This is a genomic window from Streptomyces sp. NBC_01481 (assembly GCF_026339995.1).
Classification (GTDB): Bacteria; Actinomycetota; Actinomycetes; order Streptomycetales; family Streptomycetaceae; genus Streptomyces.
Genome location: NZ_JAPEPT010000001.1, coordinates 2024032 through 2080576, shown reverse-complemented (window position 1 = coordinate 2080576; position 56545 = coordinate 2024032). Strand labels below are relative to the sequence as shown.

Here is a 56545-nt window from a genome sequence, read left to right as displayed (position 1 = left end):
TCCGAAGAGCAAGACCACGACGACGAGGATGAGAATGATCTCGGTGGGGCCGATCTGTCGGAACATAACTGGTGTCTACCTTCTCACCGAGGCGGCATGGGGCTGAGCTGCTGATCGCGCTGGACTGGTGTCCGAGCCGCGACTGGCTGCGATCGTAACTCTCACGGGTAAACGCAGGGCAATCCCTCTGCATACTCCCGTTTGCGGCCGGCGCCTCATTGCCTGTTGCCGCCATCTACCAGCCTACCGCCCGCGTCACCCCGGCAGCAGGGTGCACCCGTGCCAGCAGTTCTTCTAGCGCAGGGCCTCGCCGGTACGGGCCAGATCGGTCGCCGCGTGCTCCAGATCCTCCGCCGCCCGGTTGATCCGCTCGGTGGTGCGTGCCACCTCACGGCCCAGGCGCTGGGCCTCGACGAAGACCCGGATACCGAGGATGCCGAGCACGGCGATCCCGAGGAAACCGAGGGCGATGGCGAGCATGGGCCAGAACATGCGCAGAGCCTAGACCGTTCTAGACGGTGGAGTGCAGGCGCAGCGTCCGCACTCCACCCCCGGTGAGGAGTTCGATGATGCGCTCACCGGCCGGCTTGCGGACGGCGGTCTCGCACTCGGGACAGGTGAAGGAGTAGAAGGTGGTGCGACGGCTGGCGCCGATGGCCAGTCGCAGCGCCCCCGCCGACAACTCCAAGCCGGCCCGGCACTCGGGGCACGCCGCCTTGAAGAGAACCGGGCCCACCTGGGCAGGGATGGAAGACATCAGAGACATCCGGCGCAGATCTCCTTATTCCTGACTGTCATAGGCCTCATTCCTCACCGTCATAGGCCTCGAGCGCTTCGCGCGCCGCGAGCCGGGCGCTGTCCGCCAGGTCCTGCGGCGAGACGATCCGCCCGTCCTGTCCCAGCCGCAGGGCGAGCCGTCGCAGCGAGGCGGGAGCAGGCGTACGCAGCGTGATGCGCAGCCCCCCGTCGGGCAGCTCCTCCGCGCTGTCGTGCGGGTAGTACTCCGCGACCCAGCGCCCGCCGGGGCCGACCTCGACCACGACCTCGGGATCGTCGGCCGACGGCTGGACCAGCCCCTCCGAAAGATCACGCAGTTCGATCTCGGGCGGCGCCGCGGGGGCGTCGAGCAGCCTGATCTCCGCCACCCGGTCGAGACGGAAGGTCCGGCGCGCCTCGGAGAGACGGCACCAGGCCTCCATATACGTGTGTCCCACCGCGAAGAGCCTGATCGGGTCGACCTCGCGCTCGGTGAGTTCGTCGCGCGCGGGCGAGTAGTACTTGAGCCACAGCCGGCGCCGTTCCGAGATCGCCCGGTCGACCTCGGCGAAGACGCCGCCCTCGGACTCGAAGGTGACCGACAGCCGGGAGCTGGCCCCGGCCACCTCGCCCGCGGCCGTCTCCAGCTTCGCGGTGGCGCGCAGCAGCGCCTGCCGGTCGCTCTCGCGCAGGCCCGGCAGCGTGGCCACGGCGCGCGCGGCGACCAGCAGCGCCGTCGCCTCGTCGGCCGCGAGCCGCAGCGGCTCGGCGACATCGTCGGGGTTGTGCCACCAGATGCGGTCACCGTCTGTGTCGATGTCGAGCAGATCGCCACCCCGGAAGCTCGTCCCGCACATCGGCAGGACGTCGAGGTCGGAGATCAGCTCGTCCTCGGTGATGCCGAAGGCGCGGGCGACATCACCGACGCGCGCGCCGGGGCGCTCGCGCAGATAGGTCACCAGCGAGAGCATCCGCCGGGTCTGGTCGATGGCATTGGCGGCCATGGTTGTCCGAGTCCCCCTCAGCCCTTGGCCACGGCGCGCAGCCGCTCGACCACATCGGCCCGCAGATCCGCGGGCTCCAGTACGACGACGTCCGGGCCGAACTCCACGAGCCAGGCGTCGAGCCCGTGTCCGTACGGAATCTCCAACTCGTCCCAGCCCTCCCCCAGTTCCCGTATGGACTGGGCCCTGGAGCGCAGCGGGTAGCCGCAGCCGGTGCGCAGCCGGATCCGCGCGGAACGGGTGGCGGTCTCCCCGGCCCAGGTCTCGACGGTCTCCCGGACGGTGACGACATCGGGCACGGGCGCGGTGAACGAGCCGGCGCGCGAGCGGACCCGACCGGTGATACGCGAAAGCCGGAAGACCCGTTCGGCGCCGCGGTCGCGGTCCCAGCCCGCCAGATACCAGTGCCCGCGCCAGCATTCGAGGGTCCATGGTTCGACATGGCGCTGCCCGGGGCGCGCGGCGTTTGCCTTGCGGTAGTCGAAGACGACGGGGCGGCGGTCGCGACAGGCGAGCATCAGCGGCTCAAAGGCCGCCTCGTGGACGGGAATTCGGGGTTCGAGGGCGCTGTGGTGCGCCTCGTAGGAGTCCTCTGCCTCCGGCATACCGGCCGCACGCAGCTTCTGCAGAGCGCCGCTTGCGGCTCCGGCGAGGCGCGCCTGCTGCCAGACCTTGGCCGCGAGGCCGAGTGCGGCCGCCTCTTCGCCGTCGAGTGTGATGGCGGGCAGCCGGTTGGAGTCGCGGCGTGCGAGATAGCCGGTCTCACCGTCGAGGTTCTCCACCGTCGCGATGACCAGGCCGAGTTCGCGCAAGTCGTCCTTGTCGCGCTCGAACATCCGGTTGAAGGAGTCGTCGGAACCGGCCTCCAGGTAGGCCTCGATGGACCCGCGCAGTTCGCGCTTGCTGAGCGGGCGGCGGGTGCCCAGCAGACACAGCGCCAGATTCATCAGCCGCTCGGCCTTGGCAATGGCCATCGACGCCCTTCCTCACAGTGCTTCTGATCGTCGACCGTACCGCCCCGGGGTGTCGCGGCAAAGCCGAGGGCCCATGCCGACCGGCATGGGCCCTCTTACTGTCCGTACGTGATCAGACGGCGACCAGATCGCAGACGAAGATCAGCGTCTCGCCCGGGGCGATGGCGCCGCCACCGGCGCCGCGGTCCCCGTACGCGAGGTGCGCCGGGATGATCAGCTGGCGGCGGCCGCCGACCTTCATGCCCTGCACGCCCTGGTCCCAGCCGGAGATGACCTGGCCGACACCGAGCTGGAACTGCAGCGGGGTGCCGCGGTTCCAGGAAGCGTCGAACTCCTCGCCGGTGGAGAAGGCCACGCCCACGTAGTGGACGGAGACGGTGTCGCCCGCCTTGGCCACCGGGCCGTCGCCCTCCCAGATGTCCTTGATCTCCAGGTCGGCCGGCGGCTCGCCACCCGGGAAGTCGATCTCGGGCTTCTCGATGCTCACTGAACTGCTCCTCTTAATGATGAACGGGGCAACCAGGACAGTCTTACATCTTTGCCCTTACGGCTTCGTCAGAAGGTCCATGGCGAAGACGAGCGTCGAGTTCTTCGGGATGCCCTGCTGCTCCTTGGCGCCGAAGGCCTGGTCCGGCGGGATGACCAGCAGCACACGGCTGCCGACCTTCTTGCCGATGATGCCGTCCTTGAGGCCCTTGAGCGTGACCTGCGCCAGCGGGAAGGTCTGGGTCTTGCCCGCGGCGTAGGTGCTGTCGAACTTCTTGCCGCCGGCCCAGAGGTAGGCCTCGTACTTCACGACGATGGTGTCCTTCGCCGTGAGCACCGGGCCCGTGCCCTCGATCACGTAGTTCGAGACGAGCTTCTTCGGCGGGTCGGCCTTCTTGGGGAAGGTCACCGAGGGAGCCTTGCCGTCGGTGTTGGTGCCCACCTTCGGCAGATCGATGTTGTCCTGCGCGACCTCGGTGCCCTTGGCGGAGACGGGAATGACGGTGGCCTTGACGATGTCCATGACGAACACGAGCGTGGCGTTGGGCTTGATGTCGCCCTGCCCCTGCTTGCCGTAGCCGAGCGCCGGCGGGATCGACACCTCGAGACGGCTGCCAACCTTCTGGCCGTCGAGAGCCTTCTGCCAGCCCTCGATGACACCGCCGCCGCCGATCGTCACATCGAAGGGCTGGCCCCGGTCGAAGCTGTTGTCGAAAGGCTTGTCGGAGTCCCACATCTGGCCGAGGTAATTGACCTGGGCCTGGTCGCCCTTCTTCAGCTTCGCGCCCTTGCCCTCGCTGATCACGACGACCTTCAGGTCCTTGGGCGGATCACCCTCACCCTTGGCCAGGGTCGGCTTCTCGCCGAACTTGGCGCCTGCGGTGATGGCGGGCAGCCCGCTGGACGAGGTGGAGTCGGAGTCCTTGTCGTCGCTGCCGCACGCCACTGCCGACAGCAGCAGCAAGGGGATGACGAGAAGGCCGGCTAGTCGGCGCACGTGTTCCTCAGATCTCAGACGGCACAGTAGGTCCCGGACACTCTAGGGGGTGCTCGGCCGATCCTGTCGGAGCCCGGCAGGATCGGCCGAGCACCCGCTACGGGCGTGCAACGGGCCCCGTACGAGAACGTACGGGGCCCGAGTGGCGTTCCACTCAACGTGTCATTACATCCCTGCGATCAGTTTCTCCACCCGGTCGTCGACCGACCGGAACGGGTCCTTGCACAACACGGTGCGCTGCGCCTGGTCGTTGAGCTTGAGGTGCACCCAGTCGACGGTGAAGTCCCGCCGCTGCTCCTGCGCCCGGCGGATGAAGTCGCCGCGCAGCCGCGCCCTGGTGGTCTGCGGGGGCACCGACTTGCCCTCGAAGATCTTCAGGTCGTTGCAGATGCGAGCGGCCTGGCCCTTGCGTTCCAGCAGGTAGTAGAGGCCCCGGCGGCGGTGGATGTCGTGGTAGGCGAGGTCTATCTGGGCGACTCGCGGATGCGACATGGTCATGTTGTGCTTGGCGCGGTAGCGCTCGATGAGCTTGTACTTCATGACCCAGTCGATCTCGGTGCCGATCCGGTCGAGGTCCTCTGCCTCGATCGCGTCCAGCGTGCGGCCCCAGAGCTCCAGGACCTGCTCGACGATGCCGGTGCGGATCCCACGCCGCTCGACGAAGTCCACGGCCTTCTCGAAGTACTCGCGCTGGACCTCCAGGGCGGAGGCCTCACGGCCGCTGGCCAGGCGCACCTTGCGCTGGCCCGTGATGTCGTGGCTGACCTCGCGGATCGCCCGGATCGGGTTCTCCAGGGTCAGGTCGCGCATCACGGTGCCCGCCTCGATCATGCGCAGGACGAGATCGGTCGCTCCGACCTTCAGCAGCATGGTCGTCTCGGACATGTTCGAGTCGCCGACGATGACATGCAGGCGGCGGTAGCGCTCGGCGTCGGCGTGCGGCTCGTCGCGGGTGTTGATGATCGGGCGCGAGCGGGTGGTGGCGGAGCTGACGCCCTCCCAGATGTGCTCGGCGCGCTGGCTGACGCAGTAGACCGCGCCGCGCGGGGTCTGCAGCACCTTGCCCGCGCCGCACAGCAGCTGACGGGTCACCAGGAACGGGATGAGGATGTCCGCGAGCCGGGAGAACTCTCCGTGGCGGGCGACGAGATAGTTCTCGTGGCAGCCGTAGGAGTTTCCCGCCGAGTCGGTGTTGTTCTTGAAGAGATAGACGTCGCCCGCGATTCCCTCCTCGTGCAGGCGGCGTTCGGCGTCGACGAGCAGGCCTTCGAGAATGCGCTCGCCGGCCTTGTCGTGGGTGACCAGCTCGGTCACGTTGTCGCATTCGGGAGTTGCATATTCCGGATGCGAACCCACGTCGAGGTAGAGGCGGGCGCCGTTCCGCAGGAAGACATTGCTGCTGCGGCCCCATGAGACAACACGGCGGAAGAGGTAGCGCGCCACTTCGTCAGGTGACAGTCGGCGCTGTCCCCTGAACGTGCACGTGACGCCGTACTCGTTCTCCAGCCCGAAAATGCGGCGGTCCATGTCTGAACATTACGCCTCACGGCCTGAGCTGAAACCGGGTTCGGCAGCACCGTTTCGATCATTTTCCGATGAGCCCGGGATTGCGACCGCGATGTCCTTGCTGCGGGCGGGAACTGCCAGGACCCGCTGAGTGGTCATCAGAACCAGGAGTGCGGCAATGCCCCCGGCTCCCGCGACGGCAAAGCTCCAGGAGGTTCCGCCGAGCTCGACGGCCGGGCCCGCGACGGCCGTTCCGAGCGCCGCGCCGACGCCGAAGGTGGTGACGAGCCAGGAGAAGGACTCGGTGACCGTGCCGCGCGGGGCATGCCGGTCCACGACGATGAAGGCGCAGGCGATCGCGGGTGCGAGGAAGACGCCCGAGACCGCGGCCAGCGCCGTCATGGCGACGACACCGGGCGTGAGCGCGAGCGGCAGATAGCCGAGGGCGAGCAGGGCGACGATGGCACGCAGCCGGCGCTCGGGGGCTCCGGCCCACTGCCGCGCGCCGTAGGCCGTGCCGCCGATGAGGGCGCCGAGGCCCAGTGCCGCCATCAGCCAGCCGTACACCGACTCCTGACCGTGGTCGTCCGCGTACGCGATTGCGGCCACGGTGATCGAGCCGAGCGCGAGGCCGACGAAGAAGAAGGCCCCGAGGAGCGCGAGGAGCCCGGGCGAGCGCAGGGCGCCCAGCCAGTGGGCCTCTCGAGGTGCGGAGCGCCAGCCTCGGGAGGGCTCCGAGAGGACGACGGAGAGCGCGCCGAGGACGCCGATGACATTGATGACGAGGAGCGCGGCTCCCGCCGACCAGAGCGATACGAGCAGCGTCACCAGCAGGGGGCCGACGGTGAACATCACTTCCTGGGCGACGGCGTCCATGGCGTAGGCCCGGTGCACCCGGTCCTCACGGCCGAGGACGCTGGGCCACAGGGCCCGCAGGCCGCCCTCGAGCGGTGGTGTGAACACGCCCGCGACGGCGACGGCCGCGTACGCGAGCGGCAGCGCGCCGATCCCGACGGCGGCCAGCAGCACCATGCCGATGGCCGAGACGACGGCGGCGGGGAACTGGACGCGGGGCTGCCCGTGCAGGTCGACCGCCCGGCCGAGGAGGGGCTGGCCTATCGCGGTGGCTATGCCGTACACGGCGGCGAGCCCGCCGGCGAGGCTGTAGCTGCCGCCCTCGGCGCGGGTGAACAGGACGATCGCCACGGGACCGGTGGCGTTGGGCAGCCGCCCGACGAGCGTGCCGGAGAGCAGCCGCGCGGCGTGCGGCACCTTGAGGATGTCCCGGTAGCCGGCGGTTCCCTCGGCCATGTTCTGCTCCTCTTCCCCCGGCTTTCCACGGGTGCGACCCAGGGTTTTACGTATAACTTGTTCCGTCATACGTACCATGACGGCAGTCCGCGGGTCCACCGCGGAGGCACGGCGAGCGGCGAGGGCTGAGGACGGCTTCGATGGCACACGGGTTCACCCAGCCCGGCGGCGTGCGCCCCACCAGCCGGGATGTCGCCAGGGTTGCCGGGGTTTCGCAGGCCACGGTTTCCCTCGTCCTCGGTGAGAAGTGGCGCGGACGCGTCTCCGAGCGGACCGCCGGGATGGTGCGGGACGCCGCCCGCGAGCTCGGCTACCGGCCCAATCTCGCCGCACGGAATCTGCGGCTCGGGCGGACCAGGACCGCGCTGCTCGTGGTGCCCGCGCTGACCAATGAGTTCTTCGCCCGCGTCTACACCGGCGCTGCGACCGTCGCCGCCGAGCACGGCTTCGGCGTAGTGCTCTACCCGTCCCCCGAGGGCGTCGGACCCGCCAAGGACCCCTTCGCCTCGGCGCGGGCCGCGCTCGACGGCGTGATCGCCTCCTCGATGGCCGCCGAGGCGCTGACCGCCATCCGCGGCACGGATCTCCCGCTCGTGATGCTCGACAGCGACCCGGCGGATCCCGGCGCGGCCGCTCACGTCAACCTCGACATCGCCGACGGCATGCGGCAGATGACGGACCATCTGCTGTCCCTCGGACATCGCCGCTTCGTCCATCTCGCGTCGGCCATCAGCTCCTGGACCTTCGACGTACGGGCCCGGGCACTCCACGAGGCGCTGAGCACCGTCCCCGGCGCGGTGGTGCGGACCGTCTCCGCACCCCTGGAAGTCAACGGCGCGCGCGAGGCCGCCGAGCGGGCCCTGGCCGCCCCAGAACCCCGGCCCACCGCGATCATCTGCGACGACGACATCATTGCCGCCGGAGCCTGCAAGGCCGTGCGCCGCGCGGGACTGCGGGTGCCCGAGGACGTGTCCGTCACCGGCTTCGACGACCTCGCGCTCGCCACCGCGGTGGAGCCCGAGCTCACCACGCTCAGCCTGCCCGCGGAACGCGTGGGCGAGCGGGGCATGGCGGCCCTGCTCGCCGTTCTCGAGGGCCGCCGCCCCGAGGAGGGCGACCTCCCGGTCCGCCTGGTCGTACGCGGCTCCTCAGCCCCCGCCCGGAAGGTGTGAACCCGAACGTCCGGGGTGGCGCCAACCCGTACGTATGGTCCTCACCCAGCGGCCTTGAGACCGCGCCGTCCGTCGTGGAACGATCACGATCATGATGAGTACGGCGGAGAGCCCGATCGACGCGACGCTGATCGGGACGGCCCCCGCGGCGGGCTCCGTGACACCGCTTGTGGACGGGCGGCTTTCCGTCAGAACGGACGAAGGGCTGGAGTTACACGACGCGGACACCTTCCTCTCGGGCACCCTCGCGCCCACCCGGAGCCTGCGCCTCCCGCCGTACTGCGCGGCGGCCCCGCTGCCCGGAGGCGCGGTAGTCGTCGCCGAGGGCAGCAGGATCCGCGCACTCGGTCCCGACGGAGCCACCCGCTGGGAGCTGTCACACGCCCGCTGGCACGGCGCACACCGCGACCCCCGCCCTCCCGGCAGGCCCGCCGTGAGCCCGGACGGGGCCCTCGTCAGCGTCCTCGTGCCCACGCCGACCAGGGACGAGCGCGCCGCCATACTGATCTGCGACAACCCGCCACGGCACCGCTACGGGCGGGACACGCTGCTCCTGCTCGACGCGGCGACCGGCGATATCCGCGCCCGGCGCCCCATCGGAGCGGTCTCCTCGGACGTGACACAGCGGTGGCATCCGGACGGCTCACTGCTCGCCCTCTCCTGCTGGACGGCCTGGTACAGCTGGTCGACGTGGTGGATCGAGCCCCGCAAGGACGGGCTGCACATCCGCGGCGGCACCACGATGCGCGAGGTGATCGACTTCCTGCCGGACCAGGGCCGGGTCCTCACCCTGCGACGCGCGGAGGGCATCGCGCACAACGACGACCGCGACGAACTCGCCTCGCACGATGTGGCCGCCGACGACCCGGCCGGTCTCTTCGACCTCGGGGAGCTGGCGGCCGACCGCGACAACGACGAGGTCGCCGGCGCGTTCCTGATCGACGCGGATCATGTCCTGGTCACCGGCCGGATCTATCTGCCCGGGCGGCCGGTCTCGATCCGTCACTGGCTGTGCGACACGGCGACGCTCCGCCCCCTGGGACGGCTGCGGTACCCGGTGGCGGTCGGGGGCGATGTGACCCCGCTCGGCGACGGCAGCTGGCTCACCCGGGACCGCGAACGCCTCCACCACTGGGCGCTCCCCTGAGTGCAGAGCAGCCGGGCAGACGGCTGCGCCCCGGCCCGCACGGGCGGTCCGGGGCGCAGTCGCGCGTGTCGCCGAGACTCCGGCAGGGCTACTCCCCGCCCTCCCCGCCGTCCTCGGTCTCCTCCGTGTCCGACGGCGCGTCCGTCGGGGTCGACGCGGCACCGTCCGCCTCCAGCAGCCGGGCCAGCTGCCGACCGACGATGCGCTTGAACTTCCGCTGCTGCGGTCGCGTCCGGTCCAGGACCGCGACTTCCAGGCGATCCGCGGGGATCTCCCGCTCGCTGCCGTTGGACTGGTTGGACAGGGCCTGTACGGCCAGTTTCAGCGCCTCCGCCAGCGACATCCCGTCGCGGTGCCGCTGATCGAGATAGGTGCTGATCTGTTCGGCATTGCCGCCGACCGCGACCGAGCCGTGCTCGTCCACGATCGATCCGTCGTGCGGCAGTCGGTAGATCTGGTCGCCCTCGGCAGTCGCGCCGACCTCGGCGACGACCAGCTCCACCTCGTACGGCTTCTCGGCCGCACTGGAGAAGATGGTGCCCAGCGTCTGGGCATAGACATTGGCGAGCCCACGGGCCGTCACATCGTCACGGTCGTAGGTGTATCCGCGCAGATCGGCATAGCGCACGCCGCCGATCCGCAGGTTCTCGTACTCGTTGTACTTACCGGCGGCGGCGAAGCCGATCCGGTCGTAGATCTCACTGAATTTGTGCAGCGCACGGGACGGGTTCTCGCCGACGAACACGATGCCGTCGGTGTACTGCAGCACAACGAGGCTGCGACCACGGGCGATGCCCTTGCGGGCGTATTCCGCCCGGTCGGCCATGGCCTGCTGGGGTGAGACGTAGAACGGCGTCGACACCGGCTATCCGTCCCTTTCTGTCAGTGGCATGTGTTCAGAAGAGGGGGTCATCAGAGCAGCGCGGCGCGGGGGCCGTCGGGCTGTTCGAGGCGGCGCTCCAGGATCGAGCGGGCGATCTCGGAGGACTCGGCCTCGGTGAGCTTGCGGAAGCCCTCGTCGGTGATGACCGTGACGATCGGATAGATCCGCCGGGCCACATCGGGTCCGCCGGTCGCCGAGTCGTCGTCGGCCGCGTCGTACAGCGCCTGGATGACCAGGGTGGTGGCCTGCTGCTCCGTCAGGTCCTCGCGGTAGAGCTTCTTCATGGCCCCGCGGGCGAAGATCGAGCCGGAGCCGGTGGCCGCGAACCCGTGCTCCTCGGAGCGGCCGCCCGTGACGTCGTAGGAGAAGATGCGGCCCTTCTCGCGGTCGACGTCGTATCCGGCGAAGAGAGGCACCACGGCCAGGCCCTGCATGGCCATGCCGAGGTTGCTGCGGATCATGGTGGAGAGCCGGTTCGCCTTACCCTCCAGGGAGAGTTGGGCGCCTTCCACCTTTTCGAAGTGCTCCAGCTCCAGCTGGAACAGCTTGACCATCTCCACCGCGAGGCCGGCGGTGCCGGCAATGCCCACGGCCGAGTACTCGTCTGCCGGGAAGACCTTCTCGATGTCGCGCTGGGCGATCATGTTGCCCATGGTCGCCCGCCGGTCACCGGCGAGCACCACACCGCCGGGGAACGTCGTCGCGACGATGGTCGTGCCGTGCGGTGCCTGGATGGCGCCCTGCACGGGCGGCAGGACCCGCCTTCCGGGCAGCATCTCCGGGGAGTGCTGACCGAGGAAGTCCATGAATGAGGACGAGCCGGGCGTCAGGAAGGCAGTTGGTAGACGCCCGGCGCCACGAGTGTTGGCTTCCACGAGTTTCCTTCCAAATAGGCCGCAGCTCGACGAACAGTGTCGGGATCATCTCCCAACTTGCCGATGGCCGAATTGCAGTTGAAGCACAGTACGCCACGGACCTTACCCGTCTCGTGGCAGTGATCCACATGCACTGCGGGAGCAGTCAGGCAGATCGAGCAGATCCCCATCTGGGACGAGATCATGTCGTCGCGCTCAACCTCCGTGATGCCGTACTGCCGTTTGAGGTGTCCGGCCCGCCCTTGGACGGCCCTGCACGCCTTGCAGCGCGTCGACAGGCCCGAAGCGGTCGCATTGCGATGCCACTCGCTGTGAGGCTTGATCTCACCGCATGTGCGGCACAGCTTGTGACCCGGCGGCACTTCTACCTTGTCGCGCACGGTCTTGCCCGTGGCTTCCCTGCGACGCCGGTAGTACGCGGCCCCATATTCCGCCACGCACTCCCGGCACCGCACTTGGAGACCGTCGCGTCGATTTCGGTCCGCAGCAAACGAAGCGAGCGGTAGCGTCCGCTCACACCCCGTGCATCGCTTCGCCCCCTCGTTCATTTGTGTGACTACTGTCCACCTTTTTGAACGAAGCTTCGAACGAAGTCTTCCGCATTTTCCTCGAGTACGTCATCGATCTCGTCCAGCACGGAGTCGACGTCGTCCGACAGCTTCTCCTGGCGCTCCTTGAGGTCCTCCGAAGCCTGCGCGTCCTGCGCCTGCTCCTCGACCTCCTCAGTGGAACGCGTCGCCTTCTGCTGTCCGCCGCCGGTGTCCTTGGTCGCCATATCCCTCACCCCGCTCGGTTTGCCCTGACGTGAGTTCGTTCGGTCAAGATCAGACCCTACAAGCAGGGTCCGACATCGGCCCCGCACTTTCCTCAACGTCCGGGGACCACCTCGATGATTCCCGGACCTGAGCCATTTCAGCCGCCGGACAGCACCCGGACCAGGTCTTCCGCGGTCCGGCACCGGTCAAGGAGCTCCTTGACGTGATTACGCGTTCCGCGTAGCGGTTCGAGGGTTGGCACCCGCTGCAGCGAGTCACGGCCGGGCAGATCGAAGATCACCGAGTCCCAGGAGGCCGCGGCGACGTCGTCCGCGTACTGCTCCAGACAGCGACCGCGGAAGTACGCCCTGGTGTCCTCCGGGGGCTTCGTCCCGGCCCGTACGACATCCTGCTCGTCCAGGAGCCGCTTCATCTTCCCGCGGGCCGCCAGCCGGTTGTACAGGCCCTTCTCGGGGCGTACGTCGGCGTACTGGAGGTCCACCAGGTGCAGCCGAGCCGCGTCCCAGTCCAGGCCGTCGCGCCTGCGGTAGCCCTCCATGAGCTCCTTCTTGGCGATCCAGTCCAGTTCCCCGGCGAGGCTCATCGGGTCGTTCTCGAGCCGGTTGAGGGTGTCCTCCCAGCGGATCAGGACGTCCTTGGTCTGGTCGTCGGCGTCCGCGCCGAAGCGCTCCTCGACGTACTTGCGGGCAAGCTCGAAGTACTCCATCTGAAGCTGCACCGCGGTGAGTGTCCGGCCGCTGCGCAGCGTGACCAGCCGCTTGAGGGTCGGGTCGTGCGAGACCTGGTGCAGGGTGCGCACCGGCTGCTCGACCGCCAGATCCACCGCGATGAAGCCGTCCTCGATCATCGAGAGCACCAGGGCCGTGGTGCCCAGCTTGAGGTACGTGGAGATCTCCGACAGGTTCGCGTCGCCAATGATCACATGGAGCCTGCGGTACTTCTCGGCGTCGGAGTGGGGCTCGTCGCGGGTGTTGATGATGGGCCGCTTCAGCGTGGTCTCGAGCCCGACCTCGACCTCGAAATAGTCGGCCCGCTGGCTGATCTGGAAGCCGTGTTCATGGCCGTCCTGGCCGATTCCGACCCGTCCGGCGCCTGTGACGACCTGGCGGGAGACAAAGAAGGGCGTCAGGTGGCGCACGATGTCCGAGAAGGCGGTCTCCCGCTTCATCAGGTAGTTCTCGTGCGTGCCGTAGGACGCGCCCTTGTTGTCGGTGTTGTTCTTGTACAGGTGGATCGGCTGGGCGCCGGGGAGCTGGGCCGCGCGCTCGGCAGCCTCCGCCATGATCCGCTCGCCGGCCTTGTCCCACAGCACGGCGTCGCGCGGGTTGGTGACCTCGGGCGAGCTGTACTCCGGGTGCGCATGGTCGACGTACAGCCGGGCACCGTTGGTGAGGATCACATTGGCCAGGCCGATGTCCTCGTCGGTGAGCTGACTGGAGTCGGCGGCCTCGCGGGCGAGGTCGAAGCCGCGGGCGTCCCGCAGCGGATTCTCCTCCTCGAAGTCCCAGCGGGCGCGCCGCGCCCTGTGCATCGCCGCCGCGTAGGCGTTGACGATCTGGGACGAGGTGAGCATGGCATTGGCGTTCGGGTGGCCCGGGACGGAGATGCCGTACTCCGTCTCGATGCCCATTACTCGCCGTACGGTCATGCGGCCCTCCTTGCCCGGCGGCGCTCCCCTCCGGGAACGGCGCTCAAGTACCGCTGTAGCTCCGGTGCGTGTGCGGTGCCCGTCCCCGCACTGCGCGACTCGGCGGTACCGACGAGCCTAGAACGCCTCTGCGCTGGTGGGGAGATCAATTTCGTCATTGCTCCGGTATGGCTGGACCTGTCGGAAAAGCATTCGGCTGCGGATGCCCGACCGGGCATCCGCAGCCGGTCTGCGTTCTACAGGTACTGACCGGTGTTCGCCACCGTGTCGATGGAACGTCCGGTGTCCGCGCCCTGTTTTCCGGTGACGAGGGTGCGAATGAAGACGATCCGCTCGCCCTTCTTTCCGGAGATCCGGGCCCAGTCGTCCGGGTTGGTGGTGTTCGGCAGGTCCTCGTTCTCCTTGAACTCGTCCACGCATGCCTGGAGGAGATGGGAGACCCGAAGGCCCTTCTGGTTGTGGTCGAGGAAGGCCTTGATGGCCATCTTCTTGGCCCGGTCGACGATGTTCTGGATCATCGCGCCGGAGTTGAAGTCCTTGAAGTACAGGACTTCCTTGTCGCCATTGGCGTACGTGACCTCGAGGAAGCGGTTTTCCTCGGACTCCGCGTACATCTGCTCGACGACGGACTGGATCATCGCGTGAGCGGCGGCGTCCTTGGAGCCGCTGTGCTCGGCGAGGTCGTCGGCGTGCAGCGGCAGCGAGGACGTGAGGTACTTGGCGAAGATGTCCTTCGCGGCCTCCGCGTCCGGACGCTCGATCTTGATCTTCACATCGAGCCGGCCGGGGCGCAGGATCGCGGGGTCGATCATGTCCTCGCGGTTGGAGGCGCCGATGACGATGACGTTCTCCAGGCCCTCTACACCGTCGATCTCGGCGAGCAGCTGCGGGACGATGGTGTTCTCCACGTCCGAGCTGACGCCGGAACCACGGGTGCGGAAGAGGGATTCCATCTCGTCGAAGAAGACGATGACGGGGGTGCCCTCGCTCGCCTTCTCCCGGGCACGCTGGAAGACGAGGCGGATGTGCCGCTCGGTCTCACCGACGTACTTGTTGAGGAGCTCGGGGCCCTTGATGTTGAGGAAGTAGCTCTTCCCCGCGGGTTGGCCGGTCACCTCGGCGACCTTCTTGGCAAGGGAGTTGGCGACGGCTTTGGCGATCAGCGTCTTGCCGCATCCGGGCGGGCCGTAGAGCAGGATGCCCTTCGGCGGCCGCAGTTCGTGCTCCTTGAAGAGGTCCGGGTGGAGGTACGGAAGCTCGACCGCGTCGCGGATCATCTCGATCTGGCTGCCCAGACCGCCGATCTTTGTGTAGTCGACGTCCGGGACCTCTTCGAGGACGAGCTCTTCGACCTCGCTCTTGGGGATCACTTCGTAGACGTAGCCGGAGCGGGACTCGAGCAGCAGGGCGTCGCCGGGGCGGATGGTGGTGTCCAGCAGCGTGTCCGCGAGCCTCACCACCCTTTCCTCGTCGGTGTGCCCGATCACCAGGGCGCGCTCGCCGTCCTCGAGGATCTCCTTGAGGGTGACGATGTCCCCGGCGCGCTCGAATTCCATGGCCTCGACCACGTTGAGCGCCTCGTTGAGCATGACTTCCTGGCCGCGCCGGAGCTCTTCGAGCTCGACGCTGGGGCTGACGTTCACCCGGAGCTTGCGGCCCCCGGTGAAGATGTCGCAGGTGCCGTCCTCGTTCGCTTGCAGGAAGACACCGAAGCCGGCCGGCGGCTGTGCGAGCCGGTCGACCTCCTCCTTGAGGGCCACGATCTGGTCGCGGGCCTCACGGAGCGTGTTGGCGAGCCGCTCATTCTGTGCGGAGACGCCGGCCAGGTTTGTCTGTAGCTCGACGATCCGCTCTTCGAGAATCCTCGTATGACGCGGAGAGTCGGCGAGCTTGCGGCGCAGGACGGCGATTTCCTGCTCGAGATAGGCAACCTGACCGGCGGGGTCTTCAGACCCCCGCCCCGGCCGGATGCCGCGGTTGATGTCGTCGTCGTGGGCTGCCACGGTCCTCACCTCCTCCAAGGGGAGCTGGACGCTTCCTGACCCTACCTGGGTGGGTGGTGATTGAAACCCCTAGATCACAAAGACGGTAGAGGTGTGTCCGATCTTCACCCTTGCGCTCTCCCTCACGCCAGGTGAATACCCACCCATCAACATCGGAAAGCGGGCGGAGGTATCGTCGAAGTGTTCAACACCCGTCAGGGCTGGCGCGACTTGCTTCATTTTGCTACACCCGGCGAAGGAAACGGCAGGAGAGATGACCGTGCAGCACGAGGTCCCCACAGAAGCCGTCGGCGAGGCCCTTGAGGTCTGGATCGACCAGGACCTCTGTACCGGAGACGGGATCTGCGCGCAGTACGCTCCCGAGGTCTTCGAGCTGGACATCGACGGGCTCGCCTACGTGAAGAGCACCGACGACGAACTGCTCCAGAACCCGGGCGCCACAACGCCCGTGCCGCTGCCGCTGCTGAGCGATGTGGTGGACTCCGCGAAGGAGTGCCCGGGCGATTGCATCCATGTCCGCCGCGTTTCGGACAGGGTCGAGGTCTTCGGACCCGACGCAGAGTGACGGATCACATACTGCGTGCTTCGGGCTGGGCGGTACGGACGAACTTCCCGCCCTGCCACTGCCACTTGACCTTCTCGAGCTGGTCGGGGCAGCAGCTCGGCACGTCCGGCGAGGAGTAGCCGAGCAAGGTGGCCGTAATCGCACCGTCACGTACGGCGAACTCCTTGACGCTGAGCTTCTGCGCGGGCTCCACGAGGGTCGCGACGACGCGCGGGCCCGTACCCCGGCCCTGGGTCAGTACGTAGACCCCGCTCGGCGGGGTGCCGGAGCCCGCGTCGCAGCGGGCCACCGCCACGGTTTCGAGGCTGCCGTCGCCGTCCAGGTCGCCCGAGGCCTTCTTGGTCACCACGCTCTTCGCGCCGCCGCACTCCAGGGGGAGCCGCACTCCCGCCGGATCGGGCGCGGGGGCGGGTGCAGCGGCCGTTCCGGTGTTCTGCGGGCCTGTCTGAGGGGCGGCCTGGGCAGTGGGCTGCAGCAGTCCGGCGGCGGCCACCACCCCGGCCATCGCTGTCGCGGTGGCGAGCCAGTGCACCGGGCGTGCGTGCGTGTGCGCGAGGTCCGGGACGGCGGAGGTCTGCACGCGGGATGTCTCCTGGGAAGGCGGAACCGGCGGGGATGGCCTGCATCGTGCCATACGTCACAGCGGGTGCGGAACAGCGGGGTCCGAGTGTGTAGGTCAAGAAAGTGTGTAGGTCGGTAAAGCGGTCAACACGAAGACGCCGCCGCCGAGTTCCCCAGGGTGCCTGGGGAACTCGGCGGCGGCGTCGGTACGTTGTGCGGGCGTCAGCCCGTTTTGGGGCGTTCCGTCAGCCCTTGTTGGGGCCTTCGTAGTCATCGCCGTACGCGCCCTTGGCGGGGCGGCGGCGGCGCATCGGGGGCTCCACGCCGTCCGCGAGACGGCGGGCCGTGAGGAGGAATCCGGTGTGCCCGATCATCCGGTGGTCCGGGCGGACGGCCAGACCTTCGACGTGCCAGTTGCGGATCATCGACTCCCAGGGCTGAGGCTCGGCGAAGCAGCCGATCTCGCGGATGGACTCGACGGTGCGCGCGAGCTGGGTGGTGGTCGCGACGTAGCAGCAGAGGATGCCGCCGGGGACGAGGGCCTTGGAGACCGCCTCCAGGCACTCCCAGGGGGCGAGCATGTCCAGGATCACGCGGTCGACGTCGGCGTCGGTCAGGTTGTCCTGGAGGTCGCCCACGGTGAGCTGCCAGGCGGGGTGCGGGCCGCCGAAGTAGCGCTCCACATTCTGCTGGGCGATCTCGGCGAAGTCCTGGCGGCGCTCGTAGGAGTGCAGCATGCCGTGGTCGCCGATGGCTCGCAGCAGGAAGGCGCTCAGCGAGCCGGAGCCCACGCCCGCCTCGACGACGCGGGCGCCGGCGAAGATGTCGGCGAAGGCCAGGATCTGCCCCGCGTCCTTGGGGTAGACCACGGCGGCGCCGCGGGGCATGGACAGGACATAGTCGGGGAGCAGGGGGCGCAGCGCGAGGTAGGCGACGTTTCCCGTGGTACGGACAACACTGCCCTCGGGAGCGCCGATCAGCTCGTCGTGCGGGAAGGAACCCTTGTGGGTGTGGAAATTCTTCCCGGCCTCGAGCGTGAACGTGTAGTGGCGTCCCTTGGGGTCGGTGAGCTGGACCTGGTCCCCGACCTTGAAGGGCCCGCGTCGGCGGGCGGCACCGGTCGGTTCGGACATGCGACCAGCCTACCGGCCCGGAACGGACCCGTTCACCACGGCGAGCCCCGGCGGGCCCGGCGCCCCGGAGGCGAACCGAGACCTCAAGAAGACGCGGGCCGGGCCATCGCGGCGACGAAGGCGCGCTCGACGTCCGCCGTGGACAGGACGCCGTAGATCTCGCCCGACTCCTCGACCACCAGGTACTCCGTCGCCGGAGAGGCCCGGAGCTTGTCCAAAAGCGCCTCGCCGGCCAGTTCCGCCGAGACCTTCATGCCTTCGGTGAGCTCCTGGGCGAGGCCGCTGACCGCGACCCAGGGGCGGCGGTGTTCCGGAACGCCGACGATGGCCGTCTCGCGTACCAGGGCCGTCGGGTCGCCGTGGCCGTCGACGACGACCAGCGCGCGGGCGCCCGCCTCGTTGGCGCGGCGCAGGGCCTCGGAGAGCGGGGTGTCGGACTCGACCGGGACGGCGCGCCTGGTGAGCGTGCGGGCTTCGAGCTCGGGGAGGTGTTCGCGCAGCCGGGCCATGCGCAGGCTGTTGCCCGCCCCGGTCCAGATGATCGCGGCGAGGATCGCGGCGAGCAGCGCGTCCGTGACCGTCTCCATGCCGCCGATGTCCTCGGTGGCATTGCCGAGGGCGCCGGTGTGGGTGAGGAGCGGCAGGCCGATGAGGACGGCGACGGCGAGCGCCCGGCCCACCCAGGCCGCGGCGACGGTGCCCGACATCGGCTTGCCAGTGATCTTCCACACGACGGCGCGCAGCATGCGGCCGCCGTCGAGCGGCAGACCGGGCAGCAGGTTGAACGCGGCAACGATCAGGTTGGAGATCATCAGCCCGGCGAGCAGCACGCCGGGGACCGTACCGGGATCGACGGCCTGCATCCCGAGGTAGAAGAGACCGGCCAGGACGAGGGAGAGCAGTGGTCCGACGAAGGCCAGGACGAACTCGCGGCCGGGGGTCTCGGACTCCTTCTCGATCTCGGACACCCCGCCGAAGAACTGCAGCTGGATCCGGCGTACCGGCAGTTTGAAGCGCAGCGCGGCGACGGTGTGGGCGAGTTCGTGGACCAGTACGGAGGCGTAGAAGGCGACCGCGAAGAAGAGCGAGACGAGATAGCGCGTGCCGCCGAGCTCGGGGAGCACACGGTCGAGCTGACCACCGAAGACCCAGGTGATGAGCGCGGCGACGATGAACCAGCTCGGGGCGACATAGACGGGCACACCGAAGGGACGGCCCATGAGAATGCCGCCGCCGGGGCCGTCGGAACGCCGCGGCTTGCTGCCCTCGGGGTCCGTTCCTCCCGCACCGGACTGCGCCCGCTCACGCTCGCCGCTGGTGTCGTCCTCGTCCACGGGTCCCCTTTTTGTCGCGAATGTGTCGCGAATGCTTCGCTCGTTCGATCATGCAGTTTCGAGGGTCTGACGTCGATGGTATTCCGCTCGCTGTCAGTGGCGGGCCGTAGGGTCTGCGTCATGAGTACGAGTCAGCAGCCCACATCGCTGTCGCCCTCGCGTGCGAGCGACTTCATGCAGTGTCCCCTGCTGTACCGGTTCCGGGTGATCGACAAGCTGCCGGAGAAGCCCAGCGAGGCGGCTACCCGCGGGACGCTGGTGCATGCGGTGCTGGAGCGGCTCTTCGACGCGCCGGCGGCGGAGCGAACGGCTCCGCGTGCCAAGGCCCTGATCCCGGGTCAGTGGGACCGGCTGCTGGAGACGAAGCCGGAGCTGGGCGAGCTGTTCGCGGAGGACTCCGAAGGCGAGCGGCTGACCGGCTGGCTCGCCAAGGCGGAGCAGTTGGTGGAGCGGTGGTTCTCGCTGGAGGACCCGACCCGACTGGAGCCGGCCGAGCGGGAGCTGTTCGTCGAGACGGAGCTGGAGTCGGGGCTGCGGCTGCGCGGTGTCATCGACCGGGTCGATGTCGCGCCCACCGGCGAGGTCCGGATCGTCGACTACAAGACGGGCAAGGCCCCGCGCCCCGAGTACAGCGAGGGCGCGCTGTTCCAGATGAAGTTCTACGCCCTGGTGATCTGGCGGCTGAAGAACGTGGTGCCGCGCCGCCTCCAGCTCGTCTATCTGGGCAGCGGAGAGGTGCTGACGTACGACCCTGCCCCGGCGGACCTGGAGCGCGTGGAGCGCAAGCTGCTGGCACTCTGGGACGCGATCAGGCTGGCCACCGAGACGGGCGACTGGCGGCCGCGGCCGACGAAGCTGTGCGGCTGGTGCGACCACCAGGCGGTCTGTCCGGAATTCGGCGGCACTCCCCCGGTATATCCGCTGAGCGTCTCCCCGACCGCTTCGGCAGAGGATGGTCAGGGCAGAATGGGCCCGGTCTAACTAAGGAGTACCCGTGGCTATCCGCGTCCTACTGGTCGACGACCAACCGCTGCTGCGCACCGGCTTCCGGATGATCCTGGAGGCGGAGCAGGACATCGCGGTGGTCGGCGAGGCCGGGGACGGTCTGCAGGCCATCGACCAGGTGCGTGCGCTGCAGCCCGATGTGGTGCTGATGGACATCCGGATGCCCCGCATGGACGGCGTCGAGGCGACCCGTCAGATCACCGGCCCCGGGCGGGACGGCCCGGCGAAGGTGCTGGTGCTGACCACCTTCGACCTCGATGAGTACGTGGTGGAGGCGCTGCGGGCCGGGGCGAGCGGCTTCCTGCTGAAGGACGCGCCCGCCAATGAGCTGGTCCAGGCGATCCGGGTGGTCGCGGCGGGCGAGGCAATGCTCGCGCCGAGCATCACCCGCAGGCTTCTCGACAAGTACGCGGACCATCTGCCCTCGGGCGAGGAGCCGGTCCCGGACACGCTGCACACGCTGACCGAGCGCGAGGTGGAGGTGCTCAAGCTGGTCGCGCGGGGGCTGTCCAATGCCGAGATCGCGGCCGATCTCTTCGTCAGTGAGACCACCGTCAAGACGCATGTGGGCCATGTGCTGACGAAGCTGGGCCTGCGGGACCGGGTGCAGGCGGCGGTGTACGCCTACGAGAGCGGTCTGGTGCGCCCCGGCGCACAGTAGTTCTCCGGACGGAGCACGCGAAAAGCGGCGGCGGGCATCGGCCCGCCGCCGCTTGTTCATGGCTCGCAGCTCACGCGGTGCCGCGGCCCAGCTCCCACAGCTGAAGGTCCGAGCTGGAGTTGACCACCCGCTCGACGCCGGTGACGCCGGTGCGCGCCGCGACGTACTGCTTGCCCTGCCACAGCGGCAGGAAAGGCACGTCGTTGGCGACGATCTCCTGTATCTGCGTGAAGGCCTGGGACGCGGAGGTGCGGTCGGCGGCCTTCCGCGACTGCGGGATGAGGTCCCGCGCCTCGGTGCTCACGTACGGGGTGTTGAGGAAGTTGCCTTTGTCCAGGAACGGCGCGATGAAGCTGTCCGGGTCCGGGAAATCGGGGAACCAGCCCATTCCGTAGACCGCGTACTCACCGCGCTTCTGGGCGGGGACGAACTTCGACCACTCGGCGCCCTCGATGGTGACGTCGAAGAGCTTGGTGGCGTTCAGCTGCTGCTTGAGCGCCTGGAACTCCTTGGCCGTACCGGCGCCGTAGTGGTCGGTCGTGTAGTGGAGCTTCAGCTTCACCGGGGTGGTGATGTCGGCCTTGCGCAGCAGCTCCGCGGCCTTCTTCTGGTTCGGCTCGCCGTACTTGTTGTAGAAGGAGTTGGTGTGCGCCCCGACGCTCGCCGGGATGAGCGAGTAGAGCGGCTCGGCGGTGGAGCCGTATACCTTGCCCGCGATGTGACCACGGTCGACAACAGCGGCCATGGCCTGCCGGACGGCCTTGTTCTTCACCGACGGGTCGTTGGTGTTGAAGCCGAGGTAGCGGATCTCCAGGCCCGGCATCTCGGTGAGCTCGATGCCTTCCTTCGGGCTCTCGGACATGCTCTTGATCTGCTCGGGCGACATCGCCCGGGTCATCATGTCGATGTCGCCCGACTCGAGCGCCTTGCCCATCGAGTCGGCGTCCGCGAAGGACCGCAGCTCAACCTTGTCGTTGCGGAGTTTGATGTCACCCAGGTAGTTGGGGTTCTTGGTGAAGGTGACCTTGGCGACGTGGCCGTCCTTGGTCTCGGCGCTCATGGTGTACGGGCCGGAGCCGTCGACCTGGAAGCCCTCGCGGAGCTTCTTGCCCTCGTACTGCTTCTTGCTGACGATGGCAGCGACGGGCGTCGAGAGCTTGTACGGGAAGGTCGCGTCCGGCGTGGCGAGGTGGAAGACCACCTCGTCGCCGTTGGCCTCGATCGTGTCGATGTTCGCGAGGAGGGAGCCCACACCACTGTCGGCGTTGATGTCCAGGACACGCTGGATGGAGAACTTCACGTCCTCGGCGGTGATGGCACTGCCGTCGGCAAACTTCAGCCCGCTGCGCAGCTTGCAGCGGTAGCTCTCGCTGACCTTGTCCGTGAAGTCGCACGACTGGGCCGCTTCGGGCACGGGCGCGCCGCCGCCGCGCGGGGCGTGCATCAGCGTCTGGACGGTCTGCCGCAGGACGCTCCACGAACCGGTGTCGTAGGCGTAGGCCGGGTCGAGCGGCGCGGGGGCGTCGTCGGTGGCGATGAACTGGTCCGTGGTGCCCACGACAATGGCGTCACCGCCGCCGGACCCGCCTTTCGCCCCGCCGCAGGCGACAAGCACTGGCGCGAGCAGGCCGACCAAGGCCGGCAGCACCAAAGTCTTACGGTTCATCCTGGACGTTCTCCTCATCCGGCACTGGGATACAGCGATGTCTTCGGGAGCCTCCGTCGCGGCCGCCCGTTCGGAGCGGTGCGATCGGGAGGGGGAAACAGAGCGATCGGCACTGAGTTCCCCATGACTGGGTGGCGCCGAGACACATCGATGATGCGACGAAGTTCTCGCGACGAGATTAGTCGGCGACGCCAGGAAAGCGTGACCGGGCCCGAGTTGGGGCGTATTCGCTCAGTGATCGGTTATGCCTGTGAGTGGATGCCCCCACGGTGGAATGATTGGTACATCTCTCCACCAATGCGGACACAATGGCGCGTCCCGCACCCCAGGAAGGGGCGGGGAGTGGTCCGGACCAACATCACCCAGGCCACTCACGGTGACGAACGTCACGCGGTGAATTCTGCACCAACGGCACCGGATAACCGTCCGGGCTCGTCACGGAAAAGGCACGCTCGGCTGCCCAGAGTTTCCACTGCATTCGAGAAACACGGACCGTACACGCATCAGTTCATCGCGGTGATGAGCGTGCGCAGAAAACCAAGGTCCACTTCTTCGAGCGACCGTACGACCAGGCGCCCGTCGGCGGGCGCGATCGGGTGCACGGACGGCACGGCCACCACCCGGCAGCCCGCGGCCTCGGCGGAGGCGACACCGGTGGCCGTGTCCTCGATGACCGCACATCTCGCGGGCTCGGCCCGCAGTCCGCGCGCGGCCAGCAGATAGGGGTCGGGGTGCGGCTTCGTGCGCGGCACCTCGTCGCCCGCGACCGACAGTGCGAAGTTGTGCGGGCGGAGCGAGGCGAGGACGCGGTCGATGATGCGGCGGTGGGAGGCGGAGACCAGCGCGGTGGGCACATTGTGCCTGGCCAGCTCGGCCAGCAGCCGTTCGGCGCCCGGCATCATGGGCACACCGCGCCCGATCCGGTCCTCGAAGCGGTCATTGAGCAGCACGGTCAGCTCGGCGAGCGTGATGTCCGCGCCGGTCGCCTCGATGAGGTACGCGGCACTGCGCGTCATGGGGCCGCCGACCACCACCTCCCGCCATGCCTCGTCGAGATCGTGGCCGAGGTCCGCGAAGACGTCCACCTCCGCGTCCCACCAGAAGCCTTCGGTGTCCACGAGGGTGCCGTCCATGTCGAGAAACACGGCCTGAAGGGCAGAGCCTTCCGCCGAACGGGTCAGGGACGCGGGGACCGTACTGGTCATCCGGCACACCTCCACTGGGGACGAGAAGGCCGGCCGCCTCCCAAGTGGGGAAGGCAACCGGCCTGCACTGGACCGACAAGTCTACGTCTCGGGCGGCTAACGTGCGTTGAAGTACTTCGCCTCGGGGTGGTGGATCAGGATCGCGTCGGTGGACTGCTCGGGGTGGAGCTGGAACTCCTCCGAGAGCTGGACGCCGATCCGCTCGGGCTCCAGCAGCTCGGCGATCTTCGCACGGTCCTCGAGGTCCGGGCACGCTCCGTAACCGAGCGAGAAGCGCGCACCCCGGTACTTCAGGGCGAACATGTCCTCCACATCGGCCGGGTCCTCGCCGGCGAAGCCCAGCTCGGCACGCACACGGGCGTGCCAGTACTCGGCCAGCGCCTCCGCCAACTGCACGGACAGGCCGTGCAGTTCGAGGTAGTCGCGGTACGAGTCCGACTCGAAGAGCTCTGCCGTGGCTTCACCGATCTTGGAGCCGACGGTGACGACCTGAAGCCCGACGACGTCCCGCTCGCCGGACTCCTCGGGCCGGAAAAAGTCGGCGAGGCACAGGCGGCGGCCGCGGCGCTGGCGGGGGAAGGAGAAGCGGGTGCGCTCGGAGCCGTCCTCGTTCAGCAGGATCAGGTCGTCGCCCTTGGACACGCAGGGGAAGTAGCCGTAGACGACGGCCGCCTCCAGCAGGTTCCGGGTGTGCAGCTGGTCCAGCCAGCCGCGCAGCCGCGGCCGTCCCTCGGTCTCGACGAGCTCCTCGTAGGTCGGTCCGTCACCGGCGCGGGCCTGCTTGAGGCCCCACTGGCCCTTGAACAGCGCGCCCTCGTCCAGCCAGGACGCGTACTCCTTGAGCTGGATGCCCTTGATCACCCGGGTGCCCCAGAACGGCGGCTCGGGGACCGGATTGTCGATCGCGACGTCGGAGCGCACGGCGCCTTCTTCCGGGCGCTCCTCGACCACGGCGTTCGTGGTGGCGCGGACCCGGCGCTGCTTGAGCTCGGGCAGGACCGCTCCGGGGACGCCGCGCTTGACCGCGATCAGCGCGTCCATCAGGCGCAGGCCCTCGAAGGCGTCGCGCGCGTAGCGAACCTCGCCCTCGTAGATCTCATGCAGGTCCTGTTCGACATATGCCCGGGTCAGCGCCGCTCCGCCGAGGATGACCGGGTAGTCGGCGGCCATCTTGCGCTGGTTGAGCTCCTCCAGGTTCTCCTTCATGATCACCGTGGACTTCACCAGCAGGCCGGACATGCCGATCACGTCGGCGCGGTGTTCCTCGGCGGCCTCCAAGATCGCCGAGACCGGCTGCTTGATGCCCAGGTTGACGACGTTGTAGCCGTTGTTGGAGAGGATGATGTCGACGAGGTTCTTGCCGATGTCGTGGACGTCGCCGCGGACGGTCGCCAGGACGATGGTGCCCTTGCCCTCCGCGTCGGACTTCTCCATGTGCGGTTCGAGGTAGGCGACCGCGTTCTTCATGACCTCGGCGGACTGCAGGACGAACGGCAGCTGCATCTGGCCGGAGCCGAAGAGCTCGCCGACGACCTTCATGCCGTCCAGCAGCGTCTCGTTGACGATGCCGAGGGCGGGGCGGGTCTGGAGCGCCTCGTCGAGGTCGGCCTCCAGGCCGTTCTTCTCGCCGTCGATGATGCGGCGCTTGAGGCGCTCGTCCAGCGGCAGGGCCAGGAGCTCCTCGGCCTTGCCCGCCTTCATCGACTTCATGTTGACGCCCTCGAAGAGCTCCATGAGCTTCTGCAGGGGGTCGTAGCCCTCGCTGCGGCGGTCGTGGATGAGGTCCAGGGCGACCTTGACCTGCTCCTCCTCGAGACGCGCGATGGGAAGGATCTTGGATGCGTGCACGATGGCCGAGTCGAGGCCGGCCTTGACGCACTCGTCGAGGAACACGGAGTTGAGGACGACCCGGGCGGCCGGGTTCAGGCCGAAGGAGATGTTCGACAGGCCCAGCGTGGTCTGCACGTCGGGGCGGCGGCGCTTGAGCTCACGGATCGCCTCGATGGTGGCGATGCCGTCCTTGCGGGACTCCTCCTGGCCGGTGCAGATCGTGAAGGTCAGCGTGTCGATGAGGATGTCGCACTCGTGCACGCCCCAGTTGCCGGTCAGGTCGTCGATGAGCCGCTCGGCGATGGCGACCTTGTTCTCGACCGTACGGGCCTGGCCCTCTTCGTCGATGGTCAGCGCGATGAGCGCGGCGCCGTGCTCGGCCGCGAGCCCGGTGACCTTCGCGAACCGCGACTCGGGCCCGTCCCCGTCCTCGTAGTTGACGGAGTTGAGGACCGCGCGGCCGCCCAGCTTCTCCAACCCGGCCCGAAGGACGTCGACTTCGGTGGAGTCGAGCACGATGGGCAGCGTCGACGCGGTGGCGAAACGGCCGGCCAGTTCCTCCATGTCGGCGACGCCGTCCCGGCCCACGTAGTCGACGCAGAGGTCGAGCATGTGCGCGCCCTCGCGGATCTGGTCCCGGGCGATCTCCACGCAGTCGTCCCAGCGGCCGTCCAGCATGGCCTCGCGGAACTTCTTGGACCCGTTGGCGTTCGTCCGCTCGCCGATGGCCATGAACGAGGTGTCCTGACGGAACGGCACGGTCTGGTAGAGGGACGCGGCGCCCGGCTCAGGGTGCGGCACGCGCTCGGTGGGCGCGAGATCGCGTACGCGCTCGACGACCTGGCGCAGATGCTCGGGCGTCGTACCGCAGCAGCCGCCGACCAGGGAGAGGCCGTATTCGCGTACGAAGGTCTCCTGCGCGTCGGCCAGCTCGCCCGCCGACAGGGGGTAGTGCGCGCCGTTCTTGCCGAGCACCGGCAGGCCCGCGTTGGGCATGCAGGACAGCGGGATGCGGGAGTGCCGGGCGAGGTAGCGCAGGTGCTCGCTCATCTCGGCCGGGCCGGTGGCGCAGTTCAGGCCGATCATGTCGATGCCCAGCGGCTCCAGCGCGGTCAGGGCCGCGCCGATCTCCGAGCCGAGCAGCATCGTGCCCGTCGTCTCGACCGTCACGGAGCAGATGACGGGGAGGTTGGTGCCGGTCGCCTCCAGAGCGCGGCGGGCGCCCAGGACGGCAGCCTTGGTCTGGAGCAGGTCCTGGGTCGTCTCCACCAGGAGGGCGTCGGCGCCGCCCGCGATCATGCCCTCGGCGTTCTGCTGGTAGGCGTCGCGCAGCTTCACGTACGGGGCGTGTCCCAGGGTCGGCAGCTTGGTGCCCGGTCCCATCGAGCCCAGCACCCAGCGCTGCTGCCCGGTCGACGCCGTGAACTCGTCGGCGGCCTCGCGGGCGATCCGCGCGCCGGACTCGGAGAGCTCGAAGACCCGCTCGGGGATGTCGTACTCACCGAGGGCCGCGAGGTTCGCACCGAAGGTGTTCGTCTCGACGCAGTCGACGCCGACCTCGAAATAGGCCGAATGGACGGACCGGACGATGTCCGGGCGGGTCACATTCAGGATTTCGTTGCAGCCTTCGAGGTTCTCGAAGTCCTCGAGTGTCGGGTCCTGGGCCTGGAGCATCGTGCCCATCGCCCCGTCGGCTACGACCACTCGGGTGGCGAGCGCTTCGCGAAGGGCGTCGATTCGGGTCCGGCTGTCAGCGGAAGGGGTCGGCAGCGAGGCCATGGATGTGCTCCCTGGGATGCGACGGCTGTCGGCTTTGCGTCCTCCGGTGGAAGGCGCACGGAGCCAGCCTAGCCGTGCCCGCCGAAACAGGGCGTGGCCGTCCCACGGGGCGGGACAGCATCATGTCCTCGCCGCACCGGATGGTCTTTCGGACACGAAGGATTCACTCTGTGGTGACCAAGGTCGGCATCGACCGATAGTGTTCAGCATTGTCGAACCGCAGTGAGAAGGGCCGAGCGATGGCGAAAAACATCCAGTCACTCGAGCGGGCGGCGGCGATGCTGCGACTGCTCGCGGGCGGGGAACGCCGACTGGGCCTGTCGGACATCGCTTCCTCGCTCGATCTCGCCAAGGGCACCGCCCATGGCATTCTGCGCACCCTGCAGGCCGAGGGCTTCGTCGAACAGGACCCGGCGTCCGGCCGCTACCAGCTGGGGGCCGAGCTGCTCAGGCTCGGCAACAGCTATCTGGACGTCCACGAGCTGCGCGCCCGCGCTCTGGTCTGGACGGACGACCTGGCGCGTTCCAGCGGCGAGAGCGTCCATCTCGGGGTGCTGCACCAGCACGGCGTGCTCATCGTGCACCACGTCTTCAGACCCGACGACAGCCGCCAGGTGCTGGAGGTGGGGGCCATGCAGCCACTGCACTCCACCGCGCTGGGCAAGGTGCTCTCGGCGTTCGACCCGGTGGCCCACACCGAGGTCATGGAGGTGGAGCGCAAGAGCTTCACGCCGCGGACGGTGACCGGCGTGGAGGAGTTCGAGCTGGTGCTCGACCACACCCGGGCGCGGGGCTGGGCGGCGGATGTGGAAGAGACCTGGGAGGGCGTGGCCGCGGTTGCCGCCCCGATCCACGACCGGCGCCGGATGCCGGTCGGGGCTGTCGCCATCACAGGAGCGGTCGAACGCGTATGCAGCGCGGGCGAGTTGCGGTCGGAACTGGTCGCGGCAGTACGGGACTGCGCACGCTCGGTTTCGCGCGACCTCGGCGCCGGGCGATTCTGACCGTTCTGTCGCCTCATCGATAACGATCCGATTTTCGGCCACACAACCCTTGACGTCGTGTTAACCCTGGCGCAAAACTGCCGTGCATCGGTCGGCATTGTCGAACACCTACCGGCAATACACGCTAGAGTGTGGCAACGCCAAGCCGAGAACGCCCTCACCTGAGGGCGCGGACCACCGGAGGGACCCGGGGTTCGCCTTCCCCCGAAGGACAAAGGAGTCGCGGGTGTCCAACTCCGACATCTTCATCGGCGAGATCATTGGTACCGCCGTTCTCATCCTGCTCGGCGGCGGCGTGGTCGCCGCAGTCGTACTCAAGCGCTCGAAGGCGCAGAACGCCGGCTGGCTGGCGATCACCTTCGGGTGGGGCTTCGCGGTCCTGATCGCGGTTTACATGACGGGCACACTGTCCGGCGCCCACCTGAACCCAGCCGTCACCGTCGGCATCGCGATCAAGGACAGCGACTGGAGCAACGTTCCGCTCTACATCGCCGGACAGATGGTCGGCGCCATGCTCGGTGCCGCCCTGGTCTGGATCGCGTACTACGGACAGTTCCAGGCGCACCTCACGGACCCGGAGATCATCTCCGCGCCTCCGCACGAGGAAGGCCTGGTCAGCGAAGAGGCCGCTCCGAAGGCCGGCCCGGTGCTCGGTGTCTTCTCCACCGGACCCGAGGTCCGCGTGGTGTGGCAGAACCTGGCCACCGAGATCATCGGCACCACGGTGCTCGTCCTCGCGGTACTCACACAGGGCCTCAACGACAGCGGCAAGGGTCTGGGCGTCATCGGCGGACTGATCGTCGCGCTCACCGTGGTCGGCATCGGCCTCTCGCTCGGCGGCCCGACGGGCTACGCAATCAACCCCGCCCGCGACCTGGGCCCGCGTATCGTGCACGCCCTGCTTCCGCTGCCCAACAAGGGCGGCTCGGACTGGGGCTACGCCTGGATCCCCGTCGTCGGACCGCTGGCCGGCGGAGCCCTCGCGGCGGGTATCTACAACCTCGCGTTCGCCTAAGCCCTCCCTTCGATCTCGCAGGAGCACCCCGTGACTGACGCACACACCACCGGCCCCTTCATCGCGGCCATCGACCAGGGCACCACCTCCAGCCGCTGCATCGTCTTCGACACCGACGGCCGCATCGTCTCCGTCGACCAGAAGGAGCACGAGCAGATCTTCCCGAAGCCGGGCTGGGTGGAGCACGACGCCGCCGAGATCTGGACCAACGTCCAGGAGGTTGTCGACAGCGCCGTCGCGAAGGCGGGCATCACCGCCGCCGACGTCAAGGCCATCGGCATCACCAACCAGCGTGAGACCACCGTCCTGTGGGACAAGAACACCGGCGAGCCGGTGCACAACGCTCTCGTCTGGCAGGACACCCGTACGGACGCGCTCTGCAAGGAGCTCGGCCGCAACGTGAGCCAGGACCGCTTCCGGCGCGAGACGGGCCTGCCCCTCGCCTCGTACTTCGCCGGACCGAAGATCCGCTGGCTGCTCGACAACGTCGAGGGCCTGCGCGAGCGCGCCGAGCGCGGCGAGATCCTCTTCGGCACCATGGACTCGTGGGTCATCTGGAACCTGACAGGCGGCGTCGACGGCGGCCACCACGTCACCGACGTCACCAACGCCTCGCGCACCATGCTGATGAACCTGCACACCCTCGACTGGGACGAGAAGATCCTCCAGTCGATGGACGTGCCGGCCGCGGTGCTGCCGGAAATCCGCTCCTCCGCCGAGGTGTACGGAGTCGCCAAGGGCGGCGCCCTCGCCGGTGTGCCGGTCGCCTCGGCGCTCGGTGACCAGCAGGCGGCGCTGTTCGGCCAGACCTGTTTCTCCGAGGGCGAGGCCAAGTCCACGTACGGCACCGGCACCTTCATGCTGATGAACACCGGTCACGAGCCCGTCAACTCGTACAACGGCCTGCTGACGACCGTCGGTTACCGGATCGGCGACCAGCCCCCCGTGTACGCGCTGGAAGGTTCCATTGCCGTCACCGGTTCGCTGGTGCAGTGGATGCGCGACCAGATGGGCCTGATCAGCACTGCCGCGGAGATCGAGACCCTCGCGCTGAGTGTCGAGGACAACGGCGGCGCCTACTTCGTACCGGCCTTCTCCGGCCTGTTCGCCCCGTACTGGCGCGACGATGCCCGCGGTGTGATCGCCGGCCTGACCCGCTATGTCACCAAGGCGCACATCGCGCGTGCCGTGCTCGAGGCCACCGCCTGGCAGACCCGCGAGATCAGTGACGCCATGACCAAGGACTCCGGCGTCGAGCTGACCGCGCTCAAGGTCGACGGCGGCATGACCTCCAACAACCTGCTGATGCAGACCCTCTCGGACTTCCTGGACGCACCGGTGGTGCGCCCGATGGTCGCCGAGACGACCTGCCTCGGCGCTGCCTACGCCGCCGGTCTCGCCGTCGGCTACTGGCCGGACACCGACGCGCTGCGCGCCAACTGGCGCCGGGCCGCCGAGTGGACCCCCCACATGGATGCGGCCCAACGGGACCGCGAGTACAAGAGCTGGCTCAAGGCCGTCGAGCGGACCATGGGCTGGCTCGAAGACGACGCTGACGAGGAGTAATTCGAGATGAACACCCTGCAGAGCGTCCCTGCCCTGGGGACGCACCCGGCCGGCTCCCTTCCGAGCCGCGCCGAGACTCGGGAGCACCTTTCCAAGGCGACATACGACCTCCTGGTGATCGGCGGCGGCATCCTGGGCATCTCCACCGCCTGGCATGCGGCGCAGTCCGGGCTGCGGGTGGCTCTGGTGGACGCCGGCGACTTCGCCGGCGCCACCTCCTCCGCCTCCTCCAAGCTCCTCCACGGCGGTCTGCGCTATCTGCAGACCGGCGCGGTGAAGCTGGTCGCGGAGAACCACTTCGAACGGCGCGCGGTCTCCCGCCAGGTGGCTCCCCACCTGGCGAACCCGCTCACCTTCTATCTGCCGGTCTACAAAGGCGGGCCGCACGGCGCGGCGAAGCTCGGCGCGGGCGTCTTCGCCTACTCCGCGCTCTCCGCGTTCGGTGACGGCGTCGGCCATGTCATCAGCGCGTCCAAGGCGCAGCGCGACGTTCCCGAGCTGCGTACGGAGAACCTGAAGGCCGTTGCCGTGTACGGCGACGACCAGATGAACGACTCCCGGATGGCGCTGATGACCGTCCGCGCGGCCGTCGCGTCCGGCGCCACCGTGCTCAACCACGCCGAGGTCACCGGCCTGCGCTTCACCAGGGGCCGGGTCACGGGCGCGGAGCTCAAGGACCGTATGGACGGCACCGAGTTCGGCGTCAGCGCGCGTCTCGTACTCAACGCCACCGGGCCCTGGGTCGACCACCTGCGCACGATGGAGGACCCGAACGCGGCCCCGTCCATCCGGCTGTCCAAGGGCGCGCACCTGGTGCTCAAGCGCACCTCGCCCTGGAAGGCCGCCCTCGCGACCCCTATAGACAAGTACCGCATCACCTTCGCGCTCCCCTGGGAGGACATGCTGCTGCTCGGCACGACGGACGAGGAGTACGAGGGCGATCCGGCGGACGTCGCGGTCAACGACAAGGACGTCACGCAGATCCTGGACGAGGCCGCGTTCTCCATCCGCGACCAGCAGTTGTCCCGCGATCTGATCACGTACTCCTTCGCGGGTCTGCGGGTGCTCCCCGGCGGTCCCGGCAACACCTCGAAGGCCAAGCGCGAGACGGTCGTCACCGAGGGCCGCGGCGGCATGCTGTCGGTGGCCGGCGGCAAGTGGACGACCTTCCGCCACATCGGCCGTACGGTGATGAACAAGCTGGCCGCCCTGCCCGGGCAGCCGCTGGCCGACGACATGGAGCCGATCTCGCGGCTGCCGAAGAAGGTCCCGCTGCCCGGTATCGCCAACCCGAACGCGGTGGCGCACCGGCTGCTGGTCGACGGCGGCACGCCGGGCCCGCGGATGGCCGCGGACACCGCGCGCCACCTCGCCACGCACTACGGTTCGCTCTCGTTCGACATCGCCCGGCTCGCCAACGACGACCCGGCGCTGGCCGAGCGCATCCACCCGGACGCTCCGGAGATCTGGGCGCAGGTCGTGTACGCGCGTGACCACGAGTGGGCCGAAACGGCCGACGATGTGCTGCGCCGTCGTACGACGCTGACGATCCGGGGTCTCGCGACGGACGAGATCCGGAGCAAGGTCGAGGATCTGCTCGGCAAGTAGCGCAGGTCGGTAAGGGGCGGTCGCATAGCGGCCGCCCCTTACGCATGCCCTTTGGGGGACGCATAATGGGGGCCGATACATCGGATGTATGGAGGTCGCCCATGGCCGTAACCGACGAGGCCATCGAGAAGATCAAGGCAATGATCGTCTCGGGTGCGCTGCGCCCCGGCGACCGCCTCCCCAAAGAGAGCGAACTCGCCGCCGAGCTGGGCCTGTCCCGTAACTCACTGCGCGAGGCGGTGCGCGCGCTGTCACTGATCCGCATTCTCGATGTGCGGCAGGGCGACGGCACGTATGTCACCAGCCTGGACCCGCAGTTGCTGCTCGAGGCGCTGAGCTTCGTCGTGGACTTCCACCGGGACGACACGGTGCTGGAGTTCCTGGCCGTACGCCGCATCCTGGAGCCCGCCGCCACGGCGATGGCCGCGACGCGGATCAGCGAGAGCGAACTGGACGTACTGAGCGCGCAGTTGGACGCGCTCGGGCCGCAGCCCTCGGTGGAGGAGCTGGTCGCCGCCGACCTCGAATTCCACCGCGCCATCGTTCAGTCGTCGGGCAATTCGGTGCTCTGCTCCCTGCTGGACGGTCTCTCAGGTCCGACCACCCGGGCCCGCGTGTGGCGCGGCCTGACCCAGGAGGACGCGGTCGGCCGCACGCTGCGCGAACACCGGGCGATTGTGTCGGCGCTGCGGGAGCGGGACGGGGAGGCGGCGAGGTCGTGGGCAACGGTGCATATCGCAAGCGTGGAGCAGTGGCTGAGGTCGACGCTTTAGCGCCTGCGGCGGGCCTTGTCCCCCACCCCGCCCCTTCCCGCTGTATCGATTTGCGGCTCCGCCGCGTGGCGGGGGCGCTGCCCCCGGACCCCCGCGCCTCAAACTTCCCAGACTTCGTCCGGGGGTACCCCCACGGGGCTGGAGTTCAGCCCGTCCGGCGTTTGAGGACATGCGGCCGGAGGTCGCACACGGGGAGGTTGGGGGTCCCCCCGGACGGAGTCTGGGGGAGGGCGGGGTGGGGAACAAGCCCCGCGCAGCGGCACGCTCAGTTCGGCGGGGGCAGGCGCAGGCCCTGCATTCCGCCGTCGATCGCGAGGACCGTGCCCGTGACGGCGGCGGCAGCGGGGCTGGCGAGATACACGATGGCCGCGGCGACCTCGTCCGCCGCGACCAGCCGTCCGGTGGGCTGGCGGGCTTCCAGCGCGGCGCGTTCGGCGGCGGCGTCGTCGGCCTGGTCGAGCAGGCGGCCGATCCACGGGGTGTCGGTGGTGCCGGGGTTGACGCAGTTGACGCGGATTCCCTCGCGCACATGGTCGGCGGCCATGGCGAGTGTGAGGGAGAGGACGGCGCCCTTGCTTGCGCTGTAGAGGGCGCGCTGGGGCAGTCCGGCGGTCGCGGCGATGGAGCAGGTGTGGGTGATGGAGACATGGCCCGGGCGGTCGGCGGCCGCGCGACGCAGATGCGGCAGGGCGTGCCGGGCGACGCGCACCATGCCGAGGACATTGACGTCGAGGACGCGCTGCCATTCCTCGTCGTCGTTGTCGGCGACGGTTCCGATGGCGCCGACACCGGCGTTGGACACGAGGGTGTGCAGCGCGCCGAATTCCGCGGCCGCCCGGACGACCGCGTCGCGTACGGCCTCGTCGTCGGTGACATCGGCCTGGAGGGCGAGGACGCCGTCGGGCGCTCCCGCGGTGTCCCGGTCGAGGACGGCGACCCGCGCCCCACGGCTGAGGAGCAGCCTCGCCGCGGCGGCCCCGATGCCCGATGCCCCGCCGGTCACCACCGCGGACAGTGACTCGAAGTCCCCCGTCTGCGTCATGAGTTGACCTCCTCTGTGGCGCGTCGGGCCTGCCAGAGGGGCCCGTGCGGATAGCTGTGGGCGGCGATCGACTCGGGGAGCATGCGGGCGGAGAATCCCGGGGCGCGCGGGGCGACATAGCGTCCGGAGTCGATCACGGCGGGGTCGGTGAAGTGCTCGTGCAGGTGGTCGACGTATTCGATGACGCGGTCCTCCCAGCTGGCGGAGACGGCGACGTAGTCGAACATGGCCAGATGCTGGACGAGTTCGCACAGTCCTACGCCGCCGGCATGCGGGCAGACGGGGACCCGGTACTTGGCCGCGAGCAGCAGGACGGCGAGGTTCTCGTTGACGCCGGCGACCCGGGCGGCGTCGATCTGGACGAAGTCGACGGCCCCTGCCTGGAGCAGCTGCTTGAACACGACGCGGTTGGCGGCATGTTCGCCGGTGGCGACCTTGACCGGCTGGCCCGCCCGTACGGCGGCATGGCCGAGGATGTCGTCGGGGCTGGTCGGCTCCTCGATCCAGTGCGGTTCGTACGGCGCGAGCGCGGTCATCCAGCGCACCGCGTCGCCGACGTCCCAGCGCTGGTTGGCATCCACGGCGATACGTACGGACGGTCCGACGGCCGCGCGGGCGAGCTTCATGCGCCGGATGTCGTCGTCGATGTCCCCGCCGACCTTCAGCTTGATCTGGCCGAATCCGTCGGCGACGGCCTCCTTGGCGAGTCGCACGAGCTTCTCGTCGGAGTGGCCGAGCCAGCCCGGCGATGTGGTGTACGCGGGGTAGCCCTGTTCGCGCAGCCGCGCGGCGCGTTCGGCCCTGCCCGGTTCGGCGGCCCGGAGGATGGCGAGGGCTTCGTCGCGGGTGAGGACATCGGTGAGATAGCGGAAGTCGACGAGCGAGAGGAGCTCTTCGGGGCTCATCGAGGCGAGGAACTCCCAGACGGGCTGTCCCGCGCGCTTGGCCGCCAGGTCCCAGGCGGCGTTGACGACCGCGCCGGCCGCCATGTGCATCACGCCCTTCTCCGGGCCGAGCCAGCGCAGCTGTGAGTCATGGGTCAGCTCGATATGGAGCGCGGCGAGGTCGGCTGCCGTCCGGGGGGCCGGGCGTCCTACGACATGAGGGCGCAGCGCCTCGATGGCAGCGGCGGCGACATCGTTGCCGCGCCCGATGGTGAAGCAGAAGCCGTGTCCCTCACCCCCGTCGGTCGCGCGCATCACCACATAGGCGGCGGAGTAGTCGGGGTCGGGGTTCATGGCGTCGGAGCCGTCGAGCTGTTCCGAGGTGGGGAAGCGGATGTCGTGGACCTCGAACTCCGTGACGGTCTGGCTCATCCACGCACCCCCGCGGGTAGAACATCGGACCTTTACCGGTCATCCGATGTATAACGCCGCTCACGGGCCATCGTCCAGGTCCGGGACCAAGTTTCTCGTGCACAGCTCGGATGAATCGAGGGGTGAGTACGGGGGTTCTCCGACGTATGCCCGATAGAGCGGAAGTTCACCCTGCCGTGCACGGGGGCTGCGGCCGGGCACCCGGTAAGCCGTAAGGTTGGGGCGTAGACAAGGGAACTTCGGAAGGGAGGCACTGGGTGATCGAGCTCGAGGGGGTACCCGAGCTGATCGACCCGGTCATGGTGGCCGCGTTCGAGGGCTGGAACGACGCCGGCGACGCTGCCTCCACCGCGGTCGCACACCTGGACCGGGAGTGGAAGGGCGAGGTGTTCGCGGCGCTCGACGCCGAGGACTACTACGACTTCCAGGTCAACCGTCCCACCGTGTGGCTGGACGGCGGGGTACGGAAGATCACCTGGCCCACCACCCGGCTCTCCGTGGTCCGCATCGGCGGCGACAAGCCGCGCGACCTGGTGCTCGTACGCGGCATCGAGCCGTCCATGCGCTGGCGCTCGTTCTGCAACGAGATTCTGGGCTTCGCCCATGAGCTGGGCGTCGAGATGGTGGTGATTCTGGGCGCTCTGCTCGGCGACACCCCGCACACCCGGCCGGTGCCGGTCAGCGGGATCACCTCGGACCCGGACCTGGCCAGGACCATGGATCTGGAGGAGACCAGATACGAGGGTCCGACCGGGATCGTCGGCATTCTCCAGGAGGCCTGCACCCACGCGGGTGTTCCGGCGGTGAGCCTGTGGGCCGCGGTGCCGCACTATGTGTCGCAGCCGCCCAATCCCAAGGCGACGCTGGCGCTGCTCAACCGCCTGGAAGACCTGATCGGTCTGCGGATCCCGCTGGGCGAACTGGCCGAGGACGCCCGGGCGTGGCAGCTCGGCGTGGACCAACTGGCCGCCGAGGACAGCGAAGTGGCGGAGTACGTCCAGACGCTGGAGGAGGCTCGGGACACCGCGGAGCTTCCGGAGGCCACGGGCGAGGCGATCGCCCGCGAATTCGAACGGTATCTGCGGCGGCGCGACGGCGGTCCGGGGCATGCGACCGACGGCGGCGAGGGCGGTTCGTATCTGCGCGACACCTCCAGCGGGCGCACCCGTCCGCCGATGCCGCCCCGTGCGGAGCCCGGGGCCGACGCGGAAGGCGATACCGGCGACGAGGACGACTCGTCGGAGGACTGAGTACGGCACTGGGGCACGGACATGAGAAGCGGGGCGGCACCTCATCGGTGCCGCCCCGCTCTCGTGAGCTCCGTACGGCTCAGACCTGATCCACCGCTACGGCGTCGTATGTCGTGTCGGGTGTGGGCTCCACATCGAAGCGGGCGTTGGGCAGATAGACCCTGTCGCCCCAGGCGGCAGCCGTGGTGGGGATCTTGAAGCGTGGATCGGTGATGCGCGCGATCGCCCTGCCTCGGGTGCCGGACTCGTTGAGCCGCAGCACGTCGATGGCGTTCTGCTGCTGCTGTACGACATAGAGCGTGCGGCCGAGCAGTAACAGGCCGTCCCCGTTGGGGAGTTTGGTGTCGCCGATGTCGACGCTGCGGGCGACTCCTGTGCGCGGGTCGACGCGCATCAGACCGCCGCCGCCGGCAAAGGCGTTGACCAACAGCAGCGCGCTGCCGTCCGGTGTGCGCTCGATGCCGTTTGCCGTGAAGCTCGGGCCCTGCTGCCAGTCGCCGGTCAGCGGGACGGTGGTCACCGTGTCACCGGGATCGCCGTGCCGGTCCAGTGGAAGCCGGTAGATCTGCGGTGCGAACGAATCCGTGAACCAAGCGGCGCCCGGCATGAGGATCACGTCGTTGACGAAGGTGGAAGCCGAGCCGACGGTAAAGGTCTTCAGCAGCTTCCCCGAGCGGACATCGGCGACCCGGATCTCCCGGCTCGGGCCGCCGCTGAGGAACAGCAGGCGCTCGCGCCGGTCGATTTTCAGTCCGATCACGGGGTGAGCGGCGCCGCCGCCCTGGCTGATGACTCGTCCACGGCCCGTGGCCAGGCTCGCTCGGTAGATGTCGCCGTTCGCTATCGATCCGAAATAGGCACAGGGACTCTTTCCGATGGTGATGCCCTCGGGCTGAAAGCCATTCGGCAAGGGGAATTGGGCGGGCCATCGCGCCCCGGTGGATTCGGCCGCGCGCGCCACCCCTTCCAGAGGGGCGAGCAGAGCCGCGCCGCCGAGGGCTGCGACCGCCCCGAGAACTCTTCGACGTGCTAAGGGACCGTTCATTGAGCGTCCTTCCGACACACGTTCCACAGACGCTCTCACCTCAGCACACACCACGCGACCCTGCAGTGTTTGGCCGAATTGCGGCGTGACATCGCCTTCAAGCCGAAATGCACGGGCTGCCCAACCAGCTTGAATTCAAACGTATTTCGCTCAGCGGGTGGACGTACCGCGGTGTCGGTAGCAGGGTGGCCACCGGCAGCACGGAGCACAGCCACGGAGCACGCACCCGGCACAGACACGGAGCACGCACCCGAAGGGAGCGGTCACCGCGATGACCGATCAGGCACTCCCAGGTCAGGGCCCCGGAACGACGGGCCCTGGACCCGACGGAGCTGGATTCACCTATCAAGGAGCCGAGCCGGAGCTGATCGTCGTCGCACGGGCCGAGGCCCGGCTGCGCGCCGGCACGGATCGCGTTCGGTCGGCCTCCGGGGCGGACATCTCCGCCCTCAACATGTTCCTCAGCGACGAACAGCTCGCCCTGGAGCCGCTGTTCGGCAATGAGGAGCGGACCCGGTCCGCCCTGCCCTCGCCGCCTTCCGGGCCGGCCGGACGGGGCGCGATGCCGGACCTCTCGCTCTTCTATCGCGTACGGGGCGGAGGCGACCGGGCCCTGGAGCTGACCGCCCGGCTGGCGGCCCTCCCCGAGATCGAGACGGCGTACGTCAAGCCCGGCGCCGTGCCCGCACGGACGGCACCACAAGGCCCGCCGGCGCCGGCCGCCCTGACGGAAGAGGCCAAGCGGCTCAAGGAGGGCGCGCCCGCGACCCCCGACTTCACGGGCCGCCAGGGCTACTTGCGGCCCGCGCCCGAAGGAGTGGACGCGTACTGGTCCTGGCAGCGTCCCGGCGGCTCCGGACAGGGTGTCACCGTCGTCGATGTCGAGGGCGCCTGGCAGCTGGGCCACGAGGACCTGGCGGACAGGCTCGCGGGCATCGTCGTCGGCAATCCGGTCCAGGATGTCGCCTGGCGCAACCACGGCACAGCCGTCCTCGGCGTCATCGGCGGCGACCGCGACGAGAAGGGCATCACCGGGATCGCGCCGGAGGCGGTGACCGCGGCCGCCTCGTTCCAGGGCACCGGCTCGGCCGCGGCCATCCACGCGGCGGCCGAAAGGCTCTCCCCCGGCGACATCCTGCTCGTCGAACTCCACCGGCCGGGACCGCGGTTCGACTTCGAGGAGCGCGACGACCAGTGCGGCTACATCGCGCTGGAGTGGTGGCCGGACGACTGCGCGGCGATCCGCTGGGCGAGCGAGAAGGGCATCCTGGTCGTCGAGGCGGCGGGCAACGGCGCCGAGAGCCTGGACGACGCGCTGTACGAGCGCAGGCCCGACGAGTTCCCCGAGTGGTGGCGCAACCCCTTCAACCCGTCGAACCAGTCGTCCGGGGCGATCCTCGTCGGAGCGGGCGCTCCCCCGCCCGGGACGCACGGCCGCGACCACGGTCCCGACCGCTCGCGGCTGGCGTTCTCCAACTACGGGGCGCGCATCGACGCCCAGGGCTGGGGCCGCGAGGTCACCACGACCGGCGGTTTCTGGGACCGGGCGGGTGATCTCCAGGGCGGCGCCGAGGAGATCGCCTGGTACACCGACACCTTCTCGGGCACCTCGTCCGCCTCGCCGGTCGTGGTCGGCGCGCTTGCCTGCCTGCAGGGCATCCTCAGGGCGGCGCAGCTCGCCGCGATGAGCCCCGAGCAGGCGCGCGAGGTCCTGCGCAGGACCGGTTCGCCACAGCAGGACGCCCCGGGGCGGCCCGCCTCGCAGCGGATCGGCAACCGCCCCGACATCAAGTCCGCCGTCACCCACCTGATCCCGGCCTCGGTCGGCTCGGGCCGGGCGGAGCGGTACTGGGACGAGCTGATGCCGTATCCCCGTGAACTTCCGCCGCGCATGAGGCTGTTCGTGGCCGGCGCGTGGCGCAACCTCAACCACCCCGCCCCCGACATCCGCCAGGCGGTCCATGCCGCCTTCGCGGGGGGACGGCCGGACGTTCGCGTCTGGTACTCGGACGACGAGGTCGTGGGCCTGGTCGTCGCTGGATGAACCGCCGGATGAAACCGCCGGAGCAATCGCCGGAGGAAATCGAAAGGGAAGGTGAACATCGCATGAGCACCACCCCGCAGATGAACCCCAGCACCATGAGCCAGCAGTACGGACAGCAGCAGTACGCGCAGCAGGGCGCGAGCACGGCACCGCCCCAGATGGGCCTCCAGAGCCAGCAGAGCCACATCCCGCTCGCACAGGAGATGCAGCAGCTCAGCCAGCAGCAGCCCTACCAGCACCTGCTCCAGCAGCTGGCCGGGCAGCAACACCAGCAGCAGCAGCCGCTGGTGCTGCCGGGCGCGGTCGACAGCCAGGCCATCACCAGCGGTATCGCGACGAAGTTCTGGGACGTCGTGACCCCGCTGCCCGGCCAGCCGTCCATCCTCTACCTGTTCATCAACAACGGCTGGCGCCGTCTGGTCAACCCCAACGCGGTGACGCATGACCAGGTCCAGGAGGCCTTCGCCTTCGGGCAGCAGGTCATCGGGATCTACGAGTCGACGAACGACGTCATCCAGGCCGTCATCGTGAACAAGCAGTAGCGCCAACTCCCGCACAGAGGGCGCCGGGTGGGCAAGGGACCACCCGGCGCCCGATCATGCTCCGGCCACGTACCTATGCGCAGCTGAAGCGGGCCGCCGCCCAGTCGCCGTGGTCGCCCGTCTTGGAGCCGTTCGTGTCGGTGACCTTCAGCCGGACATGCCGTGCCCCGACGAGCGGCACATCGACCGGTACCGTCGCCGACGCGCCCGTCACCTTGGGCGAGGCCCACAGCACCTTGCCGTCCGCCTCGACCGAGAAGGCCACCTCCCCATAGCCGTTGATCTCGTCGTCGATGCCGACATCGGCGGTCAGCGCGGTGCAGCGCCCCCCGAGATAGACCTCGATGTCGGAGTCGGCGTGGGCGCCGATTCCCTTCTCGTACGTCGTGCCCGCCAAGATCAGCACGTGCCCGTCGGCCGCGCCCGACTCGCCGTTGCTGCGGTCGCGTTCGGCAGGACCGTAGCCGTTGGCGGCGGTGAGCCAGAGAAGATCGCTCGCCCATGCGTCCGCGACCGGCGGCCGCGGCATCACCCCGACCGCGAACCGCTGAAGTGACGTGCGGTCGACGCCCGCCGCCCGATGCCGTGCGAGCGCAGTCAGCGTCGCCTCACCGGGCATGGCGTCCTTGGCCGGAGTGACGGCCACCTCGACGCGCCTGGTGGTCCCTGCCGGGATACGGTCCACGGCCTGGGCCGGGCTCACCTGCCAGCCCGCCGGGGCGTTCAGCGAGACCTGGACCGCGGTGGCGTCCCGGGTGCCCGCCGTGACGTCGACGGCGACCGTGCCCGCGACGCCCGCGCCGAGCTCCTGACCGGCCGGGACGGCGACGGCAGCGGCGGCTGTGGCCACCGCGCCGCCGACGGCGCTGGTGTCCTTCAGCTCAAGACCGAAGCTCCGGTCGGTGCGCAGGGACGGCGTCTTGACGTTCACCACTCCGCCGCGGTCGTCCTGGTCGTACCACCAGCCCTGTGCGGCCTTGTCGTACGCCGCCTTCGAGCTGAGTCTCGGCAGCGAGCGGCCGTCGAGTGCGACCCTGCTCGGCGCGTCGCCGGTGTGGACGCTGAAGCGGTACGGGCGTGTGGCCTGCTTGCCCGTGAACTGCCCCTGGCTCGCGCCGATCCGGACGGTCACATCGCCGGCTCCGCTGCTCGGCGCGGCCACGTCGGCGCGCTGGGTGGCGTACTTCCCCGCGCGGTGCTCGCGCGTGACGCCGTCGTCCTCGTACATCGTGAAGGACGAGCGCCCCTGCGGGTAGATGTCCCAGGCGAGCGGGGAATCGGCGGTGCGGTCCGCGTGCGAGCGAATGCCCGGCCACATCGGGACGGCCGCCCCGGCCTTCACGAAGAGCGGCAGTGTGTCGAGCGGCGCGCTGTAGCCGTCGACGGTGACGGGCCCTTCGTAGGTCCGTCCGCTCCAGTAGTCGATCCAGGTGCCCTTGGGCAGATAGATCCCGTCCCGCTTGACGGCGTCCTGGTAGACGGGCGCGACCAGGAAGTCCTCACCGCTCAGGAACTCGTACTTGGCCGCGTCCGTGGCCGCCTTGGGGTCGTCCGGGTACTCCAGCGCGAGCGGCCTGGCCAGTCCCACGCCCGTGCTCGTCGCCTCGTGCGCGTAGGAGTAGATGTACGGGAGCAGGGACTCGTGCAGCTTGAGATAGCCGCGGTTGACGGTGGTGTACGGCTCGCCGTACCGGAAGGGCTGCTTGTCGTGGGCCGCCCAGCCGTCCATGGTCATCGTGACCGGCAGGAACATCTTCCACTGCAGATCGCGGGTGTACGTCTTGGGGCTGCCGCCGAAGATCCCGTCCACGTCGCCTGTGGTGTACGCGAGACCGGACATGCTCGCGCCCGCGTAGGTCGGGATCTGCCAGCGGATGTACTCCCAGCTGCCCGACTGGTCGCCGGACCACTGCACTCCGCAGCGCTGCGCTCCCGACCAGCTCTCCGGCGCCCAGGTGAAGCCGCGGGCGTCGCTGTTGTCCTCGATCCCCTTGTGCGCGTCCTTGCAGCCGTCGAGCGCGAACTTGTAGCCGTCGCCGACCCAGGCGACATCGAGTTTGGCGACGCGCTGGCCCGCCTTGACCTGCTCGGCGAGCTTGCCGATGCCGTCCTCGGTCCACAGGCCCATCTGCATCTTGCGGTCCCTGAGGCCCTGGCCGGTCTCCGCCAGGTTCTCGTAGCCGCACCCGTAACCGTCGTTGACGAGCATCCAGCCGTTGGGCATGTCGTTCTGGACATAGCCGTCGGCGACCTTGAGGGCGTCGAGGGTGTGGCGCTCGCCGCGGTTGGCGTTGTGCAAGTAGCAGTCGGCGTCGCCGATTTCGAGGCCGTAGACGGGCGGCATGAAGGGCTTGCCCGTCAGCCTCGTGTACTGGCCGATGACGTCCTTGGCGCTCGGGCCTGCGAAGTAGTAGGCGTCGAAGCGCTGTTCCTTGGCGGTGGCCGTCACCGGGTCTTCGAAGGCGTACGTATTGGGCGCGTACGTGTTGCGGTAGACGCCGTAACCGGCCGAAGAGACGTAGAACGGCACGGAGTTGGGATGCCCGCCGTCGTTCCAGTTGTAGTCGACGCCGACCTCGACGGTCTTGCCGCGGTGGGAGGTGTTGCCGCGGCCGTTCTGCATTCCGGCGCCGTAGTACTGCTCCTCGGCGCCCCGGGCCAGGGTCTGGGTGGTCCTGTCCTGGTTCCAGGTCAGGCCCTTGGTCTCGGCCCAGAGCCGGGTGCCGTCGGCCCGGTGCAGGGCGAAGCGGAGCGGCGACTTGTACGCGCGCAATGTGACCTTGGAGGTGCTGAGTTCGTACCGGTCGCCTCTGTCGCGCCAGGTCGTCGCGGGCGGGGCACCCTGGGGCAGGACGATGTCCGTGCCCGTGGGGTCGGTGAAGGCGCCGTCCGGGGCGAGTTCGATACGGAAGGTCTCGGCGGAGACGAAACTGACGCGGGCGGTGGCGCGGCCGGCGGTCAGCCGGAAGACGGCTCCCTCGTGAGCGAACCCGGTGACGTCACCGACCGTCGTGTCGGCCGGTTCGGCCTGTGCGCCCGTGACCTGCGGCACAAGGGCGGCGAACAGACCGAGGAGCGCGGCAACGACCGCTGATCTGAAGCGTTTTGGGGATCTCATGGCGCTGTGTGTAACGCGTTGCCGCGTACATGACCATGGACTTGTGTCCGGCCGCTCCTGGACTTATCGAAGCCCGGGAGCGGCCGGAGCGGGTCTACAGGGCTACGCCCAGCAGGGCGTCGACGGCGCGCGAGACGAGGCCGGGCGCGCCCTCGTCCGTACCGCCTTCGGACTGCTGGAGCGCGGCCCAGCGGTCGACGGCGGCGAGCGCGGCGGGGGCGTCGAGGTCGTTCGCGAGGGCGTCGCGGATCTCCTCGACGAGCGCGTCGGCGGACGGCCCGTCGGGCCGGGACACGGCCGCACGCCAGCGGCCGAGCCGCTCCACGGCGTCCCGGAGCACGTCGTCGGTCCACTCCCAGTCGGCCCGGTAGTGGTGCGAGAGGAGCGCGAGGCGTATCGCGGCGGGGTCCACGCCGTCGCGGCGCAGCTTGGAGACGAAGACCAGGTTGCCCTTGGACTTCGACATCTTCTCGCCGTTCAGGGCGACCATGCCCGCGTGGACGTACGACTTGGCGAAGGGGTACTCGCCGGTGAGCGCCTGGGCGTGCGACGCGCCCATCTCGTGGTGTGGGAAGGCGAGATCGGATCCGCCGCCCTGCACATCGAAGCCCATGCCGAGGTGGTCAAGGGCGATGGCCACGCACTCGATGTGCCAGCCGGGCCGCCCGCGGCCGAGGCTGCCGCCGTCCCAACTCGGCTCGCCCTCGCGGGCGGCCATCCAGAGCATCGGGTCGAGCGGGTTCTTCTTGCCGGGGCGCTCGGGGTCGCCGCCGCGCTCGGCGGACAGCGCCTTCATGACGTCGGCGTCGTAGTGGGAAACCTCACCGAAGTGCGGGTCGGACTCGACCGAGAAGTACACGTCGCCTTCGAGCTCGTACGCGGCGCCGGCGTCCCGAAGACGCTCGACGAGCGGCACGATGCCGGGTATCGCCTCGACGGCGCCGATGTAGTGCTGGGGCGGAAGCATCCGCAGGGCGGTCATGTCCTCGCGGAAGAGCGCGGTCTCGCGCTCGGCGAGCTCGGTCCAGTCGTGCCCGTCACGGATGGCGCGCTCAAGGAGCGGGTCGTCGACGTCCGTCACGTTCTGGACGTACTGAACCTGCCGCTTGTTGTCGAGCCACACGCGCTGAACGAGGTCGAACGCGTTGTAGGTAGCCGCGTGACCGATGTGGGTCGCGTCGTACGGAGTGATGCCGCAGACGTAGATACGGGCGACGGGACCGGGGTCGAGGGTCACAGGACCACCGGTCGCGGTGTCGTGGATCCGGAGGTCGCGGCCCTTGCCAGGCAGGGCGGGGACCTCAGAAGCGGGCCAGGCATGCATGACACGAGCCTAACCGGACGGCGCTTCCACATACGACCCGGAGTCGGGTCGGGGTTGCGCGGTGCGGTGTCGGTGACCGTCCGGCCGTGCGGGTTGCGGGGTTGCCCGGTGCGGTGTCGGTGACCGTCCGGCGGTACGGGCCAGCGGTGTCGGTGACCGTCTGGCGCCCGTGCCGGGGTTGCCCGGTGCCGTGGGCTCGCCGTTTGGGGTCCGCTCCGGGGTGCAGCCGGGACTGCATGATTTACGGCGCGTCTCTGGCGTGCCGCGGGGTGCGGGCGTCCCTGCGCCACAAATCACGCTCTACGTCCCGACTCCACCCGCTCCACGGCCCCCTTGCCGGGTGGCTGCAGTTGGCCACCCCGCGCCGCGCAGCGGGCGCTTCGGGCAGGTGGGGGCGCCGGCCCCACGTTCCCCCTCCCCCGGTCGGGGGGCCTGGGGGCCTGCCCCCAGTTTCGGGATGGGGGTACCTCCCACGGCCGCCAGGCCGTAGGGGGAGGGCGGGGTGGGGGAACAACCCCCGCCTCACACCGGCGGCCACGGAATCGCCGGCCACTCCCCCGACGGCACCGGATGCCTCCCCGCCCCCCTCAGCTCCTCCACCCGTCCCCTCAGCGCCTCCACCTCCGCCGCCGTCAGCAGTTGCGCCAGACGGGTGGCCAGCGGCCCGTCCGCCGACAGGGAGTCCGACAGGAACGCCAGTGCCGACAGAGCGTCCGCCGGGAGCTGATCCCCCGCCCACCCCCACAGCAGCGTCCGCAGCTTGTCGTCCACGTTGAACGTGACCCCGTGGTCGATCGCGTACAGATGACCGTCCGCCGTCGGCAGCAGATGCCCGCCCTTGCGGTCGCCGTTGTTGATCACCGCGTCCAGCACGGCCAGCCGCCGCAGCCGTACGTCGTCCGCGTGGACCAGCAGCGCCGTACGCCCCTCGCCCACCTCCGCGAAGCCGACCGCCTTCCAGCCCTCGCCCGGCTCCTCGTCCTCGACCAGGGCGAGGAGGGACTGTTCGGGGTCGGCCTCGATCCAGAGCTGGACCATGCCCTCGCCGTACGGCCCGTCCCGCAGGACCGTCGGCGGGACCAGGCCCCACCCCGTCGCCTCGGAGACCTCGTACGCCGCGACCTCGCGCTGCGCGAGCGTCCCGTCGGGGAAGTCCCACAGCGGCCGCTCCCCGGCCACCGGTTTGTACACGCAGTGGGCCTCTTCGCCCTCGTACGAGACGGAGCAGTACAGCACCGCGTTGGACGCCTCACGGACCTGTCCGCGCACCTTGAGCTCCCCCTTGGTGAGGAGATCGAGTGCCGTCAGACTCCGCGGCGGTATCCGTTCTGGCGCGGGCATACGTGTCCTTCCGGATCGAGCGGCAGGCTGCACAGCGGGCACGGCGGCCGGCCGGCGTTGACCACGTCCAGCGCGCGTTTGGCGAAGGCCCTGGCCTGCGCACCGCTCAGCCGGACGCGCAGCATCGGCGGGCCGTTCTCCTCGTCCTGAAGCAGCCGCTCCTCGGCCTCGGCGAGGTCCTCTTCTGAGTCAGCGTCCAGCTCGACGAGCGCCTGCGCCTCGACGATCATGCGCTGTTCCTCGCCGTCCCAGGCCAGCGCCATCGTGCCGACCCGGAACTCCTCCTCGACCGGAGCGTCCAGCGGCGCCGTGTCCGAGACGTCGGCGGGCGCCACGGCCGGTACCGGCGCATTGCCCCCGGTGCGGCGTACCACCTCGTCCAGCAGCTCGTCGATCCGCTCGGCGAGCGCGGCCACCTGGGTCTTCTCCAGGGCCACGCTGGTGACGCGCCCTGCGGCCGAAGCCTGCAGGAAGAACGTACGGCGTCCAGGCAGCCCGACCGTACCGGCCACGAACCGGTCCGGCGGGTCGTAGAGGAACACCTGACGGGACACGTTCTGTCTCCCTCGGGACGAGTGCGGAAGGTTGCGGAAGGTTATCGAGCGGGCATACGGGTTTTCGGCCCGTCCACCCTACTGCGCGGAGCGATCACGGGGCGCCCGCGCCGCCCCCGACGACTCCGGCCCCGCCACCGCCGTTCCCGCGCGGCACCAGCGAGCCGAAGTCCCCGGTGTCACCGAGGCGCAGGAGAAACGGGCGGGTGCGTGTGTACCGGATCGCGGAGACGGAACACGGCTCCACATGAATCCGCTGGAACAGGTCGAGATGCATGCCCAGCGCGTCCGCCACCAGGGACTTGATGAGGTCGCCGTGCGAGCACATCACATACACCGCGTCCTCGCCGTGCGCGGCCTCCACGCGCGCGTTCCAGTCGCGTACGGCGTCGACGGCCCGCGCCTGCATCGCCCGCATCGATTCTCCGCCGGGAAACTCCGCCGCCGACGGGTGCTGCTGCACGACCTCCATCAGCGGCTCGTCGGAGAGCTCGGCGAGCTTGCGGCCGGACCAGTCGCCGTAGTGGCACTCGCCGATCCGCTCGTCGGTCTGCAGCTCCAGTCCGGGCCGGGCGTCGAGGAGGGGCCGCAGCGTCTGCACACAGCGCTCCAGCGGGCTGCTGACGGCCGCGGCGAGCGGCACATCGGCGAGGCGTCCGGGCAGCTCGGCGGCCTGCGCGGCGCCGCGCTGGTCGAGGAAGACACCGGGGGTCCAGCCGGCGAGCACCCCCGCGGTGTTGGCGGTGGAGCGTCCGTGGCGTACGAGGATCAGCGTGGCCATGCCCGTCAGCCTAGGCCGACCTGCGCCAAGGGGTGCGCCTGGGCCGTGTGCGGGGAAGAATGCCTTCGTGATCGTGGACTGCGCCATCTATCGCGCGGGGCGCCGAACGCCGGGCCCGGCCGACTTCTCCGATGCCCTGGCCGAGGCGCGGGCCACAGGCGACGCCTTCCTCTGGATCGGTCTGTACGAGCCGACGGAGAAGGAGTTCGACCATGTCTCGGCGGAGTTCGGGCTGCATCCGCTGGCGGTGGAGGACGCACTGGACGCCCACCAGCGGCCCAAGCTCGAGGTGTACGACGATTCGCTGTTCGTGGTCCTCAAGCCGGTGGTGTACGCGCCGGAGAGCGGCGCCGTCACCACGGACGAGCTGATGGTCTTCATCGGTGACTCGTTCGTGGTGACCGTGCGGCACGGCGAGAGCTCGCCGTTGCATGCCGTACGACTGCGTCTGGAGGCCGAGCCGGAGGTTCTCAAGCACGGCCCGACGGCAGTGCTGTACGCGATCAGCGACGCGATCGTCGACCACTACATCGATGTCGTCGGCGAGCTCCAGGTGGACCTGGAGGAATTGGAGACCGAGGTCTTCGCGCCGGTCGGTGGCGGCGCGCGCAACAGCGCGGTGCGGATCTACACCTTCAAGCGGCAGGTGCTGGAGTTCCGCCGGGCCGCCGGGCCGCTGGCGGCTCCGATGGCTCGTCTCGCGAGCGCGGGCGTGCCGTTCGTCCATCAGCACTCCCAGCCGTTCTTCCGGGACGTCAACGACCATCTGACGCGGGCGAACGAGCAGGTGGAGGGGCTGGACCGGCTTCTGTCGGACGTCCTGTCCGCCCATCTCGCGCAGATGGGCGTGCGGCAGAACGACGACATGCGCAAGATCTCGGCGTGGGCGGCCATGGTCGCGGTCCCAACGATGGTCGCGGGAATCTACGGCATGAACTTCGACCACATGCCCGAGCTGCGGTGGGTGTGGGCGTATCCGGTGGTCGTGGTGCTGATGGCCGGTGCGGTGTACGGCCTCTTCCGGCTGTTCAAGCGGCGGGGCTGGCTGTAGGTCCTGTCTGCCCGTCAGAAGGCGGGGGCGGCCGTCGGCGGACCGTCGAGCGCGCCCCGGCGGTCCGGCATCCGCAGGCTGACCATCCGGTGCCAGCCGCCGAAGCGTTCGTAGCCGTACATCGCGTGGATGGCCACGCTCAGCGCGGCGGACTTGGCCCTGGGCCAGTGCAGCACGCGTCCCATGTGGTCCATCACGGCGAGGCTGACATCGCGGTAGACCTGGATCTCGGCGAGGGCGCTCTCGCGCAGGACCCGCTGGATGGTGCGGCCGTGACCCGCGGCGGCCAGACGCAGCAACTCCTCGTGGCAGTACGCCAGATGGTTGTCCTCGTCGTTGCAGATCATGGTGATGGCCTTGCCCAGCTCGGGGTGGTCGCCGAAGTACTTCACCAGCATGTCCATCTGGTCCGCGGCCCGCTGTTCGGTGACCCGGCTGTGCGAGAGGTAGACGACAATGTCCTCCTCGGTCAGCGGCTCCTCGCGGCGCAGCTTCTCGTGGGTCAGTCCGATGCCACGCTGCTCGAGCAGCATCGTGTAGTCGGTCTCGGGCGGGACGGGTACCGGCTGAAGATCCCGCTTCTTGAGCAGGGCGTTGAAGAGTCTGCCGTGCTTGTCCTCGTCGGCGCCGTGCCGGGCGATCTTGGGTGCGAGGGCACGCATGCTTTCGGGTACGAGGGCGGCGATACGGCCGTTCTCCCAGCCGCCCTGCGTCTCGCCGCTGGCGGCTATCGAGCAGAAGAGCTGGAATGCGTCGTCGCTGTCGACTATTTCCTGGAAAAGACTTCGGGCCGAAAGCATCACTGCACCTCCAAGAAGATGTCCGCAAATAAAGAGTCAAATGCGGTACGGGAGGCGAGGCAACAGGTAAGTCGTACAACTCCGCCGAACGGACGACACCGGTACGCGACACGAAGGGGGCTTCGGGGAGTAACCCTGAAGGCATGTCGGGCGTTGTGCTGCATGACGGCCGTGGCGGGGAAGACCCCCCGAGCCCCCACCACGGCCGCGGGCTTCTCGACGGCGACACTCGCATTGCCCGGCTTGCTCGGCCCCATGGGGCCGACCGGGTTACGCCAGGCCCGCGCGCTCCAGCGCTTCCGTACCCGCCCGCAGGGCGGTCAGGCGCTCGTCGAGCGTGAAGCCGGCCGGCGCGAGCGTCAGCGTCGTGACCCCGGCCGCCGCGTACGCCTGCATCCGCTCGGCGATCCGCTCCACCGGGCCCAGCAGCGTCGTCTGGTCGATCAGCTGGTGCGGGACCGCCGTGGCCGCGCCCGCCTTGTCGCCGGACAGGTACTTGTCCTGGATCTCGGCCGCTTCCTTCTCGTAACCCATGCGCTGCGCAAGCTGGTTGTAGAAGTTCTGCTTGCGGCTGCCCATGCCGCCGACGTACAGCGCGGTGTAGGGACGGAACATGTCGGCCAGACCGCCCACGTCGTCGCCGACCGCGAGCGGCAGCGTCGGGCAGACGTCGAAGCCCTCCATCGTCAGCCCGGCCTTCTCGCGGCCCGCCCGAAGGTACTTGATCGCGGTGTCCTCAAGGTGCTCGGCGGACGGGAAGATCAGTAGCGCGCCGTCCGCGATCTCGCCGGTCTGCTCCAGGTTCTTGGGACCGATGGCGGCGATGTAGAGCGGGATGTGCTCACGCTGCGGGTGCACGGTGAGCTTGATCGGCTTGCCCGGTCCGTCCGGCAGCGGAAGCGTCCAGTGCTCGCCCTCGTACGACAGGCGCTCGCGGGACATCGCCCTGCGGACGATCTCGACGTACTCACGGGTGCGGGAGAGCGGCTTGTCGAACTTGATGCCGTACCAGCCCTCGGAGACCTGCGGACCCGAGACGCCGAGGCCCAGGCGGAAGCGGCCGCCGGAGAGGGAGTCGAGGGTGGCCGCGGTCATCGCGGTCATGGCGGGCTGGCGGGCCGGGATCTGCATGATGGCCGAGCCGACGTCGATGCGCTCGGTCTGCGCGGCGACCCAGGTGAGCACGGTGGGGGCGTCGGAGCCGTATGCCTCGGCGGCCCAGCAGACGTCGTAGCCGAGCTGGTCGGCCTCCTTGGCGACGGCGAGATTGTCGCTGTCCATCCCCGCGCCCCAGTAGCCGAGGTTGATGCCGAGCCGCATAACCGCTCCCTCTTACTGATCAGTAACGTCCCTGTTCCGGGGACTCTAGCGCGGGTTCGGGCGATCCGGCAGAGGGACGTTGTCCACAGGCTCTCTCGGCGTGGGCCGATGGCCAGTAATCTCGCGGCCATGGAGCAGAGGCATCTCGGCCGTACCGGCCTGCGCGTGTCCCGGATCGGGCTCGGCACCCTGACATGGGGGCGTGACACCGACGAGCATGACGCTGCCGACCAGTTGAAAGCGTTCTGGGAGGCGGGCGGCACGCTGGTCGACACGGCCGATGTGTACGGCGGCGGGGATGCCGAGTATCTGCTGGGGCAGCTCGTCGAGCGGCTCGTGCCGAGGCGCGATCTGGTCATCGCGACCAAGGCGGGCAGCGTGCCCGATCCGGACCGGCGCTTCGACGGCTCGCGCGGGCATCTCCTCGCAGCCCTGGACGCCTCGTTGGAGCGCCTCGGTACGGACTATGTGGATCTGTGGCAGGTCCACGCCTTCGATCCGGAAACCCCGCTGGAGGAGACGCTCCAGGCGCTGGACATCGCGGTGAGCAGCGGGCGTGCGCGCTATGCGGGCGTGTCGAACTTCTGTGGCTGGCAGCTGGCGAAGGCGGCGACCTGGCAGCTTGCGTCACCCGGGGTGCGCACGCGACTTGCGAGTACGCAGATGGAGTACTCCCTGCTGCAACGGGGCGTCGAGCGGGAGGTGCTGCCCGCGGCGCTGGACCTGGGGGTCGGTCTGCTGCCGTCGTCGCCGCTCGGCCGCGGGGTACTGACGGGGAAGTACCGGCATGCCACTCCGGCGGATTCGCGGGGCGCCTCGGAGCAGTTGGCGCCGTTCGTGGAGCCGTATCTCGACGAGGCGGCGAGCAGCATCGTGGACGCGGTGGCGACGGCGGCGGACGGGCTTGCGACGACGACGCTCCAGGTGGCGCTGGCGTGGGTGCGGGACCGGCCGGGAGTGGTGGCGCCGATCGTCGGCGCGCGCAATGCGCAGCAGCTCACGGCCGCGTTGTCAGTGGAGGCGCTTAGTCTTCCTGACGAGATCTGCCAGGCGCTCGACGATGTGTCGGCGCCCGTGCACCGATATCCCGACCAGGACTGGAGCACGCTGTGACCGAGCCGGACGCGCCCGAGGCCGCGGACGCCACTGAGGCTGCTGAAGCCACTGCGGCCGCGGACGCCATCGAGGCCCCGGACGCCGCCGCCGACGAGACCGCTGAGGCCGCCTCGCCCGAGGAAGACACGGCGGACACCGCCGACGGTGACGCCGGGAAGGCAGCCGAGCTGTCCGAGGCCGAGGCCGAGCTTGCCGCGCAGCGGGAGTTGAGGGCCAGGATCGAGCAGCGCAAGGCCGAGAAGGCGGCTCCCATCGAGGCCGGCACCAAGCTGAGCGGGACGGCCGCCGATCTGCTCGCTGCGGTACGGGCGGTGGAGAGCGGCGAGAAGTCGGGCACCGCTTTCTTCGACTCCCCAGCACCCGCGCCGAGGCGACCCGCCCCCGCGGCGGCCGAGCCGGTGCGGCCGCGGGTTCCCGAGCCCGCCGGGGCGCCCCGGGCGACCGCGCCGGAGACCGTCGACGGCGTGCGGTCCGTGCTTGTCGAGGGCGGTGCGCCCGAGGCGCTGGCGGGGCAGGTCGCGCAGGCGCTCGGGGAGCAGGCCGCGGAGATCCTGCGCGAGGATCCGTGGCGGCTGCTGTCGGTGCCCGGTGTGCGGCCGGAGCAGGCCGACGGTTTCGCCCGGGCGCTGCTCGGCGCCGAGTGCGGCCCGGGGGACGAGCGCCGCACGACGGCCCTGATCGGCTGGCAGTTGGAGCGCGCGGCGCTGCACGGTCACACCGCGCTCGAATCGTCGGCCGCCCGCGCTGCGCTGGCCGAGCGGTCGGTGCCGGATCCGGACGAGGCCTTGCAGCAGGCCATCGCGGAGGGCGCCGTACTGGTCTTCCAGGACGGCGTCGAGGAGATCGAGCAGGCCGGGGAGGAGTCGGAGTCCGAACAGCCCGCAGTGCCGGTGCTGTTGGGCCTCGACCGTTACGCACTCGCCGAGGAGAGCCTCGCGGACGGCCTGGCGCGGCTGGCGAAGACCGGCGCCGACGCCCGATGGGAGGCGGCGGAGCCGACCGAGCTGATCCGCGCGGTCGCGGTGAGCGGTCTGGTCGTACACACCGGAGGCGAGGCGGCGCGCGCCGAACCGGTCGCGCTGGCCGAGGCCGCCGCGGAGCTGGGGCTGCGCGCGGTGATCGCGGTCCACAGCGAGAACGGCAGCAGGCGGCTCGGCAACGACGCAGTCACGTTCGACGGGCTGATCTCGGGTTCTCAGGGACCGGGCAGGGACGCGGACGGGGCCTTCGCACTCGACCTCCTGGTGGTGCTGGACGCGCCGCAGCTCGATGTGGAGACCGCCGCGATGCTGGTCGAGTCGATGCCGGACGGGAGCCGTCTGGTGCTGAGCGGCGATCCCGGTGTGCTGTGGTCGGCGGGCGCGGGCCGGGTGTTCGCCGATGTGCTGGCGGCCGGGGTGTGCCCGCAGATCGCCTCGCGCACGCCGGATCCCGGCCCGATCGGGGAACTGGTCTCGGGCATCGGGATCGGCGAGCTGAACCAGGTGGAGGCGCCCGGCAAGGAGGTCGTCATCGTCCCGGTGCACGACGCGGGCGAGGCGGTCCACCGTACGGTCCAGCTCGTCGCCGACTCGGTGCCCCGGGCCATCGGGGTGCCGACCGAGCAGACCCAGGTCATCACCGTCGGGCACGGCGGCTCCGCGGGCACCCGCGCGCTCAACGCGGCCCTCAAGGAGCGGCTGAACCCCGGTCCCGGCCGGTTCGGCGGCTTCGACCCGGGCGACCGAGTGGCCTACGCCCCGGCGCTCGGCCGGACGCTTCCCGGCACCGTCCTCTCGGCGGACGCGGACGGCCTGCACCTGGACTGCGAGGGCACGCCCGTCGTCGTACCGAAGGAGCGGGTCGAGTCGGGCGTGCGCCACGGCTGGGCGCTCACCGCGCACCAGGCAGCCGGGATGCGCTGGCCCGCGGCGGTGGTCGTGCTGCCGGGCGACGCGGCGCAGGGGCTGAGCCGGCCGTGGGTCTACACCGCGTTCAGCCGTGGCGAGCGTCATCTGTCGGTGGTGCACGGCGTGGACCAGGCGCTGCCGCGTGCGGTGGCGGAGATCCCGTCCCAGGACCGTACGACCCGGCTGCGGCCGCTGCTCGAAGGTCTGCTCGCCCCGGAACCGAATCCGTAGGCGCATCCGGCGCCGAACCGCAGGCAGAAAGGCGCGAGGCCCCCGCCGCTGAGATGCGCCTGGGGCCCGCGTTGAAGATCAAACCGACCGGCCCCGGTCAGGACTCCGACTCGTCGAGGTCGTCCATCCCCTCGCCCAGCTCGTCCTCGTCGAAGACCGAGCTGACGTCGAAGCGGCACACGACCCGCTGCGGGTCCGCCTGATCGAAGGGCGTACTCAGCCACTCCCCGGGCTCCGGAAGATCGTCCGCGGCCGACACCCACAGCGTGGAGTCGCCCTCCTCCAGGCCGAACTCCTTGTGCCGGGAGCCGATTTCATCCGGTTCGTACTCCCCGAAGAGCACGCCGAGCGCCGCGTGCACGCTCGTGCCGACCACCGGCGCATCTTCCGAGCGGTCCTCCTCGGGGTCCAGATCGGCGATGCGTTGTGCCTGTGCGAGCAGCCGCTGTGGCTCGACCACCGCGTAGTCCCGGCGGATCAGCACACTGAGCGCGTTCGGCTCCTCGGGGCCCGCGTACGGCGGAAGCGAGTCGTCCGCGCCCGGGATCTCGAACGGCGTCACCTCGTCATAGCGGTCATAGAGGCGTTCGTCGTACGCCTCCGCCGCCGCGGCAAGGATGTTGAACGCGTCGTAAACGGCCGGGTCGTCCTCACCCGAGCGGTTCTCGACCGCCGCGAGGTGACGGTCCAGTGCGGCTTTGACCGCCTCGGCGGCGGCGCGTACCTCGGCAGCGGTGGGCTGCGCAGCATCAGACATAGTGCAGACGCTATCCGTACTGGGGCTCTGCCCGCACAATAGATGCGATGCCGGAATACGAATTTGTCGACGTGTACGTGCCGCGCGGGGTCTCCCGCAAGGAAGCGACCCGTCTGCTGACCGACCACGCCGAGTACGGACACTGGGAGTTGGACCGACTGAGTCTGCACCGGGACGGCAGCCGCAGGGTGCGGCTGCGCCGGCGCATCATCCGTCAGGTGCGCGCCACCTGGTGAGCGAGTGAGTGCAGCGGAGCGGGCCTCGCGACCGCGGGACCCGCTCCGTTTCATGCACCTTCGTACCGCTTTGTACCGCTATACCTCACGGCGACCGCGTGGTTACGCGGAGGCTCGGGCGCGACGGTAGAGCACCGTTCCCGCCAGCAGCAGACCCGCACCCGCCGGGGCCAGCAGGCCGAGCGCGCTGGATCCGGTCTGCGCGAGCTGGCCGGGGGTCTCGCCCTGGTCGACGTTCCGCGTGCCGGGGGCGTTCGGCACAGCCGGCGTGACCGGAGTGACCGGCTGCGGAGTGGTGGGCGTCACCGGCACACCCGGGACTGCCGGGGTGGTGGGCTCACCAGGGGTTGCCGGCTCCTCGGGGGTTCCCGGCTCCTGCGGGCTCCCCGGCTCGTTGGGGACGGAGGGCGGCGTGTTGGCATCGTCGCCACCGCCGTTGCCGCAGTCGTTGCCGAACGCCGGGTTGAGCACCGCTCCGGCATCGACCGTGTTCCCGCAGACGTTCACGGGGACATCGAGCGGGACCTGGACGGTGTTGCCCGAGGCGACGCCGGGCGAATTGCTGGACGCCCCCTCGGTGTGGGCTCCGCCGGTCGAGACGTCGTCGGACCCGCTGTCGCTCGCGCAGCCGTTGCCGAACGTGGGGTTCAGCAGCGCGATGACGTTGACCGTGTTCCCGCACACATTGACGGGCACGTGAACCGGGACCTGGACCGCATTCCCGGACGCAACGCCCGGAGAATTCGATGCGCTCCCGTACGCGCCGGCATCCGCCTGCGCATAACCGCCACCGAGGGCGAGTACCCCGCCCGCAGCCGCGACGGTGATCAGACCCTTGCGAGAGAGTTGTCGCATAGGTTGTTCCCTGCTTTCCGCTTCAGGAAGTCCCGGACGTCGTGCCCGGGGCTGGAATGCCCGACGGCCCCGGAGTGCATGGCACGCACTCCGGGACCGCCCGAGTTCAAACCCAGGCCCTGGTGGGCCGAGTCACAACGTCAGTCGTTGACGCAGGTGTTGCCGAAGGTGGGGTTCAGCAGCCCGATCACGGAGACCGCGTTGCCGCACAGGTTCACCGGCACGTGGACGGGTGCCTGCACGACGTTTCCGGAGAGCACGCCGGGGGAGTTCACGGCGGCACCCTGGGCACCCGCGTCGGCCATGGCCACACCCGCACCCGCGAGCACCAGACCGCCAGTGGCAGCCGCAGCAGCGACGACCTTCTTGATCATTATTCCTCCTTGTTGGCAATGCGATCCCAGCCGCGGACCGCATCACCTGTAACGAGGAGGAGGGGGGTGGGCTACGAGCCCCTGGCTCCTTTCACTCTTTTCAGTCAAGTGCGCACACATTGACGATTATTGGAGTTTCTTTTCAGCGGATTTCACCCGCAGCGACTCAGCACCCGTCCAGGAATCGGTCAAGCACCCGCACACCGAACTTCAGACCGTCGACAGGCACCCGCTCGTCGACCCCGTGGAACATTCCCGCGAAGTCCAGCTCCGGAGGCAGCTTGAGCGGCGCGAAGCCGAAGCAGCGGATGCCGAG

General features: G+C 69.4%; 52 protein-coding genes (2 of these 52 running past the window's edge). 17 read left to right on the top strand and 35 right to left on the bottom strand.

Features of this window, described 5'->3' with window-relative positions; genetic code table 11:
- From tatA to OOK40_RS09575, 9 genes are all read right to left on the bottom strand, one after another.
- On the bottom strand, positions 1 to 66 hold the beginning of the coding sequence (gene tatA, locus OOK40_RS09615) for a Sec-independent protein translocase subunit TatA (protein ID WP_266478316.1). Its footprint begins 228 nt before the window's first position; 66 of the gene's 294 nt are visible here — the first part of the coding sequence; the start codon lies at positions 64 to 66; its stop codon lies beyond the left edge, outside the window.
- 228 nt (positions 67 to 294) lie between these two features.
- Complete coding sequence (locus tag OOK40_RS09610) at positions 295 to 492, bottom strand: hypothetical protein (protein ID WP_266478315.1); 198 nt, start codon at positions 490 to 492, stop codon at positions 295 to 297.
- Between the two features lie 19 nt (positions 493 to 511).
- A complete protein-coding gene (locus tag OOK40_RS09605) occupies positions 512 to 766 on the bottom strand; it encodes a hypothetical protein (protein ID WP_266478314.1) in 255 nt (84 codons plus the stop codon).
- 37 nt (positions 767 to 803) lie between these two features.
- Positions 804 to 1760 carry a YafY family protein gene (locus OOK40_RS09600; protein ID WP_266478312.1) on the bottom strand — a complete coding sequence of 319 codons (957 nt, stop codon included), beginning with the start codon at positions 1758 to 1760 and terminating at the stop codon, positions 804 to 806.
- 17 nt (positions 1761 to 1777) lie between these two features.
- Positions 1778 to 2734 carry a YafY family protein gene (locus tag OOK40_RS09595; protein WP_266478311.1) on the bottom strand — a complete coding sequence of 319 codons (957 nt, stop codon included), beginning with the start codon at positions 2732 to 2734 and terminating at the stop codon, positions 1778 to 1780.
- Positions 2735 to 2846: 112 nt separating this feature from the next.
- On the bottom strand, positions 2847 to 3221 hold the full coding sequence (locus OOK40_RS09590) for an FKBP-type peptidyl-prolyl cis-trans isomerase (RefSeq protein ID WP_266478309.1): 375 nt from the start codon (positions 3219 to 3221) through the stop codon (positions 2847 to 2849).
- A gap of 57 nt (positions 3222 to 3278) precedes the next feature.
- The gene (locus OOK40_RS09585) at positions 3279 to 4217 is read right to left on the bottom strand and encodes an FKBP-type peptidyl-prolyl cis-trans isomerase (RefSeq protein ID WP_266478307.1); all 939 of its coding nucleotides are present in this window, start codon (positions 4215 to 4217) and stop codon (positions 3279 to 3281) included.
- Between the two features lie 165 nt (positions 4218 to 4382).
- A complete protein-coding gene (gene pafA / locus OOK40_RS09580; RefSeq protein ID WP_266478305.1) occupies positions 4383 to 5744 on the bottom strand; it encodes a Pup--protein ligase in 1362 nt (453 codons plus the stop codon).
- 9 nt (positions 5745 to 5753) lie between these two features.
- Positions 5754 to 7034 carry an MFS transporter gene (locus OOK40_RS09575; protein WP_266478303.1) on the bottom strand — a complete coding sequence of 427 codons (1281 nt, stop codon included), beginning with the start codon at positions 7032 to 7034 and terminating at the stop codon, positions 5754 to 5756.
- 140 nt (positions 7035 to 7174) lie between these two features.
- Here OOK40_RS09575 and OOK40_RS09570 point away from each other — a divergent pair, with 140 nt between their 5' ends.
- Together OOK40_RS09570 and OOK40_RS09565 are read left to right on the top strand one after the other, a co-directional pair.
- Complete coding sequence (locus OOK40_RS09570) at positions 7175 to 8206, top strand: LacI family DNA-binding transcriptional regulator (RefSeq protein WP_266478302.1); 1032 nt, start codon at positions 7175 to 7177, stop codon at positions 8204 to 8206.
- Between the two features lie 91 nt (positions 8207 to 8297).
- Positions 8298 to 9353, top strand: a complete 1056-nt coding sequence (locus tag OOK40_RS09565) for a hypothetical protein (RefSeq protein ID WP_266478300.1) — start codon at positions 8298 to 8300, stop codon at positions 9351 to 9353.
- A gap of 88 nt (positions 9354 to 9441) precedes the next feature.
- Here OOK40_RS09565 and prcA read toward each other — a convergent pair whose 3' ends face one another.
- The 6 genes from prcA to arc form a co-directional block, all read right to left on the bottom strand.
- Entirely contained in the window at positions 9442 to 10215 is a 774-nt protein-coding gene (prcA, locus tag OOK40_RS09560; RefSeq protein ID WP_266478298.1) for a proteasome subunit alpha, read from the bottom strand.
- A 50-nt stretch (positions 10216 to 10265) separates the two neighbouring features.
- Positions 10266 to 11111 carry a proteasome subunit beta gene (gene prcB / locus OOK40_RS09555; RefSeq protein WP_266478296.1) on the bottom strand — a complete coding sequence of 282 codons (846 nt, stop codon included), beginning with the start codon at positions 11109 to 11111 and terminating at the stop codon, positions 10266 to 10268.
- Positions 11063 to 11659, bottom strand: a complete 597-nt coding sequence (locus OOK40_RS09550; RefSeq protein WP_266478294.1) for an endonuclease VII domain-containing protein — start codon at positions 11657 to 11659, stop codon at positions 11063 to 11065. The genes prcB and OOK40_RS09550 overlap by 49 nt, the downstream gene beginning before the upstream one ends.
- 8 nt (positions 11660 to 11667) lie before the next feature.
- A complete protein-coding gene (locus OOK40_RS09545; protein WP_016325855.1) occupies positions 11668 to 11886 on the bottom strand; it encodes a ubiquitin-like protein Pup in 219 nt (72 codons plus the stop codon).
- A gap of 137 nt (positions 11887 to 12023) precedes the next feature.
- Positions 12024 to 13535, bottom strand: a complete 1512-nt coding sequence (gene dop, locus OOK40_RS09540) for a depupylase/deamidase Dop (protein WP_353961855.1) — start codon at positions 13533 to 13535, stop codon at positions 12024 to 12026.
- A gap of 236 nt (positions 13536 to 13771) precedes the next feature.
- On the bottom strand, positions 13772 to 15538 hold the full coding sequence (gene arc / locus OOK40_RS09535) for a proteasome ATPase (protein WP_266478288.1): 1767 nt from the start codon (positions 15536 to 15538) through the stop codon (positions 13772 to 13774).
- A gap of 253 nt (positions 15539 to 15791) precedes the next feature.
- Here arc and OOK40_RS09530 point away from each other — a divergent pair, with 253 nt between their 5' ends.
- A complete protein-coding gene (locus OOK40_RS09530; RefSeq protein WP_266478286.1) occupies positions 15792 to 16103 on the top strand; it encodes a ferredoxin in 312 nt (103 codons plus the stop codon).
- A gap of 4 nt (positions 16104 to 16107) precedes the next feature.
- Here OOK40_RS09530 and OOK40_RS09525 read toward each other — a convergent pair whose 3' ends face one another.
- The 3 genes from OOK40_RS09525 to OOK40_RS09515 form a co-directional block, all read right to left on the bottom strand.
- Positions 16108 to 16683, bottom strand: a complete 576-nt coding sequence (locus tag OOK40_RS09525) for a hypothetical protein (RefSeq protein ID WP_266478284.1) — start codon at positions 16681 to 16683, stop codon at positions 16108 to 16110.
- Between the two features lie 226 nt (positions 16684 to 16909).
- Positions 16910 to 17797, bottom strand: coding sequence for a tRNA (adenine-N1)-methyltransferase (locus OOK40_RS09520; protein ID WP_266478282.1), 888 nt, complete (start codon positions 17795 to 17797; stop codon positions 16910 to 16912).
- Between the two features lie 83 nt (positions 17798 to 17880).
- Positions 17881 to 19131 (bottom strand): site-2 protease family protein, encoded by a 1251-nt coding sequence (locus tag OOK40_RS09515; RefSeq protein ID WP_266478280.1) that lies wholly within the window; start codon positions 19129 to 19131, stop codon positions 17881 to 17883.
- A gap of 120 nt (positions 19132 to 19251) precedes the next feature.
- Here OOK40_RS09515 and OOK40_RS09510 point away from each other — a divergent pair, with 120 nt between their 5' ends.
- Together OOK40_RS09510 and OOK40_RS09505 are read left to right on the top strand one after the other, a co-directional pair.
- A complete protein-coding gene (locus tag OOK40_RS09510) occupies positions 19252 to 20112 on the top strand; it encodes a RecB family exonuclease (protein ID WP_266478278.1) in 861 nt (286 codons plus the stop codon).
- A gap of 13 nt (positions 20113 to 20125) precedes the next feature.
- On the top strand, positions 20126 to 20797 hold the full coding sequence (locus OOK40_RS09505; protein ID WP_266478276.1) for a response regulator transcription factor: 672 nt from the start codon (positions 20126 to 20128) through the stop codon (positions 20795 to 20797).
- Between the two features lie 70 nt (positions 20798 to 20867).
- Here OOK40_RS09505 and OOK40_RS09500 read toward each other — a convergent pair whose 3' ends face one another.
- The 3 genes from OOK40_RS09500 to metH form a co-directional block, all read right to left on the bottom strand.
- On the bottom strand, positions 20868 to 22463 hold the full coding sequence (locus tag OOK40_RS09500; RefSeq protein ID WP_266478273.1) for an ABC transporter substrate-binding protein: 1596 nt from the start codon (positions 22461 to 22463) through the stop codon (positions 20868 to 20870).
- Between the two features lie 503 nt (positions 22464 to 22966).
- Positions 22967 to 23668: an HAD family phosphatase gene (locus OOK40_RS09495; protein WP_266478271.1), complete on the bottom strand. Its 702-nt coding sequence runs from the start codon at positions 23666 to 23668 to the stop codon at positions 22967 to 22969.
- A gap of 96 nt (positions 23669 to 23764) precedes the next feature.
- Positions 23765 to 27277, bottom strand: coding sequence for a methionine synthase (metH, locus tag OOK40_RS09490; RefSeq protein ID WP_266478269.1), 3513 nt, complete (start codon positions 27275 to 27277; stop codon positions 23765 to 23767).
- Between the two features lie 239 nt (positions 27278 to 27516).
- Between metH and OOK40_RS09485 the strand changes: the two genes are divergently transcribed.
- The 5 genes from OOK40_RS09485 (at position 27517) to OOK40_RS09465 (ending at position 33243) form a co-directional block, all read left to right on the top strand.
- The gene (locus tag OOK40_RS09485; protein ID WP_266478266.1) at positions 27517 to 28281 is read left to right on the top strand and encodes an IclR family transcriptional regulator; all 765 of its coding nucleotides are present in this window, start codon (positions 27517 to 27519) and stop codon (positions 28279 to 28281) included.
- A 226-nt stretch (positions 28282 to 28507) separates the two neighbouring features.
- Positions 28508 to 29296 (top strand): MIP/aquaporin family protein, encoded by a 789-nt coding sequence (locus tag OOK40_RS09480; protein ID WP_266478264.1) that lies wholly within the window; start codon positions 28508 to 28510, stop codon positions 29294 to 29296.
- A gap of 30 nt (positions 29297 to 29326) precedes the next feature.
- Positions 29327 to 30862 carry a glycerol kinase GlpK gene (glpK, locus tag OOK40_RS09475; protein ID WP_266478261.1) on the top strand — a complete coding sequence of 512 codons (1536 nt, stop codon included), beginning with the start codon at positions 29327 to 29329 and terminating at the stop codon, positions 30860 to 30862.
- Between the two features lie 6 nt (positions 30863 to 30868).
- Positions 30869 to 32470: a glycerol-3-phosphate dehydrogenase/oxidase gene (locus OOK40_RS09470; protein ID WP_266478259.1), complete on the top strand. Its 1602-nt coding sequence runs from the start codon at positions 30869 to 30871 to the stop codon at positions 32468 to 32470.
- A 101-nt stretch (positions 32471 to 32571) separates the two neighbouring features.
- A complete protein-coding gene (locus OOK40_RS09465) occupies positions 32572 to 33243 on the top strand; it encodes a FadR/GntR family transcriptional regulator (protein WP_266478257.1) in 672 nt (223 codons plus the stop codon).
- A 265-nt stretch (positions 33244 to 33508) separates the two neighbouring features.
- Here OOK40_RS09465 and OOK40_RS09460 read toward each other — a convergent pair whose 3' ends face one another.
- A complete protein-coding gene (locus OOK40_RS09460; RefSeq protein WP_266478255.1) occupies positions 33509 to 34285 on the bottom strand; it encodes an SDR family NAD(P)-dependent oxidoreductase in 777 nt (258 codons plus the stop codon).
- On the bottom strand, positions 34282 to 35601 hold the full coding sequence (locus OOK40_RS09455; RefSeq protein ID WP_266478253.1) for an enolase C-terminal domain-like protein: 1320 nt from the start codon (positions 35599 to 35601) through the stop codon (positions 34282 to 34284). The genes OOK40_RS09460 and OOK40_RS09455 overlap by 4 nt, the downstream gene beginning before the upstream one ends.
- Positions 35602 to 35858: 257 nt before the next feature.
- Here OOK40_RS09455 and OOK40_RS09450 point away from each other — a divergent pair, with 257 nt between their 5' ends.
- Positions 35859 to 36851: a PAC2 family protein gene (locus OOK40_RS09450; protein WP_266478250.1), complete on the top strand. Its 993-nt coding sequence runs from the start codon at positions 35859 to 35861 to the stop codon at positions 36849 to 36851.
- 79 nt (positions 36852 to 36930) lie between these two features.
- Here OOK40_RS09450 and OOK40_RS09445 read toward each other — a convergent pair whose 3' ends face one another.
- Positions 36931 to 37896: a superoxide dismutase gene (locus OOK40_RS09445; protein WP_266478248.1), complete on the bottom strand. Its 966-nt coding sequence runs from the start codon at positions 37894 to 37896 to the stop codon at positions 36931 to 36933.
- Between the two features lie 271 nt (positions 37897 to 38167).
- Between OOK40_RS09445 and OOK40_RS09440 the strand changes: the two genes are divergently transcribed.
- Positions 38168 to 39940 (top strand): S8 family peptidase, encoded by a 1773-nt coding sequence (locus OOK40_RS09440; protein ID WP_266478246.1) that lies wholly within the window; start codon positions 38168 to 38170, stop codon positions 39938 to 39940.
- Between the two features lie 62 nt (positions 39941 to 40002).
- A complete protein-coding gene (locus OOK40_RS09435) occupies positions 40003 to 40482 on the top strand; it encodes a hypothetical protein (RefSeq protein ID WP_266478244.1) in 480 nt (159 codons plus the stop codon).
- A 73-nt stretch (positions 40483 to 40555) separates the two neighbouring features.
- Here the strand turns inward: OOK40_RS09435 and OOK40_RS09430 are convergent, their stop codons facing one another.
- The 5 genes from OOK40_RS09430 to OOK40_RS09410 all read right to left on the bottom strand — a co-directional run bounded on the left by OOK40_RS09430 (position 40556) and on the right by OOK40_RS09410 (position 47600).
- Positions 40556 to 43600, bottom strand: coding sequence for an NPCBM/NEW2 domain-containing protein (locus OOK40_RS09430; RefSeq protein ID WP_266478239.1), 3045 nt, complete (start codon positions 43598 to 43600; stop codon positions 40556 to 40558).
- 94 nt (positions 43601 to 43694) lie between these two features.
- Positions 43695 to 44924 carry a cysteine--1-D-myo-inosityl 2-amino-2-deoxy-alpha-D-glucopyranoside ligase gene (mshC, locus tag OOK40_RS09425; RefSeq protein ID WP_266478237.1) on the bottom strand — a complete coding sequence of 410 codons (1230 nt, stop codon included), beginning with the start codon at positions 44922 to 44924 and terminating at the stop codon, positions 43695 to 43697.
- 522 nt (positions 44925 to 45446) lie between these two features.
- A complete protein-coding gene (locus tag OOK40_RS09420) occupies positions 45447 to 46265 on the bottom strand; it encodes an SCO1664 family protein (RefSeq protein ID WP_266478235.1) in 819 nt (272 codons plus the stop codon).
- Positions 46229 to 46819, bottom strand: coding sequence for a DUF3090 domain-containing protein (locus tag OOK40_RS09415; RefSeq protein WP_266478233.1), 591 nt, complete (start codon positions 46817 to 46819; stop codon positions 46229 to 46231). The genes OOK40_RS09420 and OOK40_RS09415 overlap by 37 nt, the downstream gene beginning before the upstream one ends.
- Before the next feature lie 94 nt (positions 46820 to 46913).
- Positions 46914 to 47600, bottom strand: coding sequence for a histidine phosphatase family protein (locus OOK40_RS09410; RefSeq protein ID WP_266478232.1), 687 nt, complete (start codon positions 47598 to 47600; stop codon positions 46914 to 46916).
- A gap of 67 nt (positions 47601 to 47667) precedes the next feature.
- On the opposite strand from OOK40_RS09410, the gene corA reads away from it, so the two are divergent.
- The gene (gene corA, locus OOK40_RS09405; protein ID WP_266478230.1) at positions 47668 to 48651 is read left to right on the top strand and encodes a magnesium/cobalt transporter CorA; all 984 of its coding nucleotides are present in this window, start codon (positions 47668 to 47670) and stop codon (positions 48649 to 48651) included.
- Positions 48652 to 48665: 14 nt separating this feature from the next.
- Here the strand turns inward: corA and OOK40_RS09400 are convergent, their stop codons facing one another.
- Together OOK40_RS09400 and OOK40_RS09395 are read right to left on the bottom strand one after the other, a co-directional pair.
- Entirely contained in the window at positions 48666 to 49451 is a 786-nt protein-coding gene (locus OOK40_RS09400) for a ferritin-like domain-containing protein (protein WP_266478227.1), read from the bottom strand.
- 270 nt (positions 49452 to 49721) lie between these two features.
- On the bottom strand, positions 49722 to 50771 hold the full coding sequence (locus tag OOK40_RS09395) for an LLM class F420-dependent oxidoreductase (protein WP_266478225.1): 1050 nt from the start codon (positions 50769 to 50771) through the stop codon (positions 49722 to 49724).
- A gap of 129 nt (positions 50772 to 50900) precedes the next feature.
- On the opposite strand from OOK40_RS09395, the gene OOK40_RS09390 reads away from it, so the two are divergent.
- Together OOK40_RS09390 and OOK40_RS09385 are read left to right on the top strand one after the other, a co-directional pair.
- Complete coding sequence (locus OOK40_RS09390) at positions 50901 to 51884, top strand: aldo/keto reductase (protein WP_266478222.1); 984 nt, start codon at positions 50901 to 50903, stop codon at positions 51882 to 51884.
- A complete protein-coding gene (locus OOK40_RS09385; RefSeq protein WP_266478220.1) occupies positions 51881 to 54007 on the top strand; it encodes an ATP-dependent RecD-like DNA helicase in 2127 nt (708 codons plus the stop codon). The genes OOK40_RS09390 and OOK40_RS09385 overlap by 4 nt, the downstream gene beginning before the upstream one ends.
- Before the next feature lie 97 nt (positions 54008 to 54104).
- On the opposite strand, the gene OOK40_RS09380 is transcribed toward OOK40_RS09385, so the two are convergent.
- Positions 54105 to 54764 carry a hypothetical protein gene (locus tag OOK40_RS09380; RefSeq protein ID WP_266478218.1) on the bottom strand — a complete coding sequence of 220 codons (660 nt, stop codon included), beginning with the start codon at positions 54762 to 54764 and terminating at the stop codon, positions 54105 to 54107.
- A 47-nt stretch (positions 54765 to 54811) separates the two neighbouring features.
- On the opposite strand from OOK40_RS09380, the gene OOK40_RS09375 reads away from it, so the two are divergent.
- Complete coding sequence (locus tag OOK40_RS09375; RefSeq protein ID WP_005319466.1) at positions 54812 to 55000, top strand: DUF5703 family protein; 189 nt, start codon at positions 54812 to 54814, stop codon at positions 54998 to 55000.
- A gap of 102 nt (positions 55001 to 55102) precedes the next feature.
- Here OOK40_RS09375 and OOK40_RS35240 read toward each other — a convergent pair whose 3' ends face one another.
- From OOK40_RS35240 to OOK40_RS09355, 3 genes are all read right to left on the bottom strand, one after another.
- Positions 55103 to 55855: a chaplin family protein gene (locus OOK40_RS35240; protein WP_323136043.1), complete on the bottom strand. Its 753-nt coding sequence runs from the start codon at positions 55853 to 55855 to the stop codon at positions 55103 to 55105.
- Positions 55856 to 55995: 140 nt separating this feature from the next.
- Positions 55996 to 56229, bottom strand: a complete 234-nt coding sequence (locus OOK40_RS09360; RefSeq protein WP_266478203.1) for a chaplin — start codon at positions 56227 to 56229, stop codon at positions 55996 to 55998.
- 166 nt (positions 56230 to 56395) lie between these two features.
- On the bottom strand, positions 56396 to 56545 hold the 3' end of the coding sequence (locus tag OOK40_RS09355) for a M20/M25/M40 family metallo-hydrolase (RefSeq protein ID WP_266478200.1). It continues 1176 nt past the right edge of the window; the window shows 150 of its 1326 coding nt (coding positions 1177-1326); the start codon falls outside the window, past its right edge; it ends in the stop codon at positions 56396 to 56398.

What these genes read in the sequence shown, in the direction of transcription:
- OOK40_RS09410 (WP_266478232.1), bottom strand. Translation starts at nt 47,600, where the DNA reads ATGGCCACGCTGATCCTCGTACGCCACGGACGCTCCACCGCCAACACC.
- mshC (WP_266478237.1), bottom strand. Translation starts at nt 44,924, where the DNA reads ATGCATGCCTGGCCCGCTTCTGAGGTCCCCGCCCTGCCTGGCAAGGGC.
- OOK40_RS09520 (WP_266478282.1), bottom strand. Translation starts at nt 17,797, where the DNA reads ATGTCCGAACCGACCGGTGCCGCCCGCCGACGCGGGCCCTTCAAGGTC.
- OOK40_RS09465 (WP_266478257.1), top strand. Translation starts at nt 32,572, where the DNA reads ATGGCCGTAACCGACGAGGCCATCGAGAAGATCAAGGCAATGATCGTC.
- OOK40_RS09600 (WP_266478312.1), bottom strand. Translation starts at nt 1,760, where the DNA reads ATGGCCGCCAATGCCATCGACCAGACCCGGCGGATGCTCTCGCTGGTG.
- pafA (WP_266478305.1), bottom strand. Translation starts at nt 5,744, where the DNA reads ATGGACCGCCGCATTTTCGGGCTGGAGAACGAGTACGGCGTCACGTGC.
- OOK40_RS09360 (WP_266478203.1), bottom strand. Translation starts at nt 56,229, where the DNA reads ATGATCAAGAAGGTCGTCGCTGCTGCGGCTGCCACTGGCGGTCTGGTG.
- OOK40_RS09400 (WP_266478227.1), bottom strand. Translation starts at nt 49,451, where the DNA reads ATGCTTTCGGCCCGAAGTCTTTTCCAGGAAATAGTCGACAGCGACGAC.
- OOK40_RS09375 (WP_005319466.1), top strand. Translation starts at nt 54,812, where the DNA reads ATGCCGGAATACGAATTTGTCGACGTGTACGTGCCGCGCGGGGTCTCC.
- OOK40_RS09500 (WP_266478273.1), bottom strand. Translation starts at nt 22,463, where the DNA reads ATGAACCGTAAGACTTTGGTGCTGCCGGCCTTGGTCGGCCTGCTCGCG.
- OOK40_RS09390 (WP_266478222.1), top strand. Translation starts at nt 50,901, where the DNA reads ATGGAGCAGAGGCATCTCGGCCGTACCGGCCTGCGCGTGTCCCGGATC.
- OOK40_RS09565 (WP_266478300.1), top strand. Translation starts at nt 8,298, where the DNA reads ATGATGAGTACGGCGGAGAGCCCGATCGACGCGACGCTGATCGGGACG.
- OOK40_RS09605 (WP_266478314.1), bottom strand. Translation starts at nt 766, where the DNA reads ATGTCTCTGATGTCTTCCATCCCTGCCCAGGTGGGCCCGGTTCTCTTC.
- OOK40_RS09485 (WP_266478266.1), top strand. Translation starts at nt 27,517, where the DNA reads ATGGCGAAAAACATCCAGTCACTCGAGCGGGCGGCGGCGATGCTGCGA.
- OOK40_RS09420 (WP_266478235.1), bottom strand. Translation starts at nt 46,265, where the DNA reads ATGCCCGCGCCAGAACGGATACCGCCGCGGAGTCTGACGGCACTCGAT.
- metH (WP_266478269.1), bottom strand. Translation starts at nt 27,277, where the DNA reads ATGGCCTCGCTGCCGACCCCTTCCGCTGACAGCCGGACCCGAATCGAC.
- OOK40_RS09460 (WP_266478255.1), bottom strand. Translation starts at nt 34,285, where the DNA reads ATGACGCAGACGGGGGACTTCGAGTCACTGTCCGCGGTGGTGACCGGC.
- OOK40_RS09510 (WP_266478278.1), top strand. Translation starts at nt 19,252, where the DNA reads ATGAGTACGAGTCAGCAGCCCACATCGCTGTCGCCCTCGCGTGCGAGC.
- dop (WP_353961855.1), bottom strand. Translation starts at nt 13,535, where the DNA reads ATGACCGTACGGCGAGTAATGGGCATCGAGACGGAGTACGGCATCTCC.
- OOK40_RS09380 (WP_266478218.1), bottom strand. Translation starts at nt 54,764, where the DNA reads ATGTCTGATGCTGCGCAGCCCACCGCTGCCGAGGTACGCGCCGCCGCC.
- OOK40_RS09455 (WP_266478253.1), bottom strand. Translation starts at nt 35,601, where the DNA reads ATGAGCCAGACCGTCACGGAGTTCGAGGTCCACGACATCCGCTTCCCC.
- OOK40_RS09435 (WP_266478244.1), top strand. Translation starts at nt 40,003, where the DNA reads ATGAGCACCACCCCGCAGATGAACCCCAGCACCATGAGCCAGCAGTAC.
- OOK40_RS09545 (WP_016325855.1), bottom strand. Translation starts at nt 11,886, where the DNA reads ATGGCGACCAAGGACACCGGCGGCGGACAGCAGAAGGCGACGCGTTCC.
- OOK40_RS09530 (WP_266478286.1), top strand. Translation starts at nt 15,792, where the DNA reads ATGACCGTGCAGCACGAGGTCCCCACAGAAGCCGTCGGCGAGGCCCTT.
- OOK40_RS09570 (WP_266478302.1), top strand. Translation starts at nt 7,175, where the DNA reads ATGGCACACGGGTTCACCCAGCCCGGCGGCGTGCGCCCCACCAGCCGG.
- OOK40_RS09395 (WP_266478225.1), bottom strand. Translation starts at nt 50,771, where the DNA reads ATGCGGCTCGGCATCAACCTCGGCTACTGGGGCGCGGGGATGGACAGC.
- OOK40_RS09550 (WP_266478294.1), bottom strand. Translation starts at nt 11,659, where the DNA reads ATGAACGAGGGGGCGAAGCGATGCACGGGGTGTGAGCGGACGCTACCG.
- OOK40_RS09470 (WP_266478259.1), top strand. Translation starts at nt 30,869, where the DNA reads ATGAACACCCTGCAGAGCGTCCCTGCCCTGGGGACGCACCCGGCCGGC.
- OOK40_RS35240 (WP_323136043.1), bottom strand. Translation starts at nt 55,855, where the DNA reads ATGCGACAACTCTCTCGCAAGGGTCTGATCACCGTCGCGGCTGCGGGC.
- OOK40_RS09610 (WP_266478315.1), bottom strand. Translation starts at nt 492, where the DNA reads ATGTTCTGGCCCATGCTCGCCATCGCCCTCGGTTTCCTCGGGATCGCC.
- OOK40_RS09575 (WP_266478303.1), bottom strand. Translation starts at nt 7,034, where the DNA reads ATGGCCGAGGGAACCGCCGGCTACCGGGACATCCTCAAGGTGCCGCAC.
- OOK40_RS09430 (WP_266478239.1), bottom strand. Translation starts at nt 43,600, where the DNA reads ATGAGATCCCCAAAACGCTTCAGATCAGCGGTCGTTGCCGCGCTCCTC.
- OOK40_RS09495 (WP_266478271.1), bottom strand. Translation starts at nt 23,668, where the DNA reads ATGACCAGTACGGTCCCCGCGTCCCTGACCCGTTCGGCGGAAGGCTCT.
- OOK40_RS09595 (WP_266478311.1), bottom strand. Translation starts at nt 2,734, where the DNA reads ATGGCCATTGCCAAGGCCGAGCGGCTGATGAATCTGGCGCTGTGTCTG.
- OOK40_RS09445 (WP_266478248.1), bottom strand. Translation starts at nt 37,896, where the DNA reads ATGAACGGTCCCTTAGCACGTCGAAGAGTTCTCGGGGCGGTCGCAGCC.
- OOK40_RS09440 (WP_266478246.1), top strand. Translation starts at nt 38,168, where the DNA reads ATGACCGATCAGGCACTCCCAGGTCAGGGCCCCGGAACGACGGGCCCT.